This window comes from Microbacterium sp. 4-7, from assembly GCF_014332665.1.
Taxonomy (GTDB): domain Bacteria; phylum Actinomycetota; class Actinomycetes; order Actinomycetales; family Microbacteriaceae; genus Microbacterium.
This window is the reverse complement of sequence record NZ_MCRH01000006.1, coordinates 337,387-395,057: the sequence shown is the minus strand read 5'-3', so window position 1 is coordinate 395,057 and position 57,671 is coordinate 337,387. Positions and strand designations below refer to the sequence as shown.

The 57,671-nt window shown below is 69.1% G+C and carries 49 protein-coding genes, 2 tRNA genes and 1 other RNA gene (2 of these 52 only partly in view); 11 read left to right on the top strand and 41 right to left on the bottom strand.

Going from position 1 to position 57,671, the window contains the following annotated elements; genetic code table 11:
- The 11 genes from BEP68_RS14335 to ffs all read right to left on the bottom strand — a co-directional run.
- A protein-coding gene (locus tag BEP68_RS14335) for a DMT family transporter (RefSeq protein WP_187250366.1) crosses the window boundary here: on the bottom strand, window positions 1-687 show its 5' portion. It extends 252 nt beyond the left edge of the window; the window shows 687 of its 939 coding nt (coding positions 1-687); its start codon is at window positions 685-687; the stop codon falls past the left edge of the window.
- Complete coding sequence (gene recR, locus BEP68_RS14330; RefSeq protein WP_053097391.1) at window positions 684-1,277, bottom strand: recombination mediator RecR; 594 nt, start codon at window positions 1,275-1,277, stop codon at window positions 684-686. The genes BEP68_RS14335 and recR overlap by 4 nt, the downstream gene beginning before the upstream one ends.
- Complete coding sequence (locus tag BEP68_RS14325) at window positions 1,277-3,688, bottom strand: DNA polymerase III subunit gamma and tau (protein WP_187250365.1); 2,412 nt, start codon at window positions 3,686-3,688, stop codon at window positions 1,277-1,279. The genes recR and BEP68_RS14325 overlap by 1 nt, the downstream gene beginning before the upstream one ends.
- A gap of 104 nt (window positions 3,689-3,792) precedes the next feature.
- Window positions 3,793-4,872, bottom strand: a complete 1,080-nt coding sequence (locus tag BEP68_RS14320; protein ID WP_187250364.1) for a DUF2207 family protein — start codon at window positions 4,870-4,872, stop codon at window positions 3,793-3,795.
- 1 nt (window position 4,873) lies between these two features.
- Window positions 4,874-7,378 (bottom strand): glycoside hydrolase family 65 protein, encoded by a 2,505-nt coding sequence (locus BEP68_RS14315; RefSeq protein WP_056279834.1) that lies wholly within the window; start codon window positions 7,376-7,378, stop codon window positions 4,874-4,876.
- Window positions 7,375-8,223, bottom strand: a complete 849-nt coding sequence (locus BEP68_RS14310; RefSeq protein WP_400341846.1) for an HAD-IA family hydrolase — start codon at window positions 8,221-8,223, stop codon at window positions 7,375-7,377. The genes BEP68_RS14315 and BEP68_RS14310 overlap by 4 nt, the downstream gene beginning before the upstream one ends.
- 54 nt (window positions 8,224-8,277) lie before the next feature.
- Entirely contained in the window at window positions 8,278-9,498 is a 1,221-nt protein-coding gene (locus BEP68_RS14305) for an acetate/propionate family kinase (protein ID WP_056279831.1), read from the bottom strand.
- Complete coding sequence (pta, locus tag BEP68_RS14300; protein ID WP_187250363.1) at window positions 9,495-11,618, bottom strand: phosphate acetyltransferase; 2,124 nt, start codon at window positions 11,616-11,618, stop codon at window positions 9,495-9,497. Before pta ends, BEP68_RS14305 begins: the two co-directional genes overlap by 4 nt.
- Before the next feature lie 60 nt (window positions 11,619-11,678).
- Window positions 11,679-12,413: a hypothetical protein gene (locus BEP68_RS14295; RefSeq protein WP_187250362.1), complete on the bottom strand. Its 735-nt coding sequence runs from the start codon at window positions 12,411-12,413 to the stop codon at window positions 11,679-11,681.
- Complete coding sequence (locus tag BEP68_RS14290; protein ID WP_232224462.1) at window positions 12,410-13,027, bottom strand: rhomboid family intramembrane serine protease; 618 nt, start codon at window positions 13,025-13,027, stop codon at window positions 12,410-12,412. Before BEP68_RS14290 ends, BEP68_RS14295 begins: the two co-directional genes overlap by 4 nt.
- Window positions 13,028-13,070: 43 nt before the next feature.
- An RNA gene (gene ffs, locus BEP68_RS14285) (signal recognition particle sRNA small type) lies at window positions 13,071-13,167 on the bottom strand.
- Window positions 13,168-13,217: 50 nt separating this feature from the next.
- Between ffs and BEP68_RS14280 the strand changes: the two genes are divergently transcribed.
- The 4 genes from BEP68_RS14280 (at window position 13,218) to BEP68_RS14265 (ending at window position 20,671) form a co-directional block, all read left to right on the top strand.
- Window positions 13,218-16,127: a DEAD/DEAH box helicase family protein gene (locus BEP68_RS14280; protein WP_187250361.1), complete on the top strand. Its 2,910-nt coding sequence runs from the start codon at window positions 13,218-13,220 to the stop codon at window positions 16,125-16,127.
- A gap of 87 nt (window positions 16,128-16,214) precedes the next feature.
- On the top strand, window positions 16,215-17,204 hold the full coding sequence (locus BEP68_RS14275) for an AAA family ATPase (protein ID WP_056279820.1): 990 nt from the start codon (window positions 16,215-16,217) through the stop codon (window positions 17,202-17,204).
- 13 nt (window positions 17,205-17,217) lie between these two features.
- The gene (locus tag BEP68_RS14270; RefSeq protein WP_187250360.1) at window positions 17,218-18,429 is read left to right on the top strand and encodes a DUF58 domain-containing protein; all 1,212 of its coding nucleotides are present in this window, start codon (window positions 17,218-17,220) and stop codon (window positions 18,427-18,429) included.
- The gene (locus BEP68_RS14265) at window positions 18,416-20,671 is read left to right on the top strand and encodes a transglutaminaseTgpA domain-containing protein (protein ID WP_187250359.1); all 2,256 of its coding nucleotides are present in this window, start codon (window positions 18,416-18,418) and stop codon (window positions 20,669-20,671) included. Before BEP68_RS14270 ends, BEP68_RS14265 begins: the two co-directional genes overlap by 14 nt.
- A gap of 36 nt (window positions 20,672-20,707) precedes the next feature.
- On the opposite strand, the gene BEP68_RS14260 is transcribed toward BEP68_RS14265, so the two are convergent.
- Window positions 20,708-21,598 (bottom strand): rhodanese-related sulfurtransferase, encoded by an 891-nt coding sequence (locus BEP68_RS14260; protein ID WP_056279814.1) that lies wholly within the window; start codon window positions 21,596-21,598, stop codon window positions 20,708-20,710.
- Window positions 21,599-21,607: 9 nt separating this feature from the next.
- Window positions 21,608-22,486 carry an aminoglycoside phosphotransferase gene (locus tag BEP68_RS14255; protein ID WP_157538284.1) on the bottom strand — a complete coding sequence of 293 codons (879 nt, stop codon included), beginning with the start codon at window positions 22,484-22,486 and terminating at the stop codon, window positions 21,608-21,610.
- Window positions 22,487-22,730: 244 nt separating this feature from the next.
- On the opposite strand from BEP68_RS14255, the gene BEP68_RS14250 reads away from it, so the two are divergent.
- A tRNA-Ser gene (locus tag BEP68_RS14250) sits at window positions 22,731-22,818 on the top strand.
- 116 nt (window positions 22,819-22,934) lie between these two features.
- Here BEP68_RS14250 and BEP68_RS14245 read toward each other — a convergent pair.
- From BEP68_RS14245 to BEP68_RS14210, 8 genes are all read right to left on the bottom strand, one after another.
- A complete protein-coding gene (locus tag BEP68_RS14245) occupies window positions 22,935-23,534 on the bottom strand; it encodes a GNAT family N-acetyltransferase (protein ID WP_187250358.1) in 600 nt (199 codons plus the stop codon).
- 29 nt (window positions 23,535-23,563) lie between these two features.
- On the bottom strand, window positions 23,564-24,202 hold the full coding sequence (locus BEP68_RS14240) for a phosphatase PAP2 family protein (RefSeq protein WP_072591647.1): 639 nt from the start codon (window positions 24,200-24,202) through the stop codon (window positions 23,564-23,566).
- 30 nt (window positions 24,203-24,232) lie between these two features.
- Window positions 24,233-25,597, bottom strand: a complete 1,365-nt coding sequence (locus BEP68_RS14235) for a multidrug effflux MFS transporter (protein WP_394194683.1) — start codon at window positions 25,595-25,597, stop codon at window positions 24,233-24,235.
- 160 nt (window positions 25,598-25,757) lie between these two features.
- Window positions 25,758-26,909, bottom strand: coding sequence for a cystathionine gamma-synthase (locus BEP68_RS14230; protein ID WP_053097421.1), 1,152 nt, complete (start codon window positions 26,907-26,909; stop codon window positions 25,758-25,760).
- A 73-nt stretch (window positions 26,910-26,982) separates the two neighbouring features.
- Window positions 26,983-28,359 (bottom strand): cystathionine beta-synthase, encoded by a 1,377-nt coding sequence (locus tag BEP68_RS14225; RefSeq protein ID WP_187250357.1) that lies wholly within the window; start codon window positions 28,357-28,359, stop codon window positions 26,983-26,985.
- 89 nt (window positions 28,360-28,448) lie between these two features.
- On the bottom strand, window positions 28,449-29,408 hold the full coding sequence (locus BEP68_RS14220; RefSeq protein ID WP_187250356.1) for a carbohydrate ABC transporter permease: 960 nt from the start codon (window positions 29,406-29,408) through the stop codon (window positions 28,449-28,451).
- Entirely contained in the window at window positions 29,405-30,544 is a 1,140-nt protein-coding gene (locus BEP68_RS14215; protein WP_053097425.1) for a carbohydrate ABC transporter permease, read from the bottom strand. Before BEP68_RS14215 ends, BEP68_RS14220 begins: the two co-directional genes overlap by 4 nt.
- A gap of 103 nt (window positions 30,545-30,647) precedes the next feature.
- Window positions 30,648-31,964 (bottom strand): ABC transporter substrate-binding protein, encoded by a 1,317-nt coding sequence (locus tag BEP68_RS14210; protein WP_053097426.1) that lies wholly within the window; start codon window positions 31,962-31,964, stop codon window positions 30,648-30,650.
- A gap of 282 nt (window positions 31,965-32,246) precedes the next feature.
- On the opposite strand from BEP68_RS14210, the gene BEP68_RS14205 reads away from it, so the two are divergent.
- Window positions 32,247-33,251 carry a LacI family DNA-binding transcriptional regulator gene (locus BEP68_RS14205; RefSeq protein ID WP_187250355.1) on the top strand — a complete coding sequence of 335 codons (1,005 nt, stop codon included), beginning with the start codon at window positions 32,247-32,249 and terminating at the stop codon, window positions 33,249-33,251.
- A gap of 115 nt (window positions 33,252-33,366) precedes the next feature.
- Here BEP68_RS14205 and rplL read toward each other — a convergent pair whose 3' ends face one another.
- From rplL to BEP68_RS14190, 3 genes are all read right to left on the bottom strand, one after another.
- Window positions 33,367-33,744, bottom strand: a complete 378-nt coding sequence (rplL, locus tag BEP68_RS14200; RefSeq protein ID WP_042539579.1) for a 50S ribosomal protein L7/L12 — start codon at window positions 33,742-33,744, stop codon at window positions 33,367-33,369.
- 48 nt (window positions 33,745-33,792) lie between these two features.
- Window positions 33,793-34,281, bottom strand: a complete 489-nt coding sequence (rplJ, locus tag BEP68_RS14195) for a 50S ribosomal protein L10 (protein WP_053097428.1) — start codon at window positions 34,279-34,281, stop codon at window positions 33,793-33,795.
- Between the two features lie 230 nt (window positions 34,282-34,511).
- Window positions 34,512-36,305, bottom strand: coding sequence for a glycoside hydrolase family 15 protein (locus BEP68_RS14190; protein WP_187250354.1), 1,794 nt, complete (start codon window positions 36,303-36,305; stop codon window positions 34,512-34,514).
- A 51-nt stretch (window positions 36,306-36,356) separates the two neighbouring features.
- Between BEP68_RS14190 and BEP68_RS14185 the strand changes: the two genes are divergently transcribed.
- Together BEP68_RS14185 and BEP68_RS14180 are read left to right on the top strand one after the other, a co-directional pair.
- On the top strand, window positions 36,357-37,721 hold the full coding sequence (locus BEP68_RS14185; RefSeq protein ID WP_187250353.1) for a glucose-6-phosphate dehydrogenase: 1,365 nt from the start codon (window positions 36,357-36,359) through the stop codon (window positions 37,719-37,721).
- A gap of 86 nt (window positions 37,722-37,807) precedes the next feature.
- Window positions 37,808-38,500, top strand: a complete 693-nt coding sequence (locus BEP68_RS14180; protein ID WP_053097431.1) for a YqaJ viral recombinase family protein — start codon at window positions 37,808-37,810, stop codon at window positions 38,498-38,500.
- Between the two features lie 21 nt (window positions 38,501-38,521).
- On the opposite strand, the gene BEP68_RS14175 is transcribed toward BEP68_RS14180, so the two are convergent.
- The 6 genes from BEP68_RS14175 to BEP68_RS14150 all read right to left on the bottom strand — a co-directional run bounded on the left by BEP68_RS14175 (window position 38,522) and on the right by BEP68_RS14150 (window position 42,660).
- A complete protein-coding gene (locus BEP68_RS14175; RefSeq protein ID WP_056279802.1) occupies window positions 38,522-39,028 on the bottom strand; it encodes a hypothetical protein in 507 nt (168 codons plus the stop codon).
- A complete protein-coding gene (locus tag BEP68_RS14170; protein WP_187250352.1) occupies window positions 39,025-39,666 on the bottom strand; it encodes a hypothetical protein in 642 nt (213 codons plus the stop codon). Before BEP68_RS14170 ends, BEP68_RS14175 begins: the two co-directional genes overlap by 4 nt.
- Window positions 39,663-40,280 carry a signal peptidase I gene (locus BEP68_RS14165; RefSeq protein WP_053097434.1) on the bottom strand — a complete coding sequence of 206 codons (618 nt, stop codon included), beginning with the start codon at window positions 40,278-40,280 and terminating at the stop codon, window positions 39,663-39,665. Before BEP68_RS14165 ends, BEP68_RS14170 begins: the two co-directional genes overlap by 4 nt.
- Window positions 40,281-40,317: 37 nt before the next feature.
- Window positions 40,318-40,935, bottom strand: coding sequence for a SipW-dependent-type signal peptide-containing protein (locus BEP68_RS14160; protein ID WP_187250351.1), 618 nt, complete (start codon window positions 40,933-40,935; stop codon window positions 40,318-40,320).
- A gap of 2 nt (window positions 40,936-40,937) precedes the next feature.
- Window positions 40,938-41,561: a SipW-dependent-type signal peptide-containing protein gene (locus tag BEP68_RS14155; protein ID WP_053097436.1), complete on the bottom strand. Its 624-nt coding sequence runs from the start codon at window positions 41,559-41,561 to the stop codon at window positions 40,938-40,940.
- A gap of 223 nt (window positions 41,562-41,784) precedes the next feature.
- Window positions 41,785-42,660, bottom strand: a complete 876-nt coding sequence (locus BEP68_RS14150) for a LysR family transcriptional regulator ArgP (protein WP_187250350.1) — start codon at window positions 42,658-42,660, stop codon at window positions 41,785-41,787.
- A gap of 71 nt (window positions 42,661-42,731) precedes the next feature.
- Between BEP68_RS14150 and lysE the strand changes: the two genes are divergently transcribed.
- The gene (gene lysE, locus BEP68_RS14145) at window positions 42,732-43,391 is read left to right on the top strand and encodes an L-lysine exporter (protein WP_187250349.1); all 660 of its coding nucleotides are present in this window, start codon (window positions 42,732-42,734) and stop codon (window positions 43,389-43,391) included.
- 30 nt (window positions 43,392-43,421) lie between these two features.
- On the opposite strand, the gene BEP68_RS14140 is transcribed toward lysE, so the two are convergent.
- The 8 genes from BEP68_RS14140 to BEP68_RS14105 all read right to left on the bottom strand — a co-directional run bounded on the left by BEP68_RS14140 (window position 43,422) and on the right by BEP68_RS14105 (window position 48,673).
- Window positions 43,422-44,243, bottom strand: a complete 822-nt coding sequence (locus tag BEP68_RS14140; protein ID WP_315985318.1) for an amino acid ABC transporter ATP-binding protein — start codon at window positions 44,241-44,243, stop codon at window positions 43,422-43,424.
- Window positions 44,230-44,895, bottom strand: a complete 666-nt coding sequence (locus BEP68_RS14135) for an amino acid ABC transporter permease (RefSeq protein ID WP_053097440.1) — start codon at window positions 44,893-44,895, stop codon at window positions 44,230-44,232. The genes BEP68_RS14140 and BEP68_RS14135 overlap by 14 nt, the downstream gene beginning before the upstream one ends.
- A 3-nt stretch (window positions 44,896-44,898) precedes the next feature.
- Complete coding sequence (locus BEP68_RS14130) at window positions 44,899-45,711, bottom strand: amino acid ABC transporter substrate-binding protein (protein ID WP_187250348.1); 813 nt, start codon at window positions 45,709-45,711, stop codon at window positions 44,899-44,901.
- A 156-nt stretch (window positions 45,712-45,867) separates the two neighbouring features.
- Window positions 45,868-46,557, bottom strand: coding sequence for a 50S ribosomal protein L1 (gene rplA, locus BEP68_RS14125; RefSeq protein WP_053097442.1), 690 nt, complete (start codon window positions 46,555-46,557; stop codon window positions 45,868-45,870).
- Window positions 46,558-46,568: 11 nt separating this feature from the next.
- On the bottom strand, window positions 46,569-47,000 hold the full coding sequence (gene rplK / locus BEP68_RS14120) for a 50S ribosomal protein L11 (protein WP_053097443.1): 432 nt from the start codon (window positions 46,998-47,000) through the stop codon (window positions 46,569-46,571).
- Between the two features lie 191 nt (window positions 47,001-47,191).
- On the bottom strand, window positions 47,192-48,247 hold the full coding sequence (gene nusG, locus BEP68_RS14115) for a transcription termination/antitermination protein NusG (protein ID WP_053097444.1): 1,056 nt from the start codon (window positions 48,245-48,247) through the stop codon (window positions 47,192-47,194).
- Between the two features lie 41 nt (window positions 48,248-48,288).
- Complete coding sequence (gene secE / locus BEP68_RS14110; RefSeq protein ID WP_053097445.1) at window positions 48,289-48,561, bottom strand: preprotein translocase subunit SecE; 273 nt, start codon at window positions 48,559-48,561, stop codon at window positions 48,289-48,291.
- 39 nt (window positions 48,562-48,600) lie between these two features.
- A tRNA-Trp gene (locus tag BEP68_RS14105) sits at window positions 48,601-48,673 on the bottom strand.
- 192 nt (window positions 48,674-48,865) lie between these two features.
- Between BEP68_RS14105 and BEP68_RS14100 the strand changes: the two genes are divergently transcribed.
- Together BEP68_RS14100 and BEP68_RS14095 are read left to right on the top strand one after the other, a co-directional pair.
- Window positions 48,866-50,689, top strand: a complete 1,824-nt coding sequence (locus tag BEP68_RS14100) for an HSP90 family protein (protein WP_187250347.1) — start codon at window positions 48,866-48,868, stop codon at window positions 50,687-50,689.
- A gap of 38 nt (window positions 50,690-50,727) precedes the next feature.
- On the top strand, window positions 50,728-53,526 hold the full coding sequence (locus BEP68_RS14095; protein ID WP_187250346.1) for a hypothetical protein: 2,799 nt from the start codon (window positions 50,728-50,730) through the stop codon (window positions 53,524-53,526).
- 18 nt (window positions 53,527-53,544) lie between these two features.
- Here BEP68_RS14095 and poxB read toward each other — a convergent pair whose 3' ends face one another.
- The 3 genes from poxB to BEP68_RS14080 form a co-directional block, all read right to left on the bottom strand.
- Complete coding sequence (gene poxB / locus BEP68_RS14090) at window positions 53,545-55,269, bottom strand: ubiquinone-dependent pyruvate dehydrogenase (RefSeq protein WP_187250345.1); 1,725 nt, start codon at window positions 55,267-55,269, stop codon at window positions 53,545-53,547.
- A gap of 130 nt (window positions 55,270-55,399) precedes the next feature.
- Window positions 55,400-56,764 carry an NAD-dependent succinate-semialdehyde dehydrogenase gene (locus BEP68_RS14085; protein ID WP_056279780.1) on the bottom strand — a complete coding sequence of 455 codons (1,365 nt, stop codon included), beginning with the start codon at window positions 56,762-56,764 and terminating at the stop codon, window positions 55,400-55,402.
- Window positions 56,765-56,789: 25 nt separating this feature from the next.
- A protein-coding gene (locus BEP68_RS14080; RefSeq protein ID WP_053097450.1) for an NAD-dependent succinate-semialdehyde dehydrogenase crosses the window boundary here: on the bottom strand, window positions 56,790-57,671 show its 3' portion. 585 nt of this gene lie beyond the right edge of the window; the window shows 882 of its 1,467 coding nt (coding positions 586-1,467); the start codon falls outside the window, past its right edge; its stop codon occupies window positions 56,790-56,792.

Sequence of the window (57,671 nt, the reverse complement as noted above, 5' to 3'; positions counted from 1 at the left end):
GACGGCGGTGCAGATGACGGCCAGCGCGAGGAGCGCGAAGATCGAGGGAAGCGTCGGCATCTGGTGCTGCGTGAGCAGCCCGATGGGCAGGTAGATCACGCCGATCATGAGCAGCGACAGCGTGATGGTGCCGAGCGAGGGGACGTCGTTCAGCTGTCGGGCGACGATGAAGGGGGCGATGGCATAGAGGATGGCGACCAGCAGCACCTCGCCGGCCGCGATCAGACTGACCTCACCACCGAACAGTCCGGGCCCGGCGACGACGATCGCGACGCCGATGAATCCCACGAGAAGACCGATCCCCCGCGCCGGGCGCAGGACTCCCCGGTCTCCCCCGCCCAGTGCGATGAGCGCCGCGAACAGCGGCACGGTCGCGACGAGCAGACCCGTCATGCCCGAGGGCAGGGTCATCTCGGCGTGGCCGAGCAGCACGAACGGACCCGCCATCTCGACGAGGCCGAACGCGAGCACCCAGGGCCAGTGCTTCCACGCCGCTCTCAGCGCACCGCCGCGAAGCGCGAACGGGAGGAGGAGCAGCGCCGCGATGAGGGTGCGCCCGGCGACGATCGCGGGGGGCGACAGGGACTCGACCGCGATGCTGATGAACAGGTACGGCACGCCCCACAGCAGCGCCATGGCCCCGAAGAGCAGCCACCCGCGTCGCGAGAAGCCGCCCTGTGCGTTCACAGCACGCGCCGACCCTCGAATGCGCGCCCGAGGGTGACCTCGTCGGCGTATTCGAGGTCGCCACCGACCGGAAGGCCGGAGGCGAGGCGGGACACGGTGATCTGCATCGTGGTGAGCAGGCGGCTGAGGTAGCTCGCAGTCGCCTCGCCCTCGAGGTTGGGGTTCGTCGCGAGGATGACCTCCTGCACCGTGGCGTCGCCGAGACGCGACATCAGCTGGGCGATGCGCAGGTCGTCGGGGCCGATGCCGGCGATCGGGCTGATCGCGCCCCCGAGCACGTGGTACAGGCCACGGAACTCGCGGGTACGTTCGATCGCGGCGACGTCCTTCGCGTCTTCGACCACGCAGATGACGGCCGGATTGCGTCGGGGGTCGCGGCAGATCGCACAGCGTTCCTGCTCTGCCACGTTGCCGCAGATCTCGCAGAAGCGCACCCGCAGCCGCACTTCCACCAGCAGCTCGGAGAGACGCGCGACGTCGAATGTCGGCGTCTGCAGGATGTGGAAAGCGATGCGCTGCGCGGACTTGGGGCCGATTCCGGGGAGTCGACCGAACTCGTCGATCAGCTCCTGGACGATGCCGTCATACATCAGGAGAACCTCGTCGGGGGCTCGTAGGGCTCTTCGCGAACGAACGTCGCGCCGAGCACCTGGCGGATCACGGCCTCGCCGTAGCGCTGGACTCCCCCGGCGGGGGCGCGCTCGGTGATCGCCGGGGCTGCGGCGGCCGAAGCCACTCTGCGCGCAGGGGATGCCTGTGCGGTCGTCGACCGCGCGGAGGGAGCGGTCGACGGCGAGCCTCCGGCGGGCGGCGCCGCCTGCGACATCGGCGCCGGCTCGTACGACGGGTCGTAGGGCGGCTCGTCGTCGAAGTACGGCGGCTCATCGTCGATGGGCGGAGGTGCGTCGTCTCGGATCTCCGGTGAGACGTCACTCGTCGCGCGGCTCGGAGGCGCCGCCGTCTGAGGCGCCGCTGTCTGAGGCGCCGCTGCGGCAGAGGTGGCAGCAGGCACAGACGCCGCCGGCGGAGCGGTCACCGGAGCGGGCTCAGCGAGCTCGGATGCCGGGATCGACGCCACCGCCCACTCGGTGACGGGGGCCGAGGAACTCCCTGTCTGAGGAGCCGACGACCGAGCGGCCACGGTCTCCGTCTTCGGCGACTCACCACGCGGCTTCTCGGCGTGCGGGGTCTGCGATCGCGGTGACTGAGCTCGCGGTGACTCCGCTGACGCAGGCTCCGATGCGGGCGCGTCGTCGGTCGGGCGTCCCGATGAAGGCGTCGCGGGCTGGCGAGGCGCTCCCCCCGCTGGCATCGGAGCAGGGAGGTACTTGACGCGCACGCCGAGCTCCTGCTCGATGGCGCCGCGCAGATGGTCGGAGGGACCCGAACCCGGCGTCGTGCCCTTGAACTTGGCGACATCGTGCTGGCTGGTGAAGCCCAGAGTCAGCACCTCGGTGTCCGTGACGTATGCGAGCGGCTGGACGGCGGTGGCCAGCAGCCACGACGTGCGGCTGACGCTCTCGAGCCGCTTGAGGACGGCCGGCCAGGCGGCGGTGATCTGCTCGAAGGCGACCGGCCCGGAGGGCGCTGCGACCTCGGCGGCCGGTGCGGCGTCGACAGCCGGTGCAGCGCTCGACGTCGCATCGGCAGGGGTCGCTTCGGCCGTGTCGGACTCCCCGGTCTCCCCGCCGGCCGGTTCGGTCGTGGTCGCCGGCCGATCGGCCGCAGCCTGAGGAGCAGCGGCGGGAGCGGCGGGAGCAGCAGCTGCGGGAGCAGCCGACGAAGCAACGGGAGCGGCGGGAGCCGCCTGTGCAGGCGCGGACGCCCGCGGCGGGGCGGAGGCGGCAGCGGCCGGTGCGGATGGGACGGCGGCGACGGCATCCGCTCCCGCAGCGAGCACGCGAGCGACCATCAGCTCGAGGTGCAGTCGGGGCGAGGTGGCGCCCGACATGTCGTCGAGGGCGGCGCTGACGATGTCGGCCGTGCGCGAGAGTCGGGTCGACCCGAAGGAATCGGCCTGCGTGCGCATGCGCGCGAGCTCGTCGTCGGCGATTCCACGGAGCACCGACGACGCTCCCGCACCCACAGCCGCGATCACGATGAGGTCGCGCAGACGCTCGAGCAGATCGTCGACGAAGCGACGCGGGTCCTGGCCGGTCTGCACCACACGGTCGATCGCCGGGAACGCCGCTGCGGCGTCGGCGCCGGCGAGCGCATCGACGATCTCGTCGAGCAGCGCGGCGTGCGTGTAGCCGAGGAGCGCCACGGCGCGCTCGTAGGCGACGGTCACGGTCTCGGAACCTGCGGGCGAGTCGGAACCGGCGATCAGCTGGTCGAGAAGAGACAGGGTGTCTCGCGGCGAGCCTCCCCCGGCGCGGACCACCAGAGGAAGGACACCGCGCTCGGCGACCACGCCCTCTTCGCCGCACAGCTTCTCGACGTACTCGAGCATCGCGGCCGGGGGCACCAGTCGGAACGGGTAGTGATGCGTGCGCGAGCGGATCGTGCCGAGCACCTTCTCGGGCTCGGTCGTCGCGAAGATGAACTTGACGTGCTCGGGCGGCTCTTCGACGAGCTTGAGGAGCGCATTGAACCCCTGCGGCGTCACCATGTGCGCCTCGTCGAGGATGAAGATCTTGTAGCGATCGCGGCTGGGGGCGAACGTCGCCCGCTCGCGCAGATCACGTGCGTCGTCGACGCCGTTGTGGCTGGCCGCGTCGATCTCGACGACGTCGAGCGAGCCACCGCCCGCCCGCGACAGCTCGACGCAGCTCGGGCACTTTCCGCAGGGCACGTCGGTCGGGCCCTCCGCGCAGTTCAGGCAGCGGGCGAGGATGCGCGCAGACGTCGTCTTTCCGCATCCACGGGGTCCGGAGAAGAGGTAGGCGTGGCCGACACGGTCGCCGCGGAGCGCAGTCATCAGCGGTTCGGTCACCTGGGACTGCCCGATCATCTCGCCGAACGACTCGGGGCGGTAGCGGCGGTAGAGGGCTGTGGTCACCAGAACAGCCTACGGCGTGCCACGGACGTTCAGGCAGACGAGCGCCGACGATCGCGCCCGGGATCCGCGACGCGCCGCTGAGACGGCCGAGGTTCGGCGAAGGCTCACGACGACGCGGCCTCGAAGACGCCGCCGACCACCTCGACGACCCCGCCCGTCGCGTCGACCAGCTCGCCGACCGCGCTCACCAGATGCACGACGCCACCCACCGCTTCGATCACCTCGACCACGGCTCCCGCGACCTCCATCGCGCCCTCGATCCCCTCGGCGACCCGCAGGGCCTGCGACTCGGTCTGCAGCACAGCCGTCCATGACCGCTCCAGACCGAAGAGCACCGCGTAGGGCAGCAGTCGCTCGTTCAGCAGGAACCTCTGCAGTCGTTCCGCCGACGCCGCCGACGAGACGTCCGCCCGCAGATCCGCCCCGTCTGTCGACTGCGAGAACCGCAGCGGCTCCGCCTCGGCGAGGGCGATGTACTCGCGCATCCCGGCGAGGTGCGCGCGCAGCGGCTGCGCCGCAGGGCGGAACCGGCGCCACGCCCACGGAGCGACCACGATCGCCGCGACCGCCGCGACCAGGCCGACGACCAGCACGGCGTAGAGAGCCGCACCCGGCTCGCTCACCGACCAGGCGGCGATGAGCAGCAGAAGGCAGATGCCGCCCACCAGCACCGCGGCGACGCGGATCAGGAACGTGGCCCACCCGCGTCGACTCCGGTCGATGAGCCCCGCGGCCGCGAGCCGCTTCTCCGCCTCGTCGAGGACACCGCGCACCCGGCGGTGCAGAGCCCGGGCATCCGCACTGAACCGTCGCACCCGCCCCGGGGTGTGATCCGGCCCGAACAGCGCCTCGAGCACGCTGAGCTCCTCGGACGTGAACGTCGCACCGTCGACGACCTCCATGCCGACGGGTGCACGCCGGTGCGACCTGCCGGTCGTCGCCGCGTCGGCGTCGACCAGCAGCCGCACCTTGCGCTGCACGGCCAGATCGATCAGCGCGGCGGCTACGGCCTTCCGATCCGCGTTCAGCAGCAGCGCGTCGTGCAGCACGGTCGCACCCTCGGCCGGGCTCAACCGCGCACCGGGGGACGCGACGCGCTGCACCGAGCGCGCCCGCTCGACCACCGCGAGCACGAGCAGCAGCAGCGCGGGCGCGAGTCCGAACAGCGCTGCGGTGGTCAGCACCTCAGTCGATCGGCTCGATGATGGGGATGGCGGTCGTGATCACCGGGACGGATGCGGACAGCCGCGTGCCGTCCTCGCGCAGCGCGTCGGCGAACTGCCGCAGCGACGGGCGACCGGGGATGAGCGGTCCCTGATCCGCGAGTGGGACGACGACCTCCTGCTCGGTCGTGGCGATGTATGCCACATCGCGCACCGTGAAGGGCACCGGGTCTCCGGAGAGCACTCGCACGCGCAGCTCACCCGTCGTGAGGGTGACCTGCAGAGAGGCCCCCTGCCACTGCAGCGGGTACGACAGCGACGGCCAGTCGGCGGGCAGCCGCGGGTCGAAGCTGAGCTCGCCGGCATAGTCGCGCATACCGCCGAAACCGCAGACGAGAGCGGTCCACACGCCTCCGGCCGACGCGACGTGCACACCGTCCGCCGCGTTGTGGTGCAGGTCGTGCAGGTCGACGAACAGCGACTGCCGGAAGTACTGCAGAGCGAGATCCTGGTAGCCCACCTCGGCGGCGAGGATCGACTGCACGACGGCCGACAGCGTCGAATCGCCCGTGGTCAGCGGGTCGTAGTAGTCGAAGTCGGCCTTCTTCTCCTCCGGCGTGAAGTGGTTGCCCTGCAGGAACAGCGCGAGCACGACATCCGCCTGCTTGAGCACCTGGAACCGGTAGATGACGAGCGGGTGGAAGTGCAGCAGCAGCGGTCGCTGCTCCTTCGGCGTGTGCGCCAGATCCCAGACCTCGCGCTCGAGGAACAGCGAGTCCTGCGGGTGGATGCCGAGCCGTTCGCTGAACGGGATGAACATCGCGTCGGCGGCGCGCTCCCACCCTTCCGCCTCGCCCTCGGCGAGTCCGGTGCGCTCGACGACCCGGGCGAACTCCTCGCCGTTGGCCTCCTGCGCCTCACGCACGACCTTCGCCGCGTAGCGCAGGTTGTAGCGCGCCATGACGTTCGTGTAGAGGTTGTCGTTGACGACGGTGGTGTACTCGTCAGGACCTGTCACACCGTGGATGTGGAAGGTCTCGATGCCGTCGTCGTCCTTCGTGTCGGCGACGAGGCGCGAGGTGCGCCAGAACCCGAGTGTCGCCCACAGTCGCGCCGTCTCGATCGCGATGTCGATGCCCTCACGCCGCAGGAAGTCGTCGTCGCCCGTCGCGCGCACGTACTTGCCGAGCGCGAAGCTGACGTCGGCGTTGATGTGGTACTGCGCCGTGCCGGCCGCGTAATAGGCGGAGGCCTCTTCGCCGTTGATCGTGCGCCACGGGAACAGCGCGCCCGCCTCGTTGAGCTGCGCGGCCCGTCGGCGAGCCGCCGGAAGCATGAGCACTCGCGCCCGGAGGGCGTTGCGCGCCCACTGCGGCGACGTGTAGGTGAGGAACGGGAGCACGTAGATCTCGGTGTCCCAGAAGTAGTGTCCGCTGTATCCCGACCCCGAGACGCCCTTCGCGGGCACGCCGGTTCCGTCGGCGCGGGCCGAGGCCTGTGCGAGCTGCAGGAGGCACCAGCGGGTCGCCTGCTGGATGTCGTCCTGTCCGCCGATCTGCACGTCGCTGCGAGCCCAGAAGGCAGCGAGCCACTCGGCCTGTCGATCGAACTGCGCCTGGACGCCCTCGACCGCGACGCGGTCGAGGGATCGACGGCAGCGGTCGACGAGCTCACGGGCCGGCACACCGCGGGAGGTGTGGTAGCTGACGAGCTTGGTGACCGTGATGGGCACGCCGGCCTTCGCCTGCACCCGGAACACGTTCTTCGAGATGTCCGCCTCGATGAGAGTGCGCGAGGTGTAGTCGTTCTCGGTCTCGATGATGTGGTCGGCGACCACTGCGACCGTCATGCCTGATGCCGCGACGCTGTAGGACAGCGCGGAGCGCAGTCCGTCCTGCCAGTACTCGCCGGGCTCGAGCACACGCTCGGCGATCTTCTCGGCCTTGCGCGGATCGAATCCGCCCTTGGCCTGGTTCGGGGTGCCCGCGTACACGCCGGCACCGTCCTGGCGGTTGATCATCTGGCAGCTGACGGTGACCGGGGCGTCGGCGTTCTCGACGACGACCTCGAGTCGCAGCACGGCGAGGTGGCGCTCCTCGAAGCTGACGATGCGCTCGTCGCGCATCCGCACGCGCTTGCCCGACGGGGTCTCCCACACCACGGTGCGCTCGAGCACGCCGGTGCGCATGTCGAGCGTGCGGCGGTACTCGCGCACGTCCGCCTCGTCGAACGAGATCGGCTCGTCATCGACATAGACGCGCATGACCTTGGCGTCGGGGGCGTTGACGATCGTCTGCCCCACCTCGGCGAAGCCGTAGGCCTGCTCCGCGTGCCGGATCGGCCACGTCTCGTGCAGTCCGTTGATGAAGGTGCCGTGCTCGTGGGCGCCGCGCCCCTCGATGTGGTTGCCCCGGAGTCCGAGGTAGCCGTTGCCGACGGCGAACAGGGTCTCGGCGACCCCGTCTTCGGAGTAACGCGTCTCGATGAGGCGCCAGGGGTCTACGGGGAAGCGGTCGCGGTCGATCATGCGGTCTCCTCGTTGTCGGAGCGGGGTGCCTGAGCGGCGGAGTCGGACGGCGCGGACTCGTCGGCCGCGGGGTCGAGGAACACGTCGAGATCGTCGACGACGACCGTCGCGCCGGCGGCGCGCAGCGCGTCGGCCCCGGTGCCGCGGTCGACGCCGACGACGGTCGCGAATCCGGCTGCGGCGGCAGAGGCCGCGCCCGAGGTCGCGTCCTCGACGGCGATGCTGCGGGCCGGGTCGACGCCCAGCGCCACGGCGCCGGCGCTGAACATGTCGGCGGCGGGCTTGGAGGCGAGGTTCTCGCGCTCTGCGACGACACCGTCGACCACGATGCGGAAGAACGAGCGGATGCCGGCGGCAGCCAGCACCTCTTCGGCGTTCTTGGAGCTCGAGACGACACCGAGCGGGATGCCGGCGGCGGAGAGCTTCTCGACGAGTGCGAGCGATCCGGGGAACGGGGCGATGCCCTCGCCACGCAGGGACTCGGCGAACGCGGCGTTCTTGCGGTTGCCGATGCCGCAGATCGTCTCGGCCTCGGGCGGGTCGTCGACCGCACCCCAGGGGATCTCGACGTTGCGGCTGCGCAGCAGACTGGCCACGCCGTCATAGCGCTTCTTGCCGTCGACGTAGTCGAAGTAGTCGGCATCCGAATACGGAGGAGTGATGCCCCAGCGCTCGAACACGTCGTCGAAGACGACCTTCCACGCGCGCATGTGCACTTCGGCGGTCGGCGTCAGCACGCCGTCGAGATCGAACAGGACGCCTTCGGCGCGGAGCGGATCGGGCAGGGCTTCGGGCACAGCAGCCTCCAGGAGAAGGACGAGGGTTCCGGCACCTCTCCGTGCCACTGTGCAAGCGTAGTGCGGCTCGGCACCGAGCGGTAACCCCCGAGGGCGTATCGGTCAGAGCAGACGGAACGTCTGCCGGGCGATCTCGAGCTCTTCGTTCGTGGGCACCACGAGCACGGCGACTCTGGACGCGTCCGTCGAGATCCGCCGGACTCCGCGCTGGCGTGCGGCATTGCGCCCGTGATCGATCTCCACGCCGGCGAATCCGAGCGTCGCCATCGCTTCCGCGCGCACGGCCGCTGCGTTCTCGCCGACCCCCGCGGTGAAGGAGATCACGTCGACTCCGCCGAGCTGCGCGATGTACGACCCCGCATACGCCCTGAGCCGGTGGATGTAGACGTCGAACGCGAGCGTCGCCGCCGCATCTCCCGCTTCCCTGCCCGCGAGGATGTCGCGCATGTCGCTGCGCCCTGCGAGGCCTTTGAGCCCACTGCGCGTGTTGAGGAGCGCATCGAGATCGTCGATCGAGTACCCGGCTCGACGCGAGAGGTGCACGAGGGCCGCAGGATCGAGATCGCCGGACCGGGTCCCCATGACGAGCCCCTCGAGCGGAGTGAGCCCCATCGAGGTCTCCACCGATCGGCCACCCTCGATCGCGGTCACCGAGGCCCCGTTGCCGAGATGGAAGACGAGCTGGCGGAGTGTGCCCAGGTCGCGCCCGAGGAACGCGGCGGCCGACTCGCTCACGAACTGGTGGCTGGTGCCGTGGAATCCGTATCGGCGCACCCGGTGCTCCGCGGCGAGCTCTGCGTCGATCGCATAGGTGTAGGCGGCCGGAGGCAGTGTCTGATGGAACGCCGTGTCGAACACGGCGACGTGCGGGACGCCGGAGAACACCGCCCTCGCCGCGACGATCCCGGCGAGGTTCGCGGGGTTGTGCAGGGGGGCGAGCACCGAGAGCTCCTCGATCTGCTCCTCGACGTTCGGCGTGACGAGGGTCGGTGCGTAGAACCGTGCCCCGCCGTGCACCACCCGGTGTCCGACTGCGACGGGCGGATGCTCGTCGAGCAGCGGACCGTGCTCGGCGAACTGGTCGAGCATCACCGTGAACGCGGCATCGTGATCGGCTACGGGCTGCTCGGAGTCGTACGAGGCGTCGAGCATCGTGACGACGGCATCCCCTCCGGCCTCCGGACGCACCGTGTGGCGGACGGCGCTGAGATCCTGTCCGATCCGGTCGATGAGTCCCGTCGCGAGCTCGTTCTCGTTCTCGATGTCGATCAGGCTGTACTTGAGCGACGAGGAACCGCTGTTGATGACGAGGATCGCACTCATGCGGTCTCTCCTTCGGACTGCGCCTGGATCGCCGTGATCGCGACGGTGTTGACGATGTCGTCGACCAGGGCACCGCGCGAGAGGTCGTTGATCGGCTTGTTGAGACCCTGCAGCACGGGGCCGATCGCGACGGCACCCGCCGATCGCTGCACCGCCTTGTACGTGTTGTTGCCGGTGTTCAGGTCGGGGAAGACGAAGACGGTCGCCCGCCCTGCCACCGCCGAGTCGGGGAGCTTCGCCTTCGCCACCGCCGCGTCGGCCGCGGCGTCGTACTGGATCGGGCCTTCGACGAGCAGCTCGGGTGCACGCTCGTGCACGAGTGCGGTCGCGGCTCTGACCTTGTCGACGTCGGCACCCGAGCCGGACTCCCCCGTCGAGTACGACAGCATCGCGATGCGCGGCTCGATGCCGAACTGCTGTGCGGTCGCTGCCGACGAGATCGCGATGTCGGCCAGCTGCTCGCTCGTCGGATCCGGGATCACCGCGCAGTCGCCGTAGACGAGCACCCGGTCGGCGAGCGCCATGAGGAAGACGCTCGACACGACGGTGACGCCCGGCTTGGTCTTGATGATCTCGAACGACGGGCGGATCGTGTGCGCCGTCGTGTGCGCGGCACCCGAGACCATGCCGTCCGCGAGGCCCAGGTGGACCATCATCGTGCCGAAGTACGACACGTCGGTGACCGTGTCGGCGGCCTGTGCCAGCGTGATGCCCTTGTGCGCCCGCAGCCGCGCGTACTCGGCCGCGAAGCGCTCGACCATCTCGGGATCGTTCGGGCTGATCACCTGGGCCGCCGAGATGTCGACGCCCAGCTCGACCGCCCGAGCCCTGACCGCCGACTCGTCGCCGAGGATCGTGAGATCCGCGACCTCCCGGGCCAACAGGGTCGCCGCCGCTCGGAGGATGCGGTCGTCATCGCCCTCCGGCAGCACGATGCGTCGACGGTCGGCGCGTGCTCTCTCGATGAGGCCGTACTCGAACATCAGCGGAGTGACGACGCGCGACTCCGCGAGACCCAGCTGAGTGGTGAGCTCGGCGATGTCGACGTGGGTCTGGAAGAGCCCCAGCGCCCGGTCGTAGCGGCCCCGCGACTCGGGCGAGATGCGGCCACGGGCCCCCATCACGCGCACCGCGGTGTCGTAGGTGCCGAGGTCGGTCGCGATGATCGGCACGGTCGAGGTGAAGCCGTCGAGCAGCTGGACGATCGGCTCGGGAAGCGGGAAGGGGCCGTTCAGGATGATGCCGGCGACTCGGGGGAACGTGCCGGACGCATCCGCGAGCAGCGTCGCGAGCAGCACCTCGGTGCGGTCGGCGGGGATCACCACGACCGACTCCTCCGTGAGCCGGGGAAGCACGTTCACCATCGACATGCCCGCGACGACGATCGTCAGCGCCTCGCGTGCGAGACGGTCGCGGTCACCCTTGATGAGCCGGCCGTCGACCGCGGCGAGGATGCCGTCGATCGACGGTGCCACCAGGGTGCGGTCCTCGGGGATCGCCCACACCGGCGTGGTCTTCTGCGGGCGCACCGCCGCGACGGCCTGTTCGATGTCGTCGAGCCGATCGGGGTCGGCCCGGTTCACGATGATCGCGAACAGCTCCGCACGCTCGACCTCGAGTTCGGCGAGCGCGAGCGCCCCGATCTGTCCGACCGCGGCGGGAGTGCGGGCGGTGGTCGTGCCCAGCTGCTCGGCCTGCCGCTGCTGATCGCGACCGCTGAGCACGAGCAGCACGGGCGCCGCCAGGTTCGCGGCGATCCGGGCGTTGTACCCCAGCTCTGCGGGGCTGGCGACATCGGTGTAGTCGCTGCCGATGATGACGACCGCGTCGCACTGGGCTTCGACCGCCTTGAACCGGGCGACGATGGTCGACAGCGCCCGGTCGGGGTCGTCTCGCACATCGTCGTAGGTCACGCCGATGCAGTCCTCGTAGTCGAGGTGCACCCCGTCGTGTGCGAGCAGCAGCTCGAGCACGTCGTCGCGCTCGGTCACCGACCGGGCGATCGGGCGGAAGACGCCGACCCGCGGGGTGACGCGCATGAGCGCGTCGAGCACGCCGAGGGCGATGGTCGACTTACCGGTATGGCCTTCGGCCGAGGTGATGTAGATGCTCTGCGCCACAGTCCCACCCTAGGTGCACGACCTCATGATCTCGCTGGGTTGACAGCCGTGCGAAACAGCTCAGCAGGGCGTCGAGAGCGCATCGACCACGGCTGCGGCGTCAGAGGCGTAGCGCGTGTAATAGGTGGGGTCGAGGTTGATCTGCACCCGGTGGATCGCGAGCGACGGATCCATCGACTGCCAGTCGGGGACTCTCGCGAGGCGCTCGTAGAACAGCGTCGCGGCGGTCGCCGGGTCCATGCGCTGCTCGGCCGAACCCCACCAGTGCTGCTGTTGGAAGAGTCCGATGCTCGTCGTCCGGCTGCCGTCGGGGTTCGTGAACCCGCTCGTCTCCCAGTCGCCGTAGTCGATGTTGTTCAGGCTGCTCTCGCCCATCGCCGTCATGACGCCCAGGATCTGCCCGTCTCGACCGAAGCCGAGCGCGGTCGCCGTCTGCATGATGGTCGCGGCGTTCTCGAGCTGCTCCCCCTGCCAGCCCGCGACACCCGCCTCCGGGAACGTGGTCGGATCGGAGATGCAGATCGCCAGCGGCTTCTCGTGGGCGAGTCCCAGCGGGATCAGCACCGCGGCGAGCGCGACCACGATCACCGCCGCCGCAGAGAGTGCGACGCGTCGCAGCACCTTCGCCCGCCGCATCCGCCGCTGCGCTCGACGTCGCGGCGACGCGCGGTGCGTGCGTGCGCGCTGCCGACTCGCCGTCTTGCCGTCAGTCGCCTTGCGGGCGCCTGACTTCCTGCGAGCCGCCGTCTTCCTCGTCGACGGCGTCTTCCTCGTGGTCGCGCCCCGAGAGCTCATACGCTGCGGGTCTCGCGTCCGCCTCTACCGACGAACGCGGCGAGGCCGCCCCCGATCGCACCGAACAGATGCGCCTGCCACGAGATGCCCTCGCGAACGCCGACGACGCCGGCGAGCATCGAGCCGCCGTAGAGTCCGATCACGATGAGCGCGACGATCGCATAGAGCACGCGATGAGCGACTCGTCCCGGCGCGAAGACCCGCATCACGGTGTATCCGAAGTATCCGAAGACGAGTCCTGATGCCCCGACGGTCAATGCTCCTGGCGCGTTCACGAGCCATGTGCCGAGGCCGCCGACCACGGCGGCGAATGCGGTGACGGTCCAGAACCTGCGGGCGCCTTCGACAGCGACGAGGCTGCCGAGCACGAGAAGCGGCACGGTGTTGCCGATCAGGTGCGCCCAATCCGCGTGCAGGAGAGGCCCGACCACGATGCCCCCGAGACCCGAGAGGTCCCAGGACCGAAGACCGAAGCCCGTGAAGGACCCGGGGAGGATCGCGTCGACGAGCTGCACGAGCCACATCAGGGCGACGAGCAGCAGAGGCGCCGCGAAACGGCCGAGAGCGCTGGAGCGCGGGGAGTCGGCGGTGCGGGTCACATCTGGCCTTGTCACGTCACGATCCTGTCAGGACTGCCCCGGAGGACCCTGACAAAAAGAAAGTGACCCTCCGCGCACCCAGCAGAGCCCGGTTACCCTTGCTGCGTTTCCGCCCTGGGGGAATTGGCCTGGATGCCGCCACGCGGAGAGCCGTCGACAAGTCTAGCCGATGTCTGCCCCTGCTCTTTGACAGACTGGGCAGGTCATGGATCCCGTCGCCGCCCCTCCCCTGTCGACGTGGCATTTTCCGGGCACGCTGCGCACCTACCAGGCCGAGGTCCTCGACCGGATCCCTCCGGGAGGCGCAGCCCCGCTGCACATCGTCGCCCCGCCAGGCTCCGGGAAGACGCTGCTGGGCCTGCTGCTCGCCGCACGCGAAGGCCACCGCACTCTCGTGCTGTCGCCGACGGTGACCATCCGCCATCAGTGGGTGCGCACCGCGTCGGAGCTGGCGCCGGACGCGGCGGCCGTCTCGGATGATCCCGAGCGTCTCGGCGACCTGACGGTGCTCACCTATCAGCTGCTCAGCGTGACGGGAGACGGCTCACCCTTCGACGACCTCGCCAGGGCGATCTGGACGGAGGAACTCGTCGCGAGCGGCCGCACCGAGGCGGATGCCGCGACGTGGCTCGCCGAGCTGGCGGTCGACAACCCCGCCCGCCACCGCTCCGGCATCCGCAGTCGTGCGCGCCGACTGCGTTCGCGTTTCACCCGCCAGCGCCCTTCGGAGCTCGCTCGCGTGCTGCACCCGCACGCCGTCGCGCTCATCGACCGACTCGTCGAGGCGGGGGTGCGCACGGTCGTGCTCGACGAGTGCCATCATCTGCTCGACTACTGGGCGATCGTGGTGGCCTATCTGGTCGCCCGCATCCGAGAGAGCGGCGCGGAGCCGACGCTGATCGGCCTCACCGCGACCCTGCCGTCGCCCGACGACGAGACCGAGTACGAGAACTACAGCCACCTGCTCGGCGAGGTCGACTACGAGGTGCCGACACCGGCGGTGGTCAAGGAGGGCCACCTGGCTCCGTATCGCGATCACGTGATGTTCACCGAGCCCCTGCCCGAAGAGGCCGCGTTCATCCGACGGCACGAATCGCTGCTGCACGACCTGATCACGCAGGTGCTGTCGACCCCCGACGCGCTGTCGTACCTCGAGCATCACCTCCAACCCGCAGAGCCGCAGGACGCCTCTCTCGCCGAGACTCCGCTCGCCCGCCTCGACCGGGCCTTCGCGACGGACTTCGCCCTCACCCGGTCATGCGCTCTCGTGCTGCGCGAGGTCTCTCCGCAGCATCCGCTCATCGCCTCCATCCCGCCGGCCCTGCTCGACCGATGCACGACCGACGACCTGCTGACGGTCCTGTCACGGTTCGCCCAGGCACGGCTGCTCTCGGATCCCTCTGCCGTGCGCCAGTGGGAGTACGTGCGGCGCTCGCTCGCGGACTTCGGGTACGCGCTGACCGACCGGGGTATCCGACGCGGCCGGAACCCGATCGAGACCACTCTGGCGTTCTCCGCCGCCAAGGACCACGCGGCCGTCGAGATCCTCCAGCGAGAACTCGCCGGCGCCGACGGCCATCGGATCCGCGCGGTCGTCGTGACCGATTTCGTCGAGCACGGCAACAGCCGTGGTCTGGCCGGTGACGCACCCGCCGGGGCGCTCCGCACGTTCGGCCTCCTCGCCGTCGACGCTGTCACCTCCCGACTGCGCCCCGTGCTGCTGACCTCGCAGCACCTGCGTGTCCGCGCCGACGACGCCGCCGACATCGCGGTCGCGCTCGGCGAACTGCTCGGCGAGCCGGTCGGCATCGCGGAGGGCATCGGTCCCGTGCGCGACCTGCAGGTGCGCGCCGCCGGAAGCGGACGAGTCGTCGCGGCCGTGTCCGAGCTGATCCGCCGAGGCGATGTGCGCCTGCTCGTCGGCACCCGGGGGCTGCTCGGGGAAGGCTGGGACTGCCCGTCGGTGAACACCCTCGTCGATCTCACGACCGTGGCCACCTCATCGGGCACCCAGCAGCTGCGGGGGCGCACGCTGCGGCTCGATCCGGCATGGCCCGAGAAGGTCGCGCACAACTGGTCGGTCGTCTGCCTGATCCCGTCGCACGTCGACCTCGACGATGCGTCCGAGTCCCTGCGACTCCGTCGTCGGCATTCGCATCTGTGGGGGCTGAGCGCCGAGGGCGACGGCCGGATCGTCAGCGGACTGGGTCATGCACTCACCGCACCCGCCGTCGAGGCGTGGACTCGTGTGCTCGACAAGGACCCGTCGACGACGATCGCGGATCTCGGCGCCCTCGTGCGCGCGCAGTGGCCCTCTCGGAGTCGGACGAGGGAGGAGTGGCGGATCGGCGAGCCGTACCGTGCCCACGAACGGGAGACGGTGTCGATCCGTCGGACGACCCGCGCCCCACTGCTTCGCGCCGCGCAGACGGCGAGGGCGGGAGCGGTCGGCGGCTTCCTCGCCGGCGCCGCGACGACAGGCGTGCTCGTCACCGTGCTCGCGCTCTTCGGGGTCTCCTTCGCCCCTGCCTTCGGGGTCGCGCTCGCGCTGATCGGGGGCGCTGTCGCTGCGACGGCATCCGCTGTGCGCATGCTCGTCCGCTCTCTGCGCGATCGCTCGAGGCCGGCCGAGATCTACCGAGCCGCGGCGGTCGCCGTCGCCCGCACGCTGGAGGAGGCAGGACGCGTCGGGCGGATCGACGAGTCAGCGATCACTGCGCGGCCGGACGACGCCGACCCCACCCGCATCCGCATCGAGCTCGGCGGCTCCGTCTCGGACGCACGCGTGATCGCCGATGCCGTCGAGGAGCTCTTCGCACCGGTGCGCACACCCCGGTTCCTGCTGCGCATCGACGCGGCCGGGCTGCCGCGGGTCCGGGTGCTCGAACGCCTCGCCGACCGCCTCTCCCCCGGACGCACGCTTCTCGCAGTGCCTCGCCTGATCGCCCGGCGGCGCGGAGACGCCGAGCGCTTCTGCGACCATTGGCGGGCCCTGATCGGCACGTGCTCACTGCACGAGCTGAGCGGGGTACAGGGACTCGCCCTGCTGCGTGTCGCGCGCAGCGCCGACCGCCGGGTGGACCCCGCAGAACCCCGGGCTCGTGTCTGGGGCTGATGCCCGACGCCGGTTCTCACCCCAACCGTAGGCAGCCGGGTTACGATCGGTTCACGCGCACCGCAGCGCCCACGCGAGAGGGAACGCATGCCAGAGAACCCGCCCCTGATCCCGGCCGTCGTCGACGCCGAGCAGTTCGCCGCGCAGACGTCTGCCATCGTCGAGTCCGTCGGACGGGTGATCGACGGCAAGCCGGATGCCGTGCGGAGCGCGCTCGTGTGCCTGCTCGCCGAGGGACACCTGCTGATCGAGGACGTGCCAGGCGTCGGCAAGACGATGCTGGCACGCGCGCTGGCCGCGAGCGTGGATGCGACCGTCCGCCGCATCCAGTTCACTCCCGACCTCCTCCCCGGCGATGTGACGGGCGTGAGCGTCTACAACCCCGTCGATCGCGAGTTCGAGTTCAAACGCGGCGCCGTGTTCGCGCACATCGTGATCGCCGACGAGATCAACCGCTCGTCGCCCAAGACGCAGTCGGCGCTGCTCGAGGCCATGGAGGAGGGGCAGGTGACGGTCGACGGGTCGACCCACATGCTGCCCGATCCGTTCCTGGTCGTCGCGACCCAGAATCCGCTCGAGATGGAGGGGACCTATGCGCTGCCCGAAGCACAGCGCGACCGCTTCATGATGCGCATCTCGATGGGCTACCCGGATGCGGCGGCCGAGGCGCTCATGCTGCGACAGCGAGACACCGTGAACCCGCTCGCCGCGGTGCGAGCGGTCGCCGACGCGGCGTCGATCTCGGGACTGATCGCCTGGGCGCGCTCCGTGCATGTCGCGCCGGCGCTCGAGGAGTACACGGTCGCTCTGGCGCAGGCCACCCGAGCCGACCCCAATCTGCACCTGGGTGCGAGCCCGAGGGCGACTCTTCAGCTGATCCGCGCCGCGAAGGTGTGGGCGGCACTCGACGGACGCGACTTCGTGATCCCGGACGACGTGACCGCGCTGATCGTCCCGGTCTTCGCCCACCGACTCCTTCCCGCCCGCGGCGCGCACCGCGCCGGAGCCCAGCCGGTCGAGGCGGCCCTGCGGCAGATCGTCGAGCGCGTGCGGGTGCCCGTGACCGCGCGCTCCTGACCCGCCGCTCGCCATGCCTCGCCGTCGAACCCTCACACTGCGGGGAACGGGTGCGCTCCTCTCCGGTCTCGGCTGCCTGATCGCGGCGAATATGCTGGGCGCGCCGATCCTCCTCTACATCGGCATCCTCCTTCTCGTGCTCACCGTCTTCTCGGTTCTCGTCGTGCGGCTGCCGCGGCGCACGGGCACCGTCACGCGGCAGGTCTCGACCGACCTGCTGACCGTGTCGGAGACCTCGCGAGTGACCCTGCGCTTCACCCTGCGGGCCCTGCGCGTTCCCCGCGGCCTCTGGCGCGACGTGCTGCCGCCCGCGGTGAGCGGCGACTCGGCGGGCGAGTACCCGTCCGAGACGGGGCAGCTGACCTATCTGATCACCGGCGTCCGTCGCGGCGTGTGGCCGATCGGCCCACTGGTGGTGCGCACCGTCGACCCGTTCGGTCTCGCCCAGCGCGAGCAGGCGTTCGGCGAGACGCGCACGGTCACCGTCGTCCCTGAGGTGTTCACGCTCGCGCCGCTGACCGCCAAGGTCGGGGCCGCCGGCGGGACCGCGCACACGTCCTCGAGCCGGCTCGGGCAGGGCAGCGACAATCTCTCGCCGCGCCGCTACATCCCGGGCGACTCGATGCGCCGCATCCATTGGCGGGCGACCGCGCATCGCGGACAGCTGATGGTGCGGCAGGAAGAGGAGGAGTCCAGCCCCGACGCTCTCGTGATCCTCGACCGCAGCGCCGCACGCTGGGCGCGCCCGGGTGATGCCGAGGACCCCGCTTTCGAGACCGCGGTGTCGATGTGCGCCTCCGTCGCCGTGCACCTCGTGCAGGAGGGATACGGCGTCGATGTGATCGACAGCGGCGGGACTCTGCTGGGCACGCTGCGCGGCCACGAAGACGATCGGGACGGCCTTCTCGTCGCCCTCGCGCTGGTCGGCCCGCGCGGCGAGCCCCGCGACCTCCCGACTCTGGTCGGTGGCACACCTCCGGGTCCGCTCGTCTACATCACAGGCGAGATCGACGACGAGGATGCCGCCCTGCTGCGCCCGTCCGGAGCGGCAGCGCCGATGCTGTTCGCGACCGCACCGGGCACCGGCGTCGTCGCGGCGGCCGAGCGGAACGGCTGGCGCTTCGCGAGACTCGGCGACGACATCGCAGAGGCGTGGGAGGACGTGCTGCCCGACCGCATCGGCGGCACCGCGGACCACCGGGGAGCGACCGATGTCCCGAGCTGAACGACAGGCCGAACGCGGATCCCGCCTGTCGTGGCACCGCGAGCACGAGCTGCCCGTCGGCACCGTCCTGCCGTCGGTGCTGGCTGCGGCGGCGGGGCTCGTCGCGATGTGGCCGTTCACCTCGGTCATCGAACCCGGCAGCTGGTCGTTCGCGGTCCTCGCCGTGATCGTCGTCACGGCGCTCACGGGCATGACGTGTCGCACGCTGATGCGCGGCCGTCCGGCCTGGGCACGCGACCTCGTCACGATCGCCGTCCAGATCCTGGTGGTGATGGGCACCGTCATCCTGCTCGTCGCGGGCGACACCGCGGTGTTCGGCGTCATGCCCACCGAAGCGACGTTCTACACCTTCCAGGCTCTCGCAGCCGCTGCCTGGGAGGAGATCGCGTTCGGTTCGGCCCCGCTCGCCGCATCACCGGGGCTCCAGGCGGTGATGGGCCTGGGGTTCGGCGTCGTCGCCATCCTGCTCGACCAGCTCGTCGCCCAGCGCGGCGCGATCCTCGCCAGCCTCCTCACCGCCGTCGTCGGATCCCTGCCGATGATCGCCACTCTCGGGGGTGTGAACGTCGTCTGGTTCGTGCTGCTCGGCATCCTGATCCTCGTGCTGCTGCGGTACACGGCGGCGCAGAATCCCGATTCGCCGCGGCGGACATCCGTGGCGGTCGCCGCCGGCGTCGGCGTCGCTGCGCTCGCGGCGACGGTGATCGTCGCACCGGTGCTGCCGGTCTCGGCCACTCTCACGGGTACAGGTACGGGGGTCACCGTCGATGCGTCGCTGCGCCTCGGCGATGACCTGCGACAGCCGAACCCTGTCGAGGTGCTCACGTTGGCGACGACGGCGGACACCGCGCCCTACCTGCGACTCACGACGCTGTCGTCGTTCGACGGGCGCGTGTGGGAGCCCGATCGCGGCGACCTGCAGGCGCAGAGCGAGGGATTCGGCCCCGACGAGTGGGCGGACGACATCGAGACGACCGACCAGAACACCTCCATCCGCGTGATCCGGATGTCGAGTTCATGGCTCCCCGTGCCGTACCCCGCGACCGGCGTGCAGGGACTTTCCGCCGCCTGGCGGGTGAGCCCCGAGAACCGCACTCTCGCGTCTCGCAACGGGGATGCCGTCGGCAACGACTACACGGTGCGGTCGCTCGAGGTCTCACCGACTCTCGAGCAGATCCGCGCGCTTCCCGCCGCTTCGCCGATCGTCGACTCCGATGCCGAGCCGGTCGACCTGCCGGACGTGATCGGCGAGACGGCGGCCGAGGTCACGGCGGACGCCACGAACGACTACGACCGCTTGGTCGCGCTCCAGTCGTGGTTCCGGAGCCAGTTCGCCTACTCTCTCGAGACCCCTGTCGATGAGGGCTTCGACGGCACCGGAGCCGATGCGGTCGCCGAGTTCCTCGAGGTGCGGTCGGGATACTGCATCCACTTCGCCGGGGCGTTCGCACTCATGGCGGAGAGCCTCGACATGGAGGTGCGCATCGTCGTCGGTTACCTTCCCGGTGCCCTGACCGAGACGACGCGCGGCGATGAGGCGGTGTACTCGGTCTCGAGCGACCAGCTGCACTCATGGCCCGAGGTCCTCTTCCCCGGCGTCGGCTGGGTCCCGTTCGAACCGACGGCGTCTCTCGGGGTTCCGACGGCCTTCAGCGCCGCGGCGACGACGGGCGGGGGCACGGGCGGCGCCGCGACGCCCGCTCCGACGGCGGCTCCCAGCACCGAGCAGACCTCGGGACCGGAGCTCGAGCGTGAGGACGCCGGCGACAACGCCGGCGCGACGGGGGAGCGTCGTCAGCTCGACCCCACTCCCGTCGTGCTGACGACGCTCGGGGTGCTGGTGGTGCTGCTGATTCCCGCATTCGCTCGTCTCGCGGTGCGGTTCGCGCGGCGCGGGCGCGCGCGGGACGGTGACGCCGGAGCCGCGTGGGCCGAGCTGCGGGCGACGATGCAGGATCTGCGCGTACCCCTGTCGGACGCCGAGACCCCTCGTATGCGCGGCGATGACCTCGTGAGAGACAGCGGCGTGAATGCCGACGCCGTCAGAGTGCTCGTCGCCGCAGTCGAGCAGGCGAGCTATGCGCGCCCCTCGGCGAGCGCGGCTCGAGATCTCGACGCCGCTCTGATCGATGTGACGGCTCAACTGCGCCGCGGCGTCGATCGCTGGACGAGGGTCCACGCGTTCCTGCTGCCGCGATCGCTCTTCGTCAGCCGCCGCACCGACGTGCCGCTGCTCGTCTGAGTAGTACCGCGACTGCCGAAGGTGCTGGCCAGGGGATCAGGCGGCGTGCAGCTCGCAGCGCACCGAGTCGCAGGATTCGCAGACGACGAACTGGGTGCGGCAGGCGGGGTCCGGGCAGTTCGCGGTGCGCTTGGTCGGCACACCGCAGCCGACGCACTCGCCGATGACGGCCGCGTGGTCGGAGAAGTCGACGGAGCCGCGCTTGTCGAACACGTAGAGCGACCCCTCCCAGAGGCCCTCGTCACCGTACTGCTCGCCATAGCGGACGATGCCGCCCTCGAGTTGGTACACCTCGCCGAACCCGCGGGCTGTCATCAGGCTCGAGAGCACCTCACAGCGGATGCCGCCCGTGCAGTAGGTGACGACCGGCTTGCCTTTGAGGTCGTCGTAGGCACCCGAGTCGAGCAGCTGCACGAAGTCGCGAGTCGTCTCGGTGTCGGGAACGACCGCTCCCCGGAAGCGGCCGATCTGCGCCTCGAGCGCGTTGCGTCCGTCGAAGAACACGACCTCGTCGCCTCGCTCCCCCATCAGCTCGTGCAGCTCTTCCGGTGTGAGCCGAGTGCCGCCGCCGATGACGCCGTTCTCATCGACCCGCAATTCGCCCGGCGCTCCGAATGACACGATCTCGTCGCGCACCTTGACGCTGAGCTTCGGAAAGTCGACGCTGCGACCATCGGCGTCGACGCCGGTGCCTTCGCTCCACTTGATGTCGGCGTTCTTGAAGGGCGCATAGGCCCGGAATGACCGCGCCCATTTCTTCAGCGCCAGAAGGTCACCGCCCAACGTGCCGTTGACTCCGTCCTTCGAGATGAGGAGCCGTCCGCGCAGCCCGAGCGCTTCGCCGAGGTCGCGCTGCCACACCCGGATCGCATCCGGATCGGCGAGCGGGGTGAAGACGTAGAAGAGGACGATCTTGGGGGTTGCCACCCAGAGATCCTACGTCGCACGAGCGGGAGCCCGACGCCGCAGCGGCACCCGAGTGCCGAGAAGCCGCCCTACGTGACGATGCACCGCGGGCACGAGTCCGACGTGCTCTCCGGCGTCCGCACGCGTGAGCAGCTTCGTCATCACGTACAGCTGAGAGACGATGCCGCTCTCGGTCTCGAGGTCCCGACGGAATCGCCGCGCGATCTGATCTGCCACGTGCGGAACGGCCAGGGAGTGTCCGAGCAGGAACGCCGGGTCATAGCCGCGCGGCGCCAGACCCCAGGACTCCCAGTCGGCGATCGCGAACGGCTCCCGGTGAAGGTTGTTCCAGTGCAGGTCGCCGTGGCTCGCCACCCAGTCGTCCTGGTCGACGTCGAGGTCGATGCCGAAGAACACGCCGATCCTGCGGCGCATGATCTCGGAATCGAGCACGGTGCGCTCCGTCGGCGTCGCCGCGACGGCGTCGAGGTTGCGTTCGAGCGCGGTCCACCACGTCTCGTCCAGCCCGGGCGTCCGCTCGAGCACGGATGTCGGAGCGCACACCCGACCGGGAAGCAGGCTCATGAGGTCGGCCCGATACACCAGCGGTCCTTCCTCCCACGCCCGCGCGTCGATCAGTCGGGGCTTCTCGACCCCGGTGATGGTCATCGCGTCCTGGTTGCCGACCCACCACGAGCTCCTCGCCCACTCGCTTCGAGCCCAGACGACTCGCAACCAGTATGAGGAGCCGGCCCGTTCGACGGCTGAGCCGATCGACCGGTCGCGCCATCCGAAGCGTGAACGGCCGATCGCATCGAGGCCGAGGTCTGCGAGAGCGCGGGAGTGTGCCAGGCGCAACGCGGTGCGCACAGGAGTGCTGGCCACGGTGGGCAGAGGGTCTGTCGCCATGAACGTCCTTCCGAGACGAGTTCGCCGATCGGTGTCGGCTGCGCGGCCGGGCTCACACACCCTGGCCGTGCGCTCTTATATGACTGCATAGTGCCTACGTTCGAGGCTAGAGAGCATCGCTTTGCGGGCGCAAGGCTCGGACAGATCGCATACCGGTGGAGCAGCATCCCGCCGGATGATGCTCCTCACACGAGCTGGTCATGGGCTGCCCACCCGATCGGATAGACTGTTCAGGTTGTTCCTTGGTGACGTGTCCGAGCGGCCGAAGGAGCACGCTTGGAAAGCGTGTGTTGTGCAAGCAACCGCGGGTTCGAATCCCGCCGTCACCGCCAAAAAGCATGAAGGGTCTCCGCGCCAGCGGGGGCCCTTCATGCTTTTTATCGAGCGTTGGGGATTCGGGGAGGCGCGAGCGCAGCGAGCACCGGAGTCCCGCCGCCCGACCGAGAGCTCAGTCGAACGTCACGCCGAAGCTCTGTCCGCCCGGCTCCGCAGGGAGCGGTGTCATGCCCAGCCGCTTGTAGAAGGCGGCGGCGCCCGTGTTGTTCGGGTCCATGCCCAGATGCAGCCCCCGCACTCCGCGGCGGCGCAGTTCGGTGAAGAGCGTCTCGATCAGCTGGCGCCCGAGTCCCTGACCCTGGGTCTCGGGCAGGAGGTCGATGTGCAGGTGCGCGGGGTACTCCTCCGCGTTCGCGTCCCGGCCCGGGGCCTGCGCATAGCCGTATTCGATCATGCGATCCTCACGGGTGCTCGGCTCGTCGACCCTCGGGTACCGCTCCTGTCGCCTAGGCCACCACTCGTCGCGGAACCAGGTCGCGAAGGCATCCGTGTCGTCCGTCGCCACGATGTAGCCGATCACGCGCTCGTCGTCGGTCTCGACGACCCAGGCGAGGTCGGGGTGGCGTTCGACGTACGGCACGGCGAAGAGGTCGCCCCAGAGCGAGTCGTCCGAGAAGATCCCGGTCGCGTCGGCTCCGGCATCCGCAGTCCTGACGCAGACGTCGTAGAGGGCGGCGCGGTCGGACGGACGATACGGACGGATGCGCGACAATGCTGCTCCTCGATGCGATGTGGACGGTGTCAGCCTACCGGCGCGACTGCGGGGTCGTCCCGCTGCGACGTCGACTGCACCCACGGCAGCAGCCAGGCCCCCAGCACGAGAACGACGCCGGCGCCGACCAGCGCACCGCCCAGCGTGTCGGTGGCCCAGTGCACCGACAGGAGAGTACGCGAGAGCGCCATCGCGACCACCCAGAGGATGCCGAGGATCGCGGTCCACACGCGAGGGAAGACCAGCCACAGGACCATCGCGATCGTCGCCGCGTTGGCGGCGTGCCCCGAGGGGAACGATCCGTAGTCGCTCACGACGATCATGTCCTCCGGGCGCGCTCGTCCGAACAGGTGCTTCAGCAGCTGCACGGCGCCGGCGCTCGCGAGGAACGCCACGGCGGCGAACACGGCGGCCTGCCATCGCCGAGCCACGAGAAGAGCGGTGATCAGCAGCAGCGGAACGAGCAGGATCGCTATCCACCCGCCGCCGATGCTGTTCAGCACCAACGCGAACGACAGCATGGCGTCGGTGCGGTACGTGCTGATCGTCTCGTTCCACCAGGTGTCGAAGCCGGGAGGCTCGGTGTACCCGAACACGATCGCCGCTCCGAGGAGCGTCGCCGCGACGAGCATCCCTATTCCCCACCACAGCAGCGTTCGTGATCTCATCGAACCATTCTGCCGGTCGGAAGCTGAAAGTCAGGGAGCCAGCATGCCGACAGTCCGTGGACGCACGATCAGCCACAGTGACAGGACCCCGATGGCCGCGCATCCGACCATCACGGAGGCCATGGTCGTGGCGGTGATCCCCGCACCCTGAGAGACCCAGCCGACGACCGGCGAGATCAGCCCTGCGACGCCGAAGTTCGTGGCTCCGATCACGGACGCCGCGGTGCCCGCGGCCTTGCCGTGCCTGTCGAGAGCGAGCACCTGCACGTTCGGGAAGGTGAAGCCACAGGCCGTCATGAAGACGAACAGCGGGATGACCGTGCCCCACAGCCCGAGGCCGAGCTGATCGGTCACGATGATGGCGATGCCCGCGAGAAGCAGGACCGCCGTCGAGTAGGCCATGACCCACTGCGGTCCGAAGCGCGCGGCGAGTCGCGAGGCCGTCTGCACGCCGGCGACGACACCGAGCGAGTTGACCGCGAACAGGAGACCGTACTGCTGCGCGTCGAGCCCGTGCGTCTGCTGGAACAGGAACGGCGAGGCCGACAGGTACGAGAACAGACCCGAGAAGGTCATGCCCCCGATGATCAGCACGCCGATGAAGACGCGATCGGAGAACACCGAGCGGTAGCGCTGCATAACTGTCGCGCCGCCCTTCTCCTGGCGGCGTGCGATCGGCAGCGTCTCGGGGATGAAGACGATGGCTGACACGAGCATGACGACGCCGTACAGGGCCAGCACGACGAAGATGCCGCGCCACGGCATCAGCGTGAGCAGCCATGAGCCGATCAGCGGGGCGATCACCGGGGCGACGCCCGACACGAGGGCGAGCCGCGACAGCATCACCACGAGCCTGCGGCCGCCGAACAGATCGCGGACGATGGCCATGGCGACGACGCCGCCCGCGGCCGCTCCCACGCCCATCAAGACTCGCGCGCCGCTGAGCAGCGGAAGGGTGGGCGCGTACGCCGCCGCCGCACTGGCGAGCACGTGCAGCGCTGTCACGACGATCAGCGGGATTCGGCGGCCCACTTTGTCACTGAGCGGCCCCACGACGAGCTGGCCGAGCGCGAAGCCGATCATCGTGCCCGTCAGGGTCAGCTGGATCGCTGCCGCCGTGGTCTCGAAGTCCTGCTCCAGCACCGGGAAGGCAGGCAGATACAGGTCGATCGTGAACGGGCCGAGCGCGGTGAGCGCGCCGAGCAGCACGATGTACAGGGCTCGGCGGCCGTTCGAGATCGAGTCGCCGGGGTGCAGCATGATCGGCGCGGTGGCCGGGTTCGAGCCGAGCGTGCGGATCGCGCCCGTCGACGACGGAATGCGGATGCTGCCCGTGGCGGTCCGCTCGGGAGCGGGGGCGGTCGGGATGGAGTCAGTGCGTGGAGCGTCGGGCACGACGGTCCTTCCGGAGTTGGAGGGGATCAGGTGAGTCGCGAGGGATCACGTCGCGAGAGCGGCCGAATCCGCGACGGAAGTCGAATCGATTCGATCCGGGCGAAGTCTCCATGCTACAGCCCGCTCGCGCCCACCTGCGTGCGCCATCCGCGCTGAAGGGTCAGCCGAGGCGAGCGAGCCCCTGCTCGAGGTCGGCGATCAGGTCGTCGACGCCCTCGATGCCGACGGACAGCCGAACGACGTTCTCGGGCACGGCGAGCGCGGTGCCCCGCACCGAGGCGTGGGTCATGTCCGGCGGGTATCCGATCAGCGACTCGACACCGCCGAGGGACTCCGCGAGCTGGAACAGCTCGGTCGATTCCGCGAACGACTTGGCTGCATCGGCACCGGCGGAGAGACCGAGTGACAGCATCCCGCCGAACCCGCTCATCTGCCGCGTGGCGACGTCGTGCCCCGGGTGAGAGGCGAGCCCCGGGTAGTACACGGTCGCGAACTCCGGGCGGCCGGCTGCCCATTCGGCGATGGCCTGCGCGTTCTCGGAGTGCTGGCGCACCCGCACCGCGAGCGTCTTGATGCCGCGAGTCGTGAGCCAGGCGTCGAGAGGCGCGGATACCGCACCCACCGCGAACTGCTGGAACTTGACCTGCTCGAAGAAACGGTCGTCGCGGAACACGACAGCACCGCCCAGCACGTCGGAGTGCCCGCCCAGGTACTTCGTGGTGGAGTGCACGACGAGATCGGCGCCGAGCGAGAGCGGCTGCTGCAGTGCCGGTGAGGCGAAGGTGTTGTCGACGACGGCGATCGCCCCGGCCGCGTGGGCGATCTCGGCGATGAGCTCGATGTCGACGATCTTCAGCAGCGGGTTGCTGGGCGTCTCGACCCAGACGATCTTCGTCTCGGGCCGGATCGCCGCGCGCAGCTCGTCGACGTCCGACAGCTCGACCGTCGTGGTCTCGATGCCCCAGGGCGCGAGCACCTTGGTGAGCAGGCGGTAGGTGCCGCCGTAGACGTCGTTGCCGAGCACGATGTGATCGCCGGGTCGGAGGATGCCGCGCAGCAGCGCATCCTCCGCAGCGAGCCCCGACGCGAACGACAGCGCGTTCGCGCCGCCTTCGAGTGCGGCGAGCTGCGTCTCGAGCGATGACCGTGTCGGGTTGCCGGCTCGGTTGTACTCGTACCCGTCTCGGAACCCGCCGATGCCGTCCTGCACATGCGTCGAGGCCTGATAGATCGGCGGGATGATCGACCCGGTGGTCGGGTCAGGCGCCTGACCTGCGTGGATGGCTCTGGTGGCGAAGGCATGCTCGGACATGTCCCTCAGCCTACGTCCGCTCCGGCGACCGCATCCGCTCCTGTTACGTCCGGCGTCCGGCGTCCGTGCGGGATCAGCGGGAGATGTACGACAGCAGGTCCTGTCGCGTGAGCACCGTGTGCGGCTTGCCGTCGAGGGTGACGAGCAGCGCGTCGACGTCGGCGAGCGCCGCACGTGCCTGCGCGATCGGCGCGTGGATGCCGATGAGGGGCAGCCTGTCCCCCACATGATCGCCCACGGCGTCCGCGGGCTTCGCATCGCCTCGGAACAGCAGGTCCAGCAGCCCCTTCTCGTCGACCGTGCCGACGACCTCGCCCATCATGACCGGCGGCTCGGCGCTCAGCACCACCAGCTGAGAGACGTCGTACTCGGTCATCATGCCGATGGCCTCGAGCACGGTGTCGGTCGGATGCGCGTGCACCAGATCGGGGATGCTCTCCCCCAGGCGGGCCGTGCGCGCGGCGAGCACGTCGCCGACGGTCTCGCCCTCCTCCACCTCGCTGAAGCCGTACGAGCGCATCCAGCCGTCGTTGAAGATCTTGCCGAGATACCCGCGCCCGCCATCCGGCAGCAGCACCACCATCACGGCGTCCGCCGGAAGGTCACGCGCCACCCGCAGCGCGCCGACCACGGCCATGCCGCTGGAGCCTCCGACGAGGATGCCCTCTTCTCGCGCGAGCCGCCGGGTCATCGCGAACGACTCGGCGTCGTCGACGGCGACGATCTCGTGCGGCACGCTCGGGTCGTAGGCGCCGGGCCAGATGTCCTCGCCGACTCCCTCGACCAGGTACGGGCGCCCGGTGCCGCCGCTGTAGACGCTGCCCTCGGGGTCGATTCCGACGATGCGGACCCGATCGTCCGACACCTCCCGCAGATACCGGCCGGTTCCGGTGATCGTGCCCCCGGTGCCGACCCCGGCGACGAAGTGCGTGACGCGGCCGTCGGTGTCTCGCCAGATCTCGGGGCCGGTGGTCTCGTAGTGGCTGCGCGGCCCGTTGGGGTTCTCGTACTGGTTGGGCTTGAACGCCCCGGGGATCTCGCGGGCGAGCCGGTCGCTCACGCTGTAGTACGACTCGGGGCTGTCTGCCGCCACCGAGGTCGGAGTGACGACCACCTCGGCACCATAGGCGCGCAGCACGTCGATCTTGTCCTCGCCGACCTTGTCCGGCAGCACGAAGACGCACTTGTACCCGCGCTGCTGGGCGACCAGCGCGAGTCCGACGCCGGTGTTGCCGCTGGTCGGCTCGACGATCGTGCCGCCCGGCCGCAGGTCGCCCGAGGCCTCGGCCGCGTCGATGATGCGCGAGGCGATGCGGTCCTTCGCGGAGCCGCCGGGGTTGAGGTACTCGAGCTTCACGAGAACCGTGCACTCCACGCCCTCGGTGACGTGCTGGAGCTTCACGAGGGGCGTGTCGCCGACGAGGTCGACGATGGAGTCTGCGTACTTCATGTTCACAGCGTACGTGCGACGATGCCGCGACCGGGGCTGTGTTGCGCCCGATCGCGGCATCGTGTGCTCGACCTGTCTCCGAGAGCCGATCAGCCCTTGGTGGACCCCGCCAGGAGTCCTCGCACGAAGTACCGCTGGAGCGAGAAGAAGACGATCAGCGGGACGATGATCGACACGAAGGCTCCTGCGGTGAGCAGGTACCATCCCTCGCCGCGACCGGTGATCTCGGCGAGCACCTTCGTGATCGGCGAGGCGGCGCCGTCGGCGAACACGAGGGCGACGAGCAGGTCGTTCCACACCCACAGGAACTGGAAGATCGCCACCGACGCGATCGCCGGCATCGTCAGCGGAAGCACGATCCGGAAGAAGATCTGTCCGCGGGAGGCGCCGTCGACGCGAGCCGCCTCGATGATCTCCCCCGGGATCTCCGACATGAAGTTGTGCAGCAGGTAGATCGCCAGCGGCAGCGCGAACATCGTGTGCGCGATCCACACCTGTGCGTAGCCGCCCGAGGCGTCCAGTCCCTGCGTCACCTGGACGCCGAACAGGTTGATGCCCCGCGAGAACGACGACAGCAGCGGCACGAGAGCCATCTGGATCGGCACGATCTGCAGCGCGAACACGAAGATGAACAGCGCGTTGCGTCCCTTGAAGTCGATCCAGGAGAACGCGTAGGCCGCCATCGCCGCGATCATCAGCGGGATGAGCGTGGCGGGGATCGTGATCACGATGGAGTTGAAGAACGACTCCAGGATCGTCAGCTGCGTCGTTCCGGACTGCAGCACGGCGACATAGTTGTCGAGCGTCAGCTGCGGGTTGGTGAAGACCGTCCACCAGCCGCTCGTCTCGATCGCGTCCCTCTCACGGAACGACGAGATGAACAGGCCGAGCGTCGGAATCGTCCACACCACGGCGATCACGATCGACGCGACAGTGGCCCACGGACGGCTCAGGCGCTTGCGCGCGCGGCCGGCCGAGGCTTCGAAGCGTCCGGCGGTGGTGATCGCTTTCGTGCTCTGTCCGGTGTCTGAGTTCACGGTGTCGGTCATCGGATCTCCCGCTGCTTCTTGATCTGGCGCGCGTTGTAGATCACGATCGGGAGCACCAGGATGAACAGGATGACGGAGAGCGCAGCGCTGCGTCCCGCCTCGAACTTGGAGAACTGCGTGTACATCTCGTTCGCGAGCACCGAGGTGCCGTAGTTGCCACCGGTCATCGTGCGGACGATGTCGAAGACCTTCAGCGAGGCGATCGAGATGGTGGTGAGGACGACGATCAGCGCGGGGCGGATCGACGGGATCGTCACCGAACGGAATCGCTCCCACGCGTTCGCGCCGTCGAGCTCGGCCGCTTCGAGGAGCTCTGTGGGAACTCCCTTGATCGACGCCGACAGGACGACCATCGCGAAACCGGTCTGCACCCAGATCAGCACGACGATGAGGGCGAGGTTGTTCCACGGTCCGTTGAGCAGGAACTGCTGCGGTTCTCCGCCGAACCAGACCAGGATCTGGTTGAGCAGACCGATCTGCTCGAACTCCGGACCGCGGTAGGCGTAGACGAAGCGCCAGATGATGCTCGCGCCGACGAACGAGATCGCCATCGGCATGAAGACGAGGAGCTTGTAGATCTTCTCGCCGCGGGTCTTGTCGATGAACACCGCGTAGGCCAGACCGACGATGGTCGAGAGCGTCGGGACCAGGAGCACCCAGACGATCGTGTTCACGACCGAGGTGACGCCGTCGGACTGCGTGAAGATCCAGAGGTAGTTCGAGAAGCCGACGAAGTCGCTGCCGGTGGAGTTCCAGAACGACGCGTAGACCGTCTGGATGGACGGCAGGATCAGGCCCGCGAGCAGCAGCAGCATGGCCGGGGCCATGAATGCCACGAGCTGGATCAGGTACCCGGCTCCGTCGCGGGAACGGTAGTCGAGGAAGAAGAACAGGGCGCCGACGGCGACCGCTACTCCCATCGCCCAGTAATAGGAGTTGAAGAACCACATCACCGCGAACGGGATGAGCAGGCACATCGCCAGGCGGATGCCGGTGTAGAGCGCGCCCTTGCGGGGCGCGATGTCGACGAGAAGCAGGATGACGACGACGACCACCGCGAACGCGATGACCACGGCGAGAGCCTGGGCGATCGGGGGCAGAGACCCGATCCATTGGAAGAACACAGTCGCGTTCATGGATTCCCCTTCATGAGACGGAGCTGATCAGCGGTCCGCGCGGCGATGCGCGGACCGAGAGGGAGAAGGTGGGCCGCCCGACGGGGCGGCCCACCTCATCCGATCAGCTGGAGGGCCAGCCGGTCTCGATCTGGGTCAGGACCTCGTCGGTCGAGGTGCCGTTGATCCAGGCGACCATGCCCTTCCAGAAGGTTCCCGAGCCGACGGCGCCGGGCATCTGGTCGGATCCGTCGAAGCGGAACGTGACCGAGTCGTCCTGGAGCAGCTTGATCGACTCCTGCAGGATCGGGTTCTCGACGGCCTCGATGTCGACGCCCTTGTTCGCAGACGTCACGCCACCGAGCGCCAGACGGCTGTCGGCCCACTCGGGGCTCGAGAGGTACTCGAGCACCTTCTGCGTCGCCTCGTCGTCGCTGAACGCGCCGACGATCTCGCCACCACCGGTGATGAACGTCTCGTCCTCGCTCTGGCTCGGAAGCAGGAACGCCCACACGTCGCCGTCCTCGGCGATGTTCGTGCCCTCGGGGAAGAAGCCCGACAGGAAGGACGCCTGGTGCGTCAGTGCGCACTCGCCGCTCGCGACCGCAGGGGCCACGTCGCCGAATGCCGTGGAGTTGACCGAGCGCACGTCGCCGAAGCCGCCGTTGACGTAGGCCGGGTTGAGCAGGATCTCGCCGGTGGCGTCGAACGCCTCCTTGATCTGCGGGTCGGTGAAGGGGATCTCGTTCTTGACCCACTGGTCGTAGACGTCGGCGCCCGCGTTGCGGAGCACGAGGTCCTCGATCCAGTCGGTGCCGGGCCAGCCGGTCGCCACACCCGACTCGAAGCCGGCGCACCATGGTGCCTTGCCGCTCTTCTCCTGGATGGTCTGGGTCAGTGTGAGCAGCTCGTCCCAGCTCGTGGGCTCCTGGACTCCCCACTCGGCGAACTTCGTCGGCGAGTACCAGACCCAGCCCTTGACGCTCGCCATGAGCGGCGCGCCGTAGAACTCGTCCTCGTAGGTGCCGAAGTCGACCCATCCCTGCGTCCAGTACTCCTTGGCGTTCGCCTCGACGGCGTCAGGGGCCGGCTTCAGGAAGTCGCGAGCCGCGTAGTCCGCGAACAGACCCGGCTGCGGGAAGATCGCGATGTCGGGCGGGTTGCCGCCCTGTGCACGGGTGCCGAGCTGAGTCTCGAAGTCCTGGCTGCCCTCGTACTTGATCGTGATGTCGTTCTCCTTCTCGAAGTCCGCCCAGGACTCTGCGAGAAGTTCTGCCTCTCCTTCGACGATCGTGCCGTAGATCGTGACGGTGTTGTCTCCGCCGCCGCCTTCTCCCCCGCCGTCCGTGCCGCCGGGAGCACCACAACCGGCGAGCGCGATGCCCGCGACTCCCAGCAGTGCGATTGGCGCGTAACGCCGGGAACGCTGTGACAGACCCATGTGAATTCTCCTCTTCGAGTTTCCCGGCTCCCACGACATTCCGCGCCGCCCCTCGGCACAGAATCGGGAACCGATTCCAGGACAACCTATCGGGGTCCGACGCCGCGGCACAATAAGCCAGGATCACAGACTGACAACCATTCGCAGCGCCCTGGCACGAACCATGGGAGCGCTCCCTCACAATTCCTGTGGAACCGGTTCCTTTTCGTCCCTGCGACCCGTTACGCTGTCATCGGCGCAGGGGTGGGGGCTCGCGTCGCAGTCATGGTCGAGGAGGACCGGATGAGCACGATCGCCGACGTCGCGGCGCGCGCTGGCGTGTCGAAGGCGACGGCGAGCCGAGCACTCAGCGGCCGCGGTTACGTCTCGGAAGACACCCGCAAGCGGGTCGCCGATGCTGCCGGAGAACTCGCCTATGTCGCACACTCCTCCGCGACGAGCCTCGCCACGGGCCGCACGCAGACCGTCGGAGTCATCATGCCGCCGGTCGACCGCTGGTTCTTCTCGGAGCTGCTCGCCGGCATCCAGGAATCGCTGTTCGCCCTCGACTACGAGCTCGCCCTCTACGGCATCCGCGAAGGCAGCGAGACCCGCGAGCGCCTGTTCGACGTCGTGCTGCCCGGGCGACGGTTCGACGGGATCATCGCCGTCGGCATCCAGCCCAGCGCACAGGAGCTCGAACGTCTGCACCGCTCCGAGCGACCGCTCGTCAGCGTCGGTCCGTACAGTGAGGGATCCAGTGCCGTGTCGATCGACGACATCGCCGCCGCCCGGATCGCCACCGAGCACCTGATCGAACTCGGCCATACCGATATCGCGTTCGTCGGCGGATCCATGGATCCGGACCATCTCAGCTTCGGCGACGCCCAGCGCGTGGAGGGATATCTCGAGGCTCTCGCCGCGGCGGGACTCGAGGCGGTCGCGAGGATCGCGGACAGCCGCCCGACCATGCCCGGCGGCTACGCCGCCGCCGTCGAGCTCCTCGGTGACCGCAGAGGACGCCCCACCGCGATCGTCGGCGTCTGCGACGAGGCGGCGATCGGCGCGATGATCGCGGCACGTCGCCTGGGCATCGCCGTGCCGACCGAGCTCAGCATCGTCGGAGTCGACGACCACCAGCACGCCGAGATGTTCGCGCTCACGACCATCAGGCAGTCACCGCGCGAACAGGGCCACGAGGCAGTGCGCCTGCTGCGGCAGCAGATCGACCACCCGGATTCTCCACGCGAGCGCACCGTGACGACATCCTCGCTGGTCGTCCGGAGCTCCACCGCCGGACGTCGCTGACCGCTCCTCTGCGGATCTGCGCTCCGGACGCACGAAAGCCCCGGGCGGACCCGGGGCTTTCGTGAAGCGTTCAGACGCTTCCAGGGCGAGGCATCACGCCGCGACCTGGAACGGATTACTTGAGGGTAACCGTGGCGCCTGCCTCTTCGAGGGCAGCCTTGGCCTTCTCGGCTGCTTCCTTGTTCGCACCCTCGAGCACGGCCTTGGGAGCACCGTCGACGACGGCCTTGGCCTCGCCGAGACCGAGCGAGGTGAGCTCGCGGACGGTCTTGATGACCTGGATCTTCTTGTCGCCGGCAGCCTCGAGGATGACGTCGAAGGAGTCCTTCTCCTCAACCTCTTCAGCAGCGCCGCCGCCTGCGCCTGCAACGGCGACGGGGGCAGCAGCGGTGACCTCGAACTTCTCCTCGAACGCCTTGACGAAGTCGTTGAGCTCGACGAGGGTCAGGCCTGCGAACTGCTCGAGCAGCTCCTCAGTGGTGAGCTTAGCCATGATGTATCTCCTAGATAGGTGGGTTTGTTGAACGAGATCGTGGGTCGCTCACGCGGCCTCAGCGGTCTCCAGCTTTTCGCGAAGAGCATCGATGGTGGCAGCAGCCTTGCCCATCGTCGCCTTCATCATGCCCGCAGCCTTCGCCAGCAGAACCTCACGGCTCTCGAGCGCGGCGTACTTGTTGACCTCGTCGGCAGAGAGGGCGTTGCCCTCGAAGATGCCGGACTTGATCACGAGAAGCGGGTTGGCCTTGGCGAAGTCACGAAGAGCCTTGGCAGTGGCGACGAAGTCGCCATGCACGAACGCGACAGCCGACGGACCCTTGAGGTCGTCGTCCAGCGCGGTGATGCCAGCCTTGTTGGCGGCGATCTTGGTCAGCGTGTTCTTCACCACGGCGTACTCAGCGTCCTGACGGATGCTGTTGCGCAGCTCCTTGAGCTGGGCAACCGTCAGACCGCGGTACTCGGTCAGCAGAACGGCAGTCGAGTTCTCGAATGACTTCGTGAGCTCGGCAACCGATGCGTCCTTCTGCGCCATGGTCACTCCTTGGTGTGTACGAGGCGCCTCACGGAGGTGAGGCGCCGACCCCTGACCGCATGCAACAGAAAAGCTCCGGCGCAAGCGCACGGAGCTCTGAAAGTTCGTGTCCTGCGCGGGCCCCTGCTGAGCAGAGCTTCGATCGCCTCGCGTTCTCACGCACGACGATGACCAGCGGTCTTCGGTTGTTCCCAGGCTACCTCATCGACCGCCGACCCTCAAATCGGACGTCAGTCCCGGTGCGCCGCGCGTCCCCGGTGCCCGGCGAGTGCGTCGGCGGCCCGGATGAGACTCAGGTGCGAGAGTGCCTGCGGAGTGTTGCCGGCCTGCCGCTGGTGTCCGACGTCGTACTCCTCCGAGAGCAGGCCGAGATCGTTCGCCATCGCCATCACTCCGGCCATGAGGTTCTGGGCGTCGCCCGTACGCCCGCTCGCCGCATACTGCTCGACGAGCCAGAAGCTGCAGGCGATGAAGGGATGCTCCCCTCCACCGAGTCCGTCGACCCCGGACTCGGTGCGATAGCGCCGCACGAATCCGTTCACGAGCAGGCGACTCTCGATCTCGGCGACGGTGCGCAGCATGCGCGGATCGTCGGCGGCGCAGTACCCGACCTGCGGCAGCAGCAGCAGCGAGGCATCGACGTCGCCGGATCCGTAGTGCTGGACGAAGTGGCCGCCCTCCGCATCGACACCGCGGTCGTCGATCTCGCGACGCAGGCGATCGCGCACGCCCTCCCATCGCTCGGCATCGCCGGCGAGACCATGCTCCCGCACGGCACGGGCTCCCCGGTCGAGCGCGGCCCACATCATGACCCGCGAGTGCGTGAACCATTGCGGCTCGCCCCGGATCTCCCAGATTCCGTTGTCGGGGCGATCGATCGACGCGATCACCTGCTCGACGAGCGCGCGCTGCAAGGGCCAGGAGAAGTCCCCCTCTTCCAGACCCGCGATCCTGGCCGCCTCGAGAGCGACCAGGACCTCGCCGATCACATCACCCTGGTATTGGTCGACGGCCCCGTTGCCGATGCGCACCGGCGCTGAACCGTCATAACCGGGGAGACTGGTCAGCTCGCGCTCGAGGAGATCGCGCTCACCGGCGATCCCGTACATGATCTGCACCTCCCGCGGTTCCCCCGCGACGGCCCGGAGCAGCCAGCGACGCCACTGATGCGCTTCGGCGAGGAAGCCATGAGCGATCAGCGCCTCGAGCGTCAGCGCGGCATCCCGCAGCCAGACGAAGCGGTAGTCCCAGTTGCGCGAGCCGCCGAAGTCCTCGGGCAGCGAGGTCGTGGCCGCGGCGACGATGCCTCCGGTGTCCTTGTTGGTGAGCGCACGCAGCACCAGCAGAGAGCGGACGACGGCGTCGCGATGCGGGCCGTCGTGGCGGATCCCGCTCGCCCATCCCTGCCACCAGGCCCGCGTCCCGGCGATCGCCTCTTCGACGTCGAGCGGCTTCGGCGCGTGCTCATATGCGAGGAACCAGCTGAGCGTGAGGTCCCGGATCTCGTCGGGGCCGACCGTCACCGTCGCCCGGTGCCGATGGTCCTCGGCGTGGAATCGCACGCCGCGCACGATCACCGACTCGGGCCCGGCCGTCGCATGCAGCGCCGGGTGATCCGGAGTGCCGACCTGCCGCACCCACGGCAGCCGACGGGAGTAGTCGAAGTGCAGGCGCAGCTCGGTGTCGAACTCGACGCTGCCCGAGACGCCGACGATCCGTCGGATGACCTCGGTGCGCGTCGGCTGGATCGGCATGAACTCGTGCACCTCCGCGACGCCCTCCGCCGTCTCCCACCGGGTGACCAGGATGAAGGTGTCCGAGAGGTAGAACCGCGTCGATGTCGCCCCGGCATCGCTCGGGCGCAGCGTCCAGCATCCGTGACCGGGGTCGCCCAGGAGAGCGCCGAACACCGAGGACGAATCGAAACGCGGAAGGCACAGCCAGTCGATGCCGCCGTCTCGCGAGACGAGCGCGCCGGTGCGGCAGTCGCTGAGCAGGGCGTAGTCCTCGATCGGAGCGGGCATCGACCGAGTCTGGCATGTTCACCCGAGGGTCGGAGCGATTACGGTGAGAACATGACCGATGCGACGACGCTGGTGATCCTCGGTGCAGGTGGCGACCTCACCTCTCGGCTCCTCCTGCCCGCTCTGGGCCAGCTGCTGAAGAGAGAACCCGCGCGTTCGGTGCGGATCGTCGGCGCCGATCGCGGGGAGTGGACGGATGCCGAGCTGCGGGCCGTCGTCGACACGGCCTTCGCCTCGATGGACGCCGAGGACGCGGCAGCCCGTGTCGACGTCACCTACGCCCGCACCGACATCACGCGCACCGACGATCTGCGTGCGCTGTTGGGCGGCCTCACCGGCCGCGTGGCCCTCTACTTCGCAGTGCCTCCGGCCGTGGCGGCGGCGTGCATCGCCGCACTCACGCCCGACATGCTGCCCGAGGGCGCGATGCTCGTGATGGAGAAGCCGTTCGGCACCGACGAGTCGAGCGCCCGCGAGCTGAATCGCATCCTCACCGCCCTCGTGCCCGAGACCCAGGTGTTCCGCGTCGACCACTTCCTGGGTCGCTCGACCACGCTGAACCTCCTCGGCGCACGGTTCGCGAACCGCATCCTCGAACCGCTCTGGTCTGCGGAGAGCATCGAGTCCATCGACATCGTCTACGACGAAGCGCTGGCGCTCGAGGGGCGTGCGGGTTACTACGACAAGGCCGGCGCACTGGTCGACATGATCCAGAGTCATCTGCTCCAGGTGCTCGCGGTGCTCGCGATGGAAGAGCCCGCCACCCTCGATGAGGTCGACTTCCGCGCCGCGACCGGCGCGGTGCTCCGCGCGACCACCGTGTGGGGCGACGACGCCGCCGGGTCGTCTCGCCGCGCCCGCTACACCGCGGGAGAGATCGACGGCATCGCGAAGCCCTCGTACGTCGACGAACCCGGCGTCGACCCGGGTCGGGAGACCGAGACGCTCGCCGAGGCGACCTTCGAGGTCCGCAACGCGCGCTGGGCGGGAATCCCGTTCCGGCTCCGCTCCGGCAAGGCCCTCGGAACGCCCGCCAGAGAGATCGTCGTGCGCTTCCGTCCTGTCCGCCATCTGCCCCGCGGGCTCACCGGCACGTCCGACGGAGCGGTGCTGCGCTTCTCGCTCGGTCCCGACCGGATGTCGCTTGAGCTCAACCTGAACGCATCGGAGGACCCGCTCGAGCTGGAGCGCGCGATCCTGTCCGCGGAGCTCGGCGAGGGCGCGCTCAAGGCGTACGCCGAGGTGCTGTCCGGCGTCCTCGACGGGGATCCGATGCTCGCCGTGCGGGGAGACGCCGCCGAGCAGTCGTGGCGGATCGTCGCCCCCATCCTCGAGGCGTGGCAGCGGGGCGATGTGCCGCTCGACGACTACGTCGCCGGATCCGCCGGCCCGGAGGCGTGGCCGACGCACAGCTGAGTCTCTGCCGGGGTCGAACGCCCGAGGGAACGCCCCGGGCGGCGTGTGCGGGAGGGAGAGTCGGCGACCGGGGTTACCCTCGATAGGTGACCCCCGAACTCCAAGCTCGCATCGTCGCGGACTCCCGCGACCGCGTCGCCTGGATGCGGGCACGGTCCCGCGGGATCACCGCCACGGATGTCGCCGGACTCACGAGCGAGCGGTCCATCGCCCGCGCCGCCGACTCCAAGCTCGGCGGCGGGCCCCGGTTCGGAGGCAACGCCTACACCGATCACGGACGCCGCCGCGAGCCCGAGATCGCCGCCTGGGTGGCGGCGACGCACGGCATCCTCCCCTCCTCCGCCCTGTTCCGCGCCGAGGTCGAGCACCGCCATCTCGCGACTCCCGACGGTATCGCCGTCGACGCCGACGGTCGCGTGAAGCTCGCGGAGATCAAGACCACGAACAAGGCGTTCCGCGGCATCCCCCGCACCTACCTGCGCCAGGTGTGGTGGCAGCAGCACGTGCTGGGCGCCGAGCGCACGCTCTTCGTCTGGGAGGAGCACGTCGACTTCTCCCCCATCCATGACGAACCCCGCTGCGTCTGGATCGACCGCGACGACCGCGAGATCGCGAAGCTCGTCGGCCTCGCCACAGATCTCATCGACGAGCTCTACCGGCGCACCACCGGTCAGCAGGTGCCGACCCGCATCGCGGATGCCGCGGCGGCCGCCGCCGCCAGCCGGCGCGAGCACCTGCGCGAGCGCGATGCGTTCCGCGCTCTCGCACTCGCCGACTGAGCCGGTCCGCACCGCACGAACTCACGTGCAGGACGCGTTGAGCCCGAGCAGCGCGATCGACAGCTGGCGCGAGGTCCCGGCCGACACCCAGGACGTACCGGCCAGGAGGTTGGTCACCGTCAATGTCGTGGTGCTGCCGAGAAGGTTGGAGATGAGGCTGGCGAGCAGACTCTGAGTGAGGACGGCGGTGTGGGTGTAGAGGCCGCCGGCAGGACCTGTCGTGGTGATGTTCGCCGCCGGGACCACTGCTGTCGTCGCTCCCTGGGTGAGTGTGAGCCTGACCCCGCTGGCGGGATACACCGACGTCCACACGAGCCGGACGTTCTGGAAGACGCCCAGACCGTTGTTCGCCACCGTGCAGGCGATGATCGTGGCGGGGGGAACGCGGAACGCCGTGATCGTGGCTCGACCGTACTCCGGGTCGGTGAATGCCGCGTCGGTGATCTGCGCCGGCGGCGCGAGGGCCACTCCGCAGAGCAGCGCCGCACCGGCGACTCCGGCCAGGACGCGCTGCCGCCGCACGATCACGACTCGCCTCGGTGAGCTCCGGTGCTGCGGCGGCGCCGGGTCGCACTCAGCGCGGCACCACCGGCCACCAGGGCCAGCGCCCCGCCGATCGCCCAGGGAGCGAAGGGCGCACCGCCCGTCGTCGCCAGCCCGCCGTCGGGTCCGACCGTCGCAGACTCTCCGGCGCCGCGTGCGTGCACGCGCACCTGGGTGCTGCCGTCGTCCGCGCCGTCCAACGCGATGACGAGCCTGAGGTGGGCCACCTCTGTGTCGGCCATCTCGACGAGCGGCACCTCGAGGCCGTCACGAGGTATCGACCAGCCGGACTCGAGTGTGGTCGCGCCTCCCCGGCATCCGCTCTCATCCCACTCCTGCGCACAGCGGAGCACGTCCATCACCAGCGCCGCACCGCCGCTCGCACTGACTCCGACGGCCACGGTCCCGGGGTCCGGTGCCTCAGCGCTCACCGTCACATCCCACTGCACGGGCTGGCCCGGCAGGAGGCTCGACGCGGCATCCCAGTCGGCGACGGAGACCAGCCGCAGCACCTGCCCCTGCACGACCTCGGTCGAGGGGGCCGCCCACGCCGGACTCACCGCGACGAGTGCTGCGCAGACGACCGCACAGGCACCCGCGATGCACGCCACCCGCCGGTTCATCGGTCGACTCCCGCCGGATCGACCTGCTCGCGACTCTCCTTCCGGGAGCGCGGCCAGAACGCCCAGACGACGAGGACCGTCGCGCCGATCGTGAGTCCGCCCAGCACGTACGGATCGCCCATCGCGACGATCACGGTCGCGATGCCGGGGATCGAGAACAGCACGATCCGCACGGTCTGCACGGTGTACGGATACGGATCGTCGGCCGCGTTCGCGTCTCCGCGCATCGTGATCACCCGTTCGTCCGCACTCGCACCGGGAGCGATCGAGGTGATGCGGTGCGTGACCGGCAGATCGCCTGCTCGATCGACGGTGACGACGTCGCCGACCTGCACCTCGGATGCCGGGACGCTCTGGACCACCGCCACGGAACCGGCGGGAATCGTCGGCGCCATCGATCCCGTGCGGAACATGATGAGGGTGATGTTCGCCGTGAAGGCGACGATCACGAGCACGATGCAGATGACCCCTGCGGCGGCGGCGAGCCAGAGGAGGACATCGGCGAGCGCCCTCCCGAGAGTGCCTCGCGAGGACGCCGCGGCGGGTGCCGGCGACGCGGACGCATCATCGACCGTCGCCTGTTCACGCAGGCTGCGCCTCGTCGGTGCACTCATGTCTCCTCCTCACGTCATCCGATGCTCTGCCCGCACGTCAGCTCGACACTCCGGCGATCTGCCATGTCTGGATCGCCGTCAGCCCTTGCGCGCCGTTGTCGGTCGCTACCGGCAACGTCACTGCGAAGCAGTAGTTCACGGTCGTTCCGCCGTTGGCCGCGACCGCCTGGGTGCCGGTGCCGCCGACCGACAGCAGCGAGTTGTCGGGAACGACAGCCGTCCCGGCCGTGTAGGTCGTGCTGTTGCAGGCCGTCCCCGCGATGGCCCTCACCCCGTATCGCAGGTAGGTGCCGAGCCCGGTTCCCGCCGTCGACGTCACGCTGAGCTGCAGCGTGCCGGCCACTGACGGATTCGCGGTCCGCACGCTGAACAGCGCGTACGTGGTGTTGCCGGGAGCCATGGCCGAGAACGGTGCGCTGAACGACAGCGCCGCCGGCGTGCCCACCGGGTGGCTCGAGAACGTGGCACCGTCGGTCGCCCCGACGATGTCGAACCGCCCGGCGGTGAAGGTCGCATTGCCGTATTCGGAATCGTTCCAGGCGGCCAGGGTCATCGTCGCGCCGACGCCGAACACCAGCCCGCCCGCGAGCACAGCGCGTATCCGACGGGAGAGCAGTCGCTTCCCCTCCCGCATGCCTCTGCGGGTGTCGGCCATGCTCAGTCCGCAGTCGAGGTGGCCGTGAACTCCCAGGTCGCGGTCGCGGCGGCGCCCTGCGTGAGACCGGCGCCCGCGGTCACCGCGAAGCACAGCTGCACAGGCGTTCCCGCCGTCCCTGCCGGTGCGCCCTCGGCGAGAGGAACCGACGTGGCTCCCGTCTGAGCGCTCAATGTGGTGCCCGTCGCGACGACGGTTCCTGCCGCCGTGGCGTCGCACACGTCGCCCGCGTCGATGGCCGTCACGGTGTATGAGAGATTGGCCTCGTTGCCCCCCGTGCCCGCGGTGATCCCCGACGGCACCAGCGTGGCGCCGTTGGTGGTCGTGCTGTCGAGACGCACCCAGAACGGTGCGTAGACGACATCGCCCGGAGACATCGACGACGCCACGGCGGGCAGCTGGAAGACGAGCGCCGCTGCAGTGTCCCCCAGATCGACGTTGTGATCGTCGTACCCGTCGGTCGCGCTCGTCGTGGATCCCTCCAGATTGAACGAGCCTGCGGTGAAGGTGCCGGTCGCGAACTCGGAGTCGTTCCATGCCGCGAGCGTCACCCCGATTCCGACGCCGAGCACCAGCCCACCGGCGAGCACTGCCAGAACCTTGCGTTGCGTGTCCTTCTCAGCCATGACATTCCCCCTCAGGAATCTCACGAGACGCAGATGGCTGGGGATGGTCGCCCTTCGCGGCCCGCATCCGGTACTCGTGTCGTTCCCGACAGCTTTGTCCACTTCCTGCGCCTGTTCAAGGCCTTCCGTGTCACGATTGCGCATTCCGGCTCACGAATTGCGCAGAAACGTCTATCGGTTTCTGCGACCGATTGGATGGTTGCAGTTCGTCCAGAGCTGCAGCTCAGCTCGCGAGAACACGCTGCGCCTCGACGGAGACTTCGGCCGCGATGGTGTCGAGCAGCGCGGAGCGCAGGTTCCACTGCTGCCAGTACAGCCTGACTCGCAGCGGCGGCCCGCCGAGCGGCACGAGCTCACGCTCCTTCTGCAGGAGCGGCAGCATCCCCCATCCGAGGCCGAGCCGCACGGCGAGCGCGTAGTCGTGCGACGCGGGCACGTAGTGCCGAGGAGCCCCGTGGTGCGCGACCCCCATCCGCTCGAGCCATTCGTGCTGAAGCGTGTCTCGTCTGTCGAAGTCGACGAAGGGCGCGGCGCTCAGCGTCTCTCTGGTGACACCGGAGGAGAACCAGCGATCAGCGAACGCCGGTTCTGCCATCGCGTGATACTCCAGCACGCCGAGCGGTGCGACGGAGCACCCGGCGACCGGCGCCGCCTCACTCGTGACCGCCGCCATCACCGTGCCGGACTCGAGCAGCCGAGCCGTGAAGTTCTGGTCGTCGCGGTGCAGGTCGAAGTCGAGGTCGTGGGCTGCCGAGAGCCGTGCGAGCGGAGGCAGGAACCACGTCGCCATCGAGTCCGCGTTCACGGCGAGCGGTATGCGGGTGCGGGGCGCCTCGTCGCCCTCGAGGCCGAGTTCTGCGAGGGCATCGTGCTCGAGGAGTGCCAGCTGTCGCGCCATCCGCACGACAGTCTCGCCCGCCTCGGTGAGACGGGCAGGCTTGGTGCGCACGACGAGGACCCGTCCGAGCTGCTCCTCGAGCGTCTTGAGCCGCTGGCTCACGGCGGAAGGAGTCACACGAAGCACCCGCGACGCCGCGTCGAGGGTTCCCTCGTCGGCCACGGCGGCGACAGTGGCGGCAAGCTCCGGATCGATCTTCACATTAGCCATGCTAATGGCGCACAAGGAATCATCGCTGGTGCTCATGTCCGTGGCATCCGTACCGTGGACTCATGCTCTCCGTCTTCTCGGGTCTCGGACTCGGCCTCTCCCTGATCGTCGCCATCGGCGCGCAGAACGTGTTCGTCCTCCGTCAGGGCATCCGCAGAGAGCACGTCCTGCCGGTCGTCATCATCTGCGCCGTGTCCGACGCCCTGCTCATCGCCGCCGGCGTCGCGGGACTCGGCTTCGTCATCTCCGCAGCCCCGTGGCTCGTGGTCGTCGCGCGCTGGGCGGGGGCCCTGTTCCTCCTGGCCTACGGCATCCTCGCCGCCCGCCGCGCCTGGAGGGGCGGCGAAGAGCTGCGAGTCGACCGGACCGGTGCGGAGGGCTCGGCGCCCGGGTCGGGCGGCGGAACCACGACGGCGACCCGCACCGCGCTCGCTCCCGTGATCGCGACGGCTCTCGCCCTGACCTGGTTGAACCCGCACGTCTACCTCGACACCGTCCTGATGCTCGGGTCGATCGCCGCGACGCACGGCGACGAGCGCTGGCTGTTCGCCGCCGGAGCGATCGCCGCCAGCATCCTGTGGTTCACCGCGCTGGGGTTCGGCGCCCGCTATCTCGGCCGCTGGCTGCGCACGGAACGAGCGTGGCGCATCCTCGACGCGCTGATCGCCGTCGTCATGATCACCCTGGCTGTCAGCCTGGTGCTGCCGGTGCTCGGCGGCTGACCCTGCGTCGCAAACGTGAGCGGACGCCCGTCAGTCGCCGTCGAGGGGCCGAAGGATGCGAGTGAGGAACCTCTGGGTGCGCTCGTGCTGCGGCGCGCCGAAGATATCGGCCGGCGCGCCCTGCTCGACGACCACACCCGCGTCCATGAAGAGCACATGATCCGCCGCCTCGCGCGCGAAGCTCAGCTCATGCGTCACCACGACCATGCTCCACCCCTCGTCGGCGAGCTCCTTGATCACGAGCAGGACCTCCCCCACGAGCTCGGGGTCGAGTGCGCTCGTCGGCTCGTCGAACAGCAGGAGGTCGGGACGCAGCGCGAGAGCGCGGACGATGCCGACCCGCTGCTGCTGACCGCCGGAGAGCTCGTGAGGTCGAGCATCGGCCTTGTCGGCGAGCCCCACGCGGGCGAGCAGGACGCGGGCCTCGGCGACCACCTCGGCCTTGGGTCTGCCCTGCACCCGCCATGGTCCCTCGATCACGTTCTCAAGCACCGAGAAGTGCGGGAAGAGGTTGTGATGCTGGAAGACCATCGCCGACCGATCACGCAGCGCGAGACGCTTCTGCGCGCGCGTGCGCTTCGACACCGGATCCGACGGGGCGAAGTCGATGTCGGGGCCCCCGGCCACGACGATGGTCCCGGCATCCGGCGTCTCGAGCCCGTTGAGCGCACGCAGCACCGTCGTCTTGCCCGATCCGCTCGGACCGATGAGCACGACGACCTCTCCGCGGTGCAGCGTGAGGTCGATGCCGCGGAGCACCTCGTTGTCGCCGAAGCGCTTGTGAAGGCCGCGGGCGGTGAGCAGCGCGTCGGCGGTGGACCTGGGCGAGTGCGTCGGATCAGTGAGCGACATTGCGATCGAGCCTCCTCTCGAGTGCGCTCTGGCCGAACGACAGCACCAGGCAGATCACCCAGTACACGAGCGCGGCAGCCAGGTAGACGACCATGAACTCCAGGGTCGCCGCCGCGATCTGCTGCGCCACCTTGAAGAGCTCGGTGACGAGGATCAGCGAGGCCAGCGACGTGTCCTTCACCAGCGAGATGAACGTGTTGGACAGCGGAGGCACCGAGACCCGCGCTGCCTGGGGAAGGATCACCCGCGTGAGTGTGCGCGTGCGATTCATGCCGACCGTGTACGCCGCCTCCCACTGCCCCTTCGGGACGGAGAGGATGGCGGCGCGCACCACTTCGGCTCCGTACCCGCCGACGTTCAGCGACAGTGCGATGATCGCGCTGGTCCAGGGATCAAGCTTGAGTCCGATCGATCCGAGCCCGTAGAAGATCACGAACAGCTGCACGATCATCGGCGTGCCGCGGATGACCGAGATGTAGAACCTGGCGATGCCCGACAGCACGGGATTGACCGAGATCCGCATCAGCGCTGCGCCGATGGCGAGCACGAGACCCAGCGCGAAAGAGATCAGCGCGAGCGGAACCGTCACCGTCACCCCCGCGAGGGCGATCGGTCCGAGCGAGTCGAAGAACAGCTGCCAGGGATTCTCCATGGGTTACTGGGTCACGTCTTCGCCGAAGTACTTGTCGCTGATCTCGGCCAGGGTGCCGTCGGCACGCAGCTCTTCCAGAGCGCCGTCGATCGCCTCGACGAGGTCCGTCTTGTCCGTGGTGAAGACGAATGCCTGCTCACCGGCCTCGTCGGTCTCGGCGGCGATCTTCAGGCCGGACGGGCTGTTGGTGGTCTCATAGTCGAGGAAGGTCAGCTTGTCGTTGACGGTCGCATCGACGCGGCCCTGACGCAGCAGCTCGACGGCCTGCGCCCAGCCCTCGACGCCTTCGACGGTGGCACCGGACTCGGTGGCCAGCTCGTACCAGTTGCTGGTGAGAGACTGCGCCGTCGTCTTGCCCTCGAGGTCGTCGAACGACGAGATCGAGTCGTCGTCCTCGGCGACGACGATGACTCCCGGCGAGACGGTGTACGGGGTGCTGAACAGGTACTTCTCCTGGCGTTCCTCGTTGATGCTCACCTGGTTGGCGATCACGTCGAAACGGCCCGCGTCGAGACCGGCGAAGATCGCATCCCACTGGGTCTCCTGGAACTCGACCTCGAGGTCGAGCTTGTCGGCGACCGCCTGGATGATCTCGACGTCGAATCCGGTCAGGTCGCCGGTTCCGCCGTCATCGTGGAAGCTGAACGGACGGTACGTGCCCTCGGTGGCGACCGTCAGCGTGCCGTCCGTGACGAGGCCGAAGCCGGATCCGCTCTCACTCGAGCTGCTGTCGGCAGGCGTGGTGCTTCCGCTGCACGCGGTGAGTGCTGCTGCGGCGACGACCAGTGCGGTGACGGCGATGATGCGACGGGACATGTGACCCTCCTGGGGTGCGGTGAGGCGCGAGTGCTGTGGCGCGGAACTCATTCACAGTACGCGGCATCGGACCGGCATCCCAACATCCGATGACGTCCGATGTCGTACTGCACGCAGAAAGGCCCCCGCGATGCGGGGGCCTTTCCGGAATCACACTCAGATGGCGTTGACGTCCAGCGGGATGCCGGGGCCGAACGTGGTCGACACGGCGCCCTTCTGGATGTAACGGCCCTTGGAGCTCGACGGCTTGAGGCGGACGATCTCCTCGAGCGCTGCGCCGATGTTCTCGTCGAGCTGCTCGGCGGAGAACGACGACTTGCCCACGACGAAGTGCACGTTGGCGTGCTTGTCGACGCGGAACTCGATCTTTCCGCCCTTGATCTCCTCGACGGCCTTGGCCGTGTTGGGGGTCACGGTGCCGGTCTTCGGGTTCGGCATGAGTCCACGCGGACCCAGGACCTTTCCGAGACGACCGACCTGGCCCATGAGCTCCGGGGTCGAGACGGCCGCGTCGAACGCGGTCCAGCCTGCGGCGACCTTCTCGATGAGCTCGGCGCCGCCGACCTCATCTGCACCTGCGGCGATCGCTGCTTCGGCCGCGGGGCCGGTGGCGAAGACGATGACGCGGGCGGTCTTACCGGTGCCGTGGGGCAGGATGACGGTGCCGCGCACCATCTGGTCTGCCTTGCGGGGGTCGACGGCGAGCTTCAGCGCGACCTCGACGGTCGAGTCGAACTTCGACGAGCCGGTCTCCTTGGCGAGGGCGACTGCCTCGGTGGGAGTGTAGAAACGGTCTGCCTCGATCTTCTCGGCGGCAGCCTTGTAAGCCTTGGACTTCGTAGCCATGATTATTCTCCTCAGCCCTCGACCGTGATGCCCATGGAACGGGCGGTGCCGGCGATGATCTTCGAGGCAGCCTCGATGTCGTTCGCGTTCAGGTCGGCCTGCTTGGTCTCGGCGATCTGACGGACCTGGTCCTTGGTGATCTTCGCCACCTTGACCGTGTGCGGCGTCGACGAGCCCTTGGGCACGCCGGCGGCCTTCTTGATGAGCTCCGCGGCCGGCGGGGTCTTCAGGATGAACGTGAAGCTGCGGTCCTCGTAGACGGTGATCTCGACGGGGATGACGTTGCCGCGCTGCGACTCGGTCGCGGCGTTGTACGCCTTGCAGAACTCCATGATGTTGACGCCATGCTGACCGAGCGCGGGGCCGATCGGCGGCGCCGGGTTGGCTGCACCGGCGTTGATCTGAAGCTTGATCAGGCCGGTCACCTTCTTCTTCGGTGCCATATCCTCTTCCTTTCATCGAACGGATGCCGGTTGCATCCGCTCTCCCGCGAACCCGGCATCTCCGGGCTGCGGTCGTCTGCGCGCACGCCGAAGCGGCACACAAACCAGACAAGTCTACCTGATGCGGAGCGGGCCCGGGAACGCGAGAACGGCCGCCCCGAATGGGACGGCCGTTCTCGGAGAAGCGTAGGTCAGACCATCTTCGTGACCTGGTCGAACGACAGCTCGACCGGGGTCTCGCGCTCGAAGAGCGACACGAGCACCGTGAGCTTGCCGCTCTCGGGCTTGATCTCGCTGATCGAACCGGGAAGACCCGCGAACGAGCCCTCCTTGATCGTGATGGTCTCGCCGACCTCGAAGTCGACCTCGGCCGGAAGCGGACGAGCGACGGCGAGGCCGCCCTTCGACGCGATGTTCTTGGCGGTCGGGACGTCCTTGACCTCGACGAGCGACTTCAGCATGTTGAAGGCCTCTTCGAAGCGCAGCGGCGTCGGGTTGTGGGCGTTGCCCACGAAGCCGGTGACGCCAGGCGTGTGACGCACGACCGACCAGGTGTCCTCGGTGAGCTCCATGCGCACGAGCACGTAGCCGGGGATGCGCACGCGGGTGACCATCTTGCGCTGGCCGTTCTTGATCTCGACCACGTCTTCCATCGGGACCTCGATCTGATAGATCTCGTCCTCGACCTCGAGCGTCGACTTGCGCTGCTCGATGTTGGCCTTGACCTTGCGCTCGAATCCGGCGTAGGAGTGGATGACGTACCACTTGCCCGGAAGCATCCGCAGGTCGAGGCGGAACGCCTCATACGGGTCTTCCTCGGCGTCGTCGCCCTCTTCGGCCTCGTCGTCGTCGGACTCCGTCGCGGCGTCATCGTCGCCGTTGATGTCGGGTCCGTCGTAAGGGGTGACCTCGTCGGCCTCAGCGGCCTCGAGCTCGGCGGTCTCTTCCGCCACAGAATCGTTCAGGACCTCAGCGGCAGCCTCAGACTCGGCCGCTTCGTCCAGGTTGAGAGCGTCGTTCACGATCGCGTCCGCCTCCGGGTCGTCGATTTCGATGTCGTTGTCGTCGTCCTGCACATCGGCGTCGGCGTCTCCGTCGACGTCCTCGATGTGGAGGGCGACATGTTCGGCCGAGGTGACCGACTGCTCTTCCGCAGCGAGCACGTTGCCCTCCTGGGCCTCGTCCTCTTCGCTGGACTGCTCAGCAGCAGTCGCCCAGTCGGCGTCGTCGGAATATCGTTCAGACACGTTGTTTCTTTCCAATCACTGCGGCCAGGGCCGCGAGGGCGTCAGGCGCCCGGGACCCCGAAGACGATGTGCGTGACCCAGGCGAACAGGGTGTCGAGTCCGTAGACGATGCCCATGACGATGAGAACGAAGACGAGCACCACTGCGGTGAACTTGACCAGTTCCTTGCGGGTCGGCGTGACGACCTTGCGCAGCTCGGCGATGACCTGACGGAAGAACAGAGCGATACCCCCGAAGAAGCCCACGATGCCACGCTTCTTCTCGCGGGTGGCGCCGGCCGCGACGACCTCGCCGCGCGGTTCGTCCTGATCCATCCTGAATGTACCTTTCGTGTGTCAGCGTGTGCTGACGCGCAGGGCGGACAGGAATCGAACCTGCAACCTGCGGTTTTGGAGACCGCTGCTCTGCCAATTGAGCTACCGCCCTAGAGACCGGGAGGTCTCGGGGTGTCATCTCCATCCTGCCATCGTTACCCGACCGCAAGGACCGGGGCACGGCGAAAGAATGCAGACAACAACTGCTCGTCAAGCATACGGCATCCGTCGGTCAGCGCCGAACCGGGCCCGCTCTCGTCGTTGTTGTTAGGCTCGGCGGGCGGACGAAACGGGAGGGGGCGCAGTGAGCGCTGACGTGCAGCAGTTCCAGGTGGACCTGCGCGGTGTCGTCGACCTCCTGAGCCGCCACATCTACTCGAGTCCTCGCGTTTATCTGCGCGAACTGCTGCAGAACGCCCGCGATGCGATCATCGCACGGCGCGAGGTCGACGGGCAGGGCGGGAGCATCCGCATCACCGCGCTGACGGACACCACGGGCGAGTTCGTCCTGCGCGACGACGGGATCGGCCTGACCGCCGCCGAGGTGGGCGATCTGCTCGCCACGGTCGGCCGCAGCTCGAAGCGCGACATCTTCGACCTCCCGCGCAGCGACTACCTCGGTCAGTTCGGCATCGGCCTGCTGAGCTGCTTCATGGTCGCCGATTCGATCGTCATCCGCTCGCGCAGCGTCCGGGGCGGCCCGGCCGTCGAGTGGACGGGCAGCGCGGACGGGACCTTCCGCGTCGTGGAGATCGACGACGATCTGCCGATCGGCACGAGTGTGCATCTCCGCCCTCGTTTCGACGCCGACGAGCTGCTGCGCCCCGCGGCCGTGCGAGAGCTGGCCACCGCCTTCGCCGAGTTCCTCCCCGTGCGGGTGATCCTCGACTCTCCGAGCGGCGACGTCGACATCACCCGGCGCGCGCCGTTCCTCGACCCCGCCGACGACATCGACGGCGCCGTGCAGTACGGGCGCGACCTGCTCGGTGCGAGCCCGCTCGACGTTATCGAGCTCAGCGAGCCGGCCACCGGCACACGGGGACTCGCCTACGTCCTGCCCTACGCTCCCCCGCCGGGCGCCCGCCAGGCGACGCGCATGTATCTCGGCAGGATGCTCCTGGGCGAGCGGGTCGACGACGTGCTGCCCGAATGGGCGTTCTTCGTGCGCGCCGTGGTCGATTCGACCGGCCTCGCCCCGACGGCGAGCCGCGAATCGCTCGTCGACGACGCGGCCCTCGAGCGTGTGCGCGAGCAGCTCGGTGCCGGCATCCGCCGCTGGGTGCTCGAGCTGGGCCTGCGCGAACCGCACAGACTCGCCCAGTTCGTGGCGATCCACGAGGTCGGTCTGAAGTCGCTGGTGCGGCACGACGACGAGCTCGCGCAGTTCATCACGCGCTGGCTGACCCTCGAGACCACCCACGGAACGATGCGCATCGGCGACCTCGTCGAACGATACCCGCACGTGCGATTCGCGCAGTCGGTCGACGAGTTCCGCCAGGTCGCAGGGATCTCCCCCGGGTCCGAGGTGCTGGTCAACGGCGGCTACCTGTACGACGCGGACCTCGTGCGGATGCTGCCGGAGCTCTACCCGCACGTGACGATCGAACTCGTCGACGTGGCCGGGGAGCTCGATCGTCTCGACCCTCCGCCGCTGGACGACCGCGACGCCGCGCTGGCCCTCGAGGCCCGCGCCGGCGGCGTGCTGACCGCATCCGGCTGCTCCGTCACCGTGCGGTCGATCGACCAGCCCGAACTCGCAGCGCTGTACGTCGCCGACCCCGAGGTGCTGCGCAGGATCGACCGCGGCCGTACCAAGGGCATCACCGGATCGCTGTGGGGCGGGGTGCTCGACCGCATCGACTCGACCCTCTCGGCCTCCCGCGACGACGATCTCAGCGCGCGCCTGTGCCTGAACTGGTCGAACCGCGTCGTGCGCGCGCTCGTCCGCGTGCAGGACGACGCGGTGTTCGCCCGCACCGTGCAGCTGCTCTACATCCAGGCGCTGCTGGCGGGACACCATCCGCTCTCCGACGCCGATCGCGCACTCATGTCGACCGCGCTCTCGGACCTCGTCTCGCTGTCCGCCGGCATCGAAGCGGATTCGATCCCGTTCGACGACGCCCCCTGATCTCGCTCCGACCGCTCGCTCCGTTCGAAGGATCCCCCATGACCAGTCCGAAGAAGCGCTTCTCTCAGCTCATCGAAGAGATCGACCGCACGCCCTGGGGTCCGGCGGAGCAGGCGCTGGTGGCGGATGCCGTCTCGCTCGCCGTCGAGCTCGGCGACGAGCGGCTCGAGTACGAGGCGCGGATGAGGCAGACCGCCTCCGCGAACATGAACGGCGCGACCGATGTGATGCTGAACTCGTTCGCGTGGTGCCTCGCCCGACACGACTCCGACCCGCAGCGCTTCCCCGCCGACCTCGACTACGGCGGCGCCGATCTGATGTGGCAGTTCAAATGGATGGCGTCGTCTCTGCGTTCGTCGCCCGCGTTCTCGACCGAGCAGATCACCGCGGTCCTCGACGACATGGAGACGCACTATCGCAAGGCCGGTCTCGGCATGAGCGGAGTGCTCACGGCCCGATTCGAAGACGCCTGGGACGCCGGTCGACTCGACGACGCCGAGGCTCTGCGCGCGCAGCTCGAGGCCACACCCCGAGACGACCACAGCCACTGCGACGCCTGCGGACGCAGCCAGTTCGCCGGCTTCTTCGCCGAGACCGATCGGGATGCCGAGGCCATCCGACTCGTCGAGGAGATGCTCGAAGGCGGCTTCTCGTGCGGCGAGGAGCCCGAGCACGCACTGTCACGCGTGCTCGTGCCCTACCTTCGTGCCGGGCGCTTCGACGAGGCGAGGAGCGCGCACCTGCGCAGCTACCGGCTCGCGAAGGACAACCCGGACAACCTGCGGATCGTCGCCCACAACATCGTGTTCGCCGCCCTCACCGGCAACGAGGCACGCGCGCTCGCGCAGGTCGAGCGTCACATCGGCTGGCTCGCTCACGACGGACTCAACGTCGATGCCCACTTCGCCGCGCTGGCGGCGTTCGCCTTCGCCCTCGATCGTGTGACCGCGGCGGCTCACGGCGATGCCACGGTGCGCGGTGCCGACTCCCCCGCGCTCGAGGAGTTCTTCGGCGAGCACGACGGAGCCTGGGGCGCCGCCGAACTCGCCGCCACCGCGTGGGCTGCCGCCGAGCGCATCGGCTCGGACTTCGATCTGCGGGACGGCACCGAGGGCCACGCCCGCAGCCTCACCCGCCTGCGCGCTCTCGCCGACGAGCACTACGACGTGCCCATCCGTTCGGATGCCTTCGTCACGGCTCCGGACGCGGCGACACCCGACGATCCCGACGCATGGTTCGAACGGGTCATGAACCTCGCCCAGTTCGGCGCGGAGCACGAGACGTTGCGGGCCCTGCCGCACGCGCTGAGCGTCGAGGACCCCTCGAAGCTCGCCGAGCTCCTGTCGATGCGCCTCGGCATCCTGATCGCCCTCGACCGAGCAGAAGAGGCTGCCGACCTGCTGCCCGCGCGGATCGATGCCCTGCGCGCCGCAGGCCTCGACGCACAGGCCGATCTCGAACTGCGCCTCGGTCTCGCGACCTTCGGCCTGAACACCCCCGAGGCTGCGGCGGCGCTCGAGGACGAGCTCGCGAACACGGACGCTCTGCCCGCATGGTCGCGCGGAGACCTGGCGATCAGCCGCGCGTCGCTGCACCTGCACGCGGATGAACCCGGCGCCGCCCTCGACATGGCAGAGATCGCGGCTCGCGCCTTCGCCGAGGCCGAGGACGCGCGCCTCTCGAACACGACGACGCTCGTCGCCATCTCGGCCGTGCTGCAGAAGGGCGACATCGAAGCGGCATCCGCTCTGCTCGATCGCTTCTTGGCCCAGGACGATCTCAGCATCGGTCATCGCGCGCAGGCGCTGCAGACGCGCGCGAAGGTGCGCGGCGGAAGCGAGTCGTTCGCGGAGGGCGCTGCGGATGCCGACGAGGCGACCCGTCTTCTCGCCGGGCTCGGTGCGACCACGGCCCTGGCCGCCGCGCACCTGCTCGCGGGGGCGCTCTGGGAGGACGCGGGCGACCCGGAGAAGGCCGTCACCCGCTACCGGGTCACCTCGCGGCTCGTCGCGCAGGAGGGCGGCGACCAGGCGGGCGCGGACTTCCGGCTCGCGCGCGCGATGCTCGCGGCCGGGGACGCCGAGGTGGCGGCCGAGCTGTTCGGACAGGTGCTCGAGCGCGAAGAGCAGGCCGAGGTGCCCGCCGCCTCCCGAGCGATGACGGCGTCTCTTCTCGCGCGCGCCCTCGGATCGGCCGGCGAGTTCGGACAGGCTGTCGGCGCATTCGGGTATGCGGGCGAGTTGTTCGGCGAGGCGGAGGAGCATGCCGACCAGGCGATGGCGCTGACCGAGCGCGCCAAGATCCTCGCCCGGTTCGACGAGCACGCGGAGGCGATCGCGACACTCGAATCGGCATCCGAGATCGTGCGCCGGGCCCCCGAGGCGGTCGGCGCCCTCGCTGACGTGCTGCACAACCTCGGACAGGCTTATGCGGCCACGCAGGACGACCGCGCCTTCGCCCTCTTCGACGAGGTCGCCGCGCTCGCTCACGAGCACGAGGCGGCGTGGCTGCTCGCCGACGTCACCGACTCGCGGGGCCGGGCGCTCGCCCAGTTCGGCCGCACCGACGAGGCCGTCGCCGCTGCGCTCACCGCGGCCGACGGATTCGCGGCGATCGGGGATGCGGGCTCGGCCGGCGGCTCCGAGCTGTTCGCCGCCCGTCTGCTGGTCGGCGACGACCGGGCTGCGGACTCCGTGCCGATCTACCGCAGCGCCCTCGAGCACTCGGACGGCTACCCGCCGCTGCAGCAGGTCTCGGCGCTCGAACTCGGCAACGTGCTCGAGGCGCTCGGACGCCACGGCGAGGCGACCGAGGTGCGGGCCCTCCTCGACAGCTGACTCAGAGGACCTGCTGACTCAGAGGAACTGACGCCAGTTGGCCCGCGCGAGGTCGAGCAGCTCGTCTCCCTTGCCCGACATCACCGTGCGGATCGCGTACAGAGCGAAGCCCTTGACCTGCTCGGCCTCGATCGCCGGGGGCATCGACAGCTCCTGGCGCTCGGTCACGACGTCGAGCAGCGCAGGGCCGTCATGCGCGAGCACCTCGCGGACGGCATCCGGCAGGTCCTCGCTGTTCTCGACCCGACGGGCGAAGATCCCCATGGCCTCGGCGATGGCCGCGAAGCTCGGGTTGTCGAGCGCGGTGCCGTAGTTGACGAAGCCCGCGGCCTTCATCTCGAGCTCGACGAAGTTCAGCGACGAGTTGTTCACGACGACGGTCTTCACGGGCAGCTTGTTCTGCGTGAGCGTGAGCAGTTCGCCCAGCATCATCGCGAGCCCGCCGTCGCCGGCGAGCGCGACCACCTGACGAGCCGGATGCGAGACCTGCGCGCCGATGCCATGAAGCAGCGCATTCGCCATCGACCCGTGCGTGAACGAGCCGATCAGGCGTCGGTTCTCGGTCATCGACAGATAGCGGGCGGCCCACACGGTGGGCGAGCCGACGTCGGCGGTGAAGATCGCGTCATCCGCGGCCTGCTCATCGAGCAGCCGGGCGAGGTACTGCGGATGGATGGGGCGGCCCGCCTTGGTCGGCGTCGCGAGGTCGTCGAGCTTGGCCCTGGTCTTGCGATAGTGCGCGGTGGAGTCGTCGAGGTGACCGCGGTCGTTCGTCTCGGCGAGTCGCGGCAGCAGCGCCGTGACGGTCGCGCCGACGTCGCCGACCAGGCCCAGATCGAGCGGATGCCGTCTGCCGAGCTGCGAGCCGCGGATGTCGACCTGGATCGTCGTGGCGTGCTCGGGATAGAACTGCTCGTAGGGGAAGTCGCTGCCCAGCACCAGCAGCGTGTCGGCGGCTTCCATCGCCCGGTAGCCGGAGGCGAAGCCGAGCAGCCCCGTCATGCCGACGTCGAACGGGTTGTCGTACTCGATGAACTCCTTGCCCCGGAGCGCGTGCACGATCGGCGCACCGAGTCGGTCGGCGAGTGCGATGACCTCGTCGTGAGCCCCCTCGACACCCGCGCCTGCGAGGATCGTTGTCTTCTTCGAGGCGTTGAGCAGCGTCGCCGCGCGCGCGAGCTCGTCTCCGCTCGGCACGATCACGGGGTGTGAGCGTTCGATGACCACGGCTCGGTCGTCGGCGATCTCCGAGAGCGCGACGTCGCCCGGGATCACGAGCACCGCGACCCCGCGCTGCTCGATGGCGGCGCGCATCGCGATCTCCAGCAGGCGCGGCATCTGCTTGGGGTCGGCGACGTACTCGACGTAGACGCTGCACTCGCGGAAGAGCTCCTGCGGGTGGGTCTCCTGGAAGTACCCGGTGCCGATCTCGGTGGTGGGGATGTGCGCGGCGATCGCCAGCACCGGCACCCGCGAGCGGTTCGCGTCGAAGAGTCCGTTGATCAGGTGCAGGTTGCCCGGACCGCACGAACCGGCGACCACCGCGAGCTCACCCGTGAGCGACGCATCGGCCGCCGCCGCGAATGCCGCGGACTCCTCGTGCCTCACGTGCACCCAGCGGATGCCGCCGTCCTTCCGGAGGGCGTCGGTGAACCCGTTGAGGGAGTCGCCCGGGAGGCCGTAGACACGGTCGATCCCGTTGGCGCGGAGGGTCTTGACGATGTTCGCTGCGACGGTTGCCATGCTTCCAACCTACGCCCGGGTGCCGCGGCGGGATCCGGCATCCGTCGAACATCCGCTCTCCGGATGCCGCACTGCGGAGACGATGATGGGGGCGGATGCCGTGGCATCCGCCCCCATCAGGGAGAGTCGCTCAGCCGATGCGGATCAGCTTCTTGTTGACGAACTCGTCGGCGGCGAGGTGACCCAGCTCACGCGACGTGCCGCTGCGCTTGATGCCGCCGAACGGCAGCTCGGGGCTGTCGGCCAGCACCAGGTTGACGTAGACCATGCCCGCCTCGATGTTGTCGGCGACACGCTCGGCCTGCTCGGCATCGGTCGTGAAGACGTACGAGCCGAGCCCGAAGGTCGTGTCGTTCGCGAGGGCGACAGCGGCATCCTCATCGGCGACCCGGTAGACGACCGCCGCGGGGCCGAAGAGCTCCTCGCGGTAGACGTTCATGTCGGGCGTCACGTCGGCGAGCACGGTCGGGGCGAAGAACGCCCCGTCGCGGGTGCCGCCGGTCAGCAGTGTCGCTCCCTGCTCGACGGCCTGGTCGATCTGCTTCTGCAGGTTCTCCGCCGCCGTCTCCGACGAGACCGGGCCGAGCACGGTGTCGTCGAGCGTCGGGTCGGTCGCCTGCACCGATGCCATCGCGGCCGTGAACTTCTCGACGAACGAGTCGTACAGGTCGTCGACGATGATGAAACGCTTCGCGCCGTTGCACGCCTGGCCGTTGTTGTCGAGACGCGCGTCGACGCCCGCCTGCACGGTGGCGTCGAGGTCGTCGGTCGAGAGCACGATGAACGGGTCGGACCCGCCGAGCTCGAGCGCGACCTTCTTGAGGTTGCGTCCGGCGATCTCGGCGACCGCTGCGCCTGCGCGCTCCGAGCCGGTGAGCGAGACGCCCTGCACGCGCGGGTCGGCGATCATGTCGGCGATCTGCTCGTTGGTCGCGAGGACGTTCTGGTACGCGCCCGTCGGGAATCCGGCGTCGTGGTAGATCGCCTCGATCGCGGTCGACGACTCCGGGCACTGCGGAGCAGGCTTCAGCAGGATCGTGTTGCCGACGATCAGGTTCGGCGCAGCGAAGCGGACGATCTGATAGGCCGGGAAGTTCCACGGCATGATGCCGACGAGCGGTCCGAGCGACGACCGGCGCACGATCGCCGAGCCCTCGCCGAGGATCGCGATCGGCTGGTCGGCCATGATGGCCTCGGCCTGGTCGGCGTAGTACTCGGCGATGTCGGCGGCGAAGTCGACCTCTCCGAGGGCGGCCTCGCGGGGCTTGCCCATCTCGCGCACGAAGACGTCGGCGAGCTCCTCGCGGCGCTCGCGGTGCAGCTCGGCCGCGCGACGGAGGAGCGCTGCGCGCTCAGCCACGGTCGAGGACCGGGACCATTCGCGGTGCGCCTCGTCGGCGGCCGCGACAGCCGCCTCGATCTGCGCATCCGTGAACGTGTCGAAGGACGCCAGCGTCTCTCCGGTGGCGGGGTTGATGACGGCGTAATCGGTCATGTTCTCTCCTCCTCTGGCCGACCGGTCAGGAGACCGGGATCAGCGTGTACTTGGTGGACAGGTACTCGTGGATGCCCTCGAGACCGCCCTCTCGGCCGACGCCGGACTGCTTGACGCCGCCGAAGGGGGCGGCGGCGTTCGACACCACGCCCACGTTGAGACCCATCATGCCGGTCTCGAGCCTGTCGATCATCCGCTGCCCGCGCTGCAGGTTCTCGGTGAACACGTACGAGACCAGTCCGTACTCGGTGTCGTTGGCGAGACGGACGGCCTCGTCCTCGTCCTCGAAGGTCGCGATCGCGAGCACCGGGCCGAAGATCTCCTCGCGGAGGATCGCCGAGCCCGCCACCACGTCGGTGAGCACGGTCGGCTCGTAGAAGGTGCCCGTGCCCTCGACGGCCTTGCCACCCGCGAGCAGGGTCGCGCCGCGCTCGACGGCGTCGTCGACGAGCTCGCCGGCCTTCGCGACGGCATCCTCGTCGATCAGCGGGCCGATGGCCACGCCCTCTTCGGTGCCGCGGCCGATCTTCATCGCGTTGACGCGCTCGGTGACCTTGCGGCCGAATTCCTCGGCGACGTCCTTGTGCACGATGAAGCGGTTGGCAGCGGTGCATGCCTGGCCGATGTTGCGGAACTTCGCGGCCAGTGCGCCGTCGACGGCCTTGTCGAGGTCGGCGTCGTCGAAGACGACGAACGGCGCGTTGCCGCCGAGCTCCATCGACACGCGCAGCACGCCCTCAGCGGCCTGGGCGATGAGCTTGCGGCCCACCTCCGTCGAACCGGTGAACGACAGCTTGCGCAGGCGCGGGTCGGCGATGATCGGGGCCGAGAGCGCCGACGACTTGGAGGTCTGCACCACGTTCACGACACCGGCGGGGAGGCCGGCCTTCTCGAGCAGCGACGTGAA

Excerpts from the sequence above, each read along its gene's own strand:
- recR (WP_053097391.1), bottom strand. The coding sequence starts at position 1,277 with ATGTATGACGGCATCGTCCAGGAGCTGATCGACGAGTTCGGTCGACTC.
- BEP68_RS14315 (WP_056279834.1), bottom strand. The coding sequence starts at position 7,378 with ATGATCGACCGCGACCGCTTCCCCGTAGACCCCTGGCGCCTCATCGAG.
- BEP68_RS14305 (WP_056279831.1), bottom strand. The coding sequence starts at position 9,498 with ATGAGTGCGATCCTCGTCATCAACAGCGGTTCCTCGTCGCTCAAGTAC.
- BEP68_RS14295 (WP_187250362.1), bottom strand. The coding sequence starts at position 12,413 with ATGAGCTCTCGGGGCGCGACCACGAGGAAGACGCCGTCGACGAGGAAG.
- BEP68_RS14280 (WP_187250361.1), top strand. The coding sequence starts at position 13,218 with ATGGATCCCGTCGCCGCCCCTCCCCTGTCGACGTGGCATTTTCCGGGC.
- BEP68_RS14275 (WP_056279820.1), top strand. The coding sequence starts at position 16,215 with ATGCCAGAGAACCCGCCCCTGATCCCGGCCGTCGTCGACGCCGAGCAG.
- BEP68_RS14270 (WP_187250360.1), top strand. The coding sequence starts at position 17,218 with ATGCCTCGCCGTCGAACCCTCACACTGCGGGGAACGGGTGCGCTCCTC.
- BEP68_RS14265 (WP_187250359.1), top strand. The coding sequence starts at position 18,416 with ATGTCCCGAGCTGAACGACAGGCCGAACGCGGATCCCGCCTGTCGTGG.
- BEP68_RS14255 (WP_157538284.1), bottom strand. The coding sequence starts at position 22,486 with ATGGCGACAGACCCTCTGCCCACCGTGGCCAGCACTCCTGTGCGCACC.
- BEP68_RS14240 (WP_072591647.1), bottom strand. The coding sequence starts at position 24,202 with ATGAGATCACGAACGCTGCTGTGGTGGGGAATAGGGATGCTCGTCGCG.
- BEP68_RS14230 (WP_053097421.1), bottom strand. The coding sequence starts at position 26,909 with ATGTCCGAGCATGCCTTCGCCACCAGAGCCATCCACGCAGGTCAGGCG.
- BEP68_RS14225 (WP_187250357.1), bottom strand. The coding sequence starts at position 28,359 with ATGAAGTACGCAGACTCCATCGTCGACCTCGTCGGCGACACGCCCCTC.
- BEP68_RS14220 (WP_187250356.1), bottom strand. The coding sequence starts at position 29,408 with ATGACCGACACCGTGAACTCAGACACCGGACAGAGCACGAAAGCGATC.
- BEP68_RS14215 (WP_053097425.1), bottom strand. The coding sequence starts at position 30,544 with ATGAACGCGACTGTGTTCTTCCAATGGATCGGGTCTCTGCCCCCGATC.
- BEP68_RS14210 (WP_053097426.1), bottom strand. The coding sequence starts at position 31,964 with ATGGGTCTGTCACAGCGTTCCCGGCGTTACGCGCCAATCGCACTGCTG.
- BEP68_RS14205 (WP_187250355.1), top strand. The coding sequence starts at position 32,247 with ATGAGCACGATCGCCGACGTCGCGGCGCGCGCTGGCGTGTCGAAGGCG.
- rplL (WP_042539579.1), bottom strand. The coding sequence starts at position 33,744 with ATGGCTAAGCTCACCACTGAGGAGCTGCTCGAGCAGTTCGCAGGCCTG.
- rplJ (WP_053097428.1), bottom strand. The coding sequence starts at position 34,281 with ATGGCGCAGAAGGACGCATCGGTTGCCGAGCTCACGAAGTCATTCGAG.
- BEP68_RS14190 (WP_187250354.1), bottom strand. The coding sequence starts at position 36,305 with ATGCCCGCTCCGATCGAGGACTACGCCCTGCTCAGCGACTGCCGCACC.
- BEP68_RS14185 (WP_187250353.1), top strand. The coding sequence starts at position 36,357 with ATGACCGATGCGACGACGCTGGTGATCCTCGGTGCAGGTGGCGACCTC.
- BEP68_RS14170 (WP_187250352.1), bottom strand. The coding sequence starts at position 39,666 with ATGAACCGGCGGGTGGCGTGCATCGCGGGTGCCTGTGCGGTCGTCTGC.
- BEP68_RS14165 (WP_053097434.1), bottom strand. The coding sequence starts at position 40,280 with ATGAGTGCACCGACGAGGCGCAGCCTGCGTGAACAGGCGACGGTCGAT.
- BEP68_RS14160 (WP_187250351.1), bottom strand. The coding sequence starts at position 40,935 with ATGGCCGACACCCGCAGAGGCATGCGGGAGGGGAAGCGACTGCTCTCC.
- BEP68_RS14155 (WP_053097436.1), bottom strand. The coding sequence starts at position 41,561 with ATGGCTGAGAAGGACACGCAACGCAAGGTTCTGGCAGTGCTCGCCGGT.
- lysE (WP_187250349.1), top strand. The coding sequence starts at position 42,732 with ATGCTCTCCGTCTTCTCGGGTCTCGGACTCGGCCTCTCCCTGATCGTC.
- BEP68_RS14140 (WP_315985318.1), bottom strand. The coding sequence starts at position 44,243 with ATGTCGCTCACTGATCCGACGCACTCGCCCAGGTCCACCGCCGACGCG.
- BEP68_RS14135 (WP_053097440.1), bottom strand. The coding sequence starts at position 44,895 with ATGGAGAATCCCTGGCAGCTGTTCTTCGACTCGCTCGGACCGATCGCC.
- BEP68_RS14130 (WP_187250348.1), bottom strand. The coding sequence starts at position 45,711 with ATGTCCCGTCGCATCATCGCCGTCACCGCACTGGTCGTCGCCGCAGCA.
- rplA (WP_053097442.1), bottom strand. The coding sequence starts at position 46,557 with ATGGCTACGAAGTCCAAGGCTTACAAGGCTGCCGCCGAGAAGATCGAG.
- rplK (WP_053097443.1), bottom strand. The coding sequence starts at position 47,000 with ATGGCACCGAAGAAGAAGGTGACCGGCCTGATCAAGCTTCAGATCAAC.
- secE (WP_053097445.1), bottom strand. The coding sequence starts at position 48,561 with ATGGATCAGGACGAACCGCGCGGCGAGGTCGTCGCGGCCGGCGCCACC.
- BEP68_RS14095 (WP_187250346.1), top strand. The coding sequence starts at position 50,728 with ATGACCAGTCCGAAGAAGCGCTTCTCTCAGCTCATCGAAGAGATCGAC.
- poxB (WP_187250345.1), bottom strand. The coding sequence starts at position 55,269 with ATGGCAACCGTCGCAGCGAACATCGTCAAGACCCTCCGCGCCAACGGG.
- BEP68_RS14085 (WP_056279780.1), bottom strand. The coding sequence starts at position 56,764 with ATGACCGATTACGCCGTCATCAACCCCGCCACCGGAGAGACGCTGGCG.